Here is a 56244-nt window from a genome sequence, read left to right as displayed (position 1 = left end):
TGTTGCGAAGCAATCCAGATCCCGGTTTCGTTGCCATCGTCGCTCTCCTGCGCTTCTTTTGCGCGCGCACAGCGCTCGGCCCCATCACCGGCCGCTGTCGCACATGCTCTCGTCACCTGATAGCGGCCATCCTTAAGAGGGCCGCCGTCAGGCTTAAAAACGATGGTGATGGCTGGCGTCACATGCCAGGAGAAGCGCTCTTTGAATTTCATCCACATTAGACACCACGTCTGAAATTGCAGAGCAGCGCATCAAGCGCAGTCCAATCTTCGATCGCAGCATTCTCGCGCTGCTCGTAGGCGTCGGAGATGAACAACAGGATCGCGTGTTTGACTGCTGCCGGGGCGGTGTCATAACCGACAACGGCAGTGATCGTGATGCGTGATCCGTGTCGCACGGCCGGCCAATGCTTTCCGTAAGCTCTCGCAATCGAAGTCTCGAGTCCGTCATTGCGGAGCTCATACACTTCCGCATCTAGGGTTGCCTCGGCGCCGTCAGTGTCAATGTAGGCAACGGACGCAATTGATTGCACCGGTGCCTCCGGCAGTCTATCCATGTCCGTAAATGCGTCGCACTTGATCTCGACAGTCTGCGTTGCGAACCGGGTGTTGCAATACTTCTCAGCGTGGTCGCGCGCCGCAGCGATCATCAATTCGATATCTTGATCGTCATCACCAAAATCGACGCGCAAGCGTCGCTTGACCTCATCGACTGACAGCGGCTCAGATGTCGCCGCCGCTGTTATTTTCGCCGGATACCACATCAGTTTTGCCCTTTTTGGATCGGCGTTCGGCAACGATCTGCGCAACTGCGCGTTCGACTTTGTCTTCGGCTACCGGCACTGCATAACCAGCCTCGATCAACCGAATTGCCTCGTTCTGCGGGAACTCACGCTCGTCGCCTGGAGAGAGCGAATATTCATTGCCGGATAGACCGACCAACATTCTAATGTTCAATGTTCCCTCCCAAGGAGGAGGCGGGCCGAAGCCCGCCGCCGAATGATTAGGAAGCAGCCGTGATCAGGTGCTTGACGGCAGCGGTATCGCCGAGCTCGCCGTCAAAACGGATCAGGCCGGCGATGCCGAGATCAGGCCAGAAACGTTCGCGCAGTACACCGATGACCGGCGAACCGACCTTGCGGACGAAATACTTGCTGAAGTCGCCGAACAGCATCACCTTCTTGGCAGCGGCAAGAGAATCCATGTCGTCATTGATGCTGTATTGGTAGCCGAGCAATGTGCCAGGCTGAGCGGTCGTGACATCGCCCATCTGCCACAAATAGTTGCCCTGCCCATCCTTCAATTTTCTGACGGCGGCAAGCGTAGTGTCGGCGAACATGAAACGCGCCTTCGGCGAGCGGCGATACGCCGAATTGACCGAATGCAAAAGATCGATGATCTCGTCTGAGGCAATTGCGGCGGCGGCAGCGGCCGTCTTGCCGAGCGAGGATGCTGTCACGATGCCGTTCGGATCGCCAGAGCCGTCGCCGGTGGTAAGCTGCAGATTGGCAATGCGCGCCAGACGCTCGCCGAGGAGTTCGCCGAGAAGTGATTCCATATTGAAGATGGAATCCTGCGCGAGCTCCATGGAAAAGCGGACGAATTCGGTGTCGTAGACGAATGCGTCAAGAGACTTCTGGCCGAACGTGGCATCTTTGCTGCCGTCATCGGTAAGCGCCACGCCTTCGGTGTGCTTCACCGCAGTAACGGCGGTGTCGTCCACCGTCGGAAGCTTGATCGGATTGCCCGCTGCGGTATTCAGGACGGTGCAGATCGCATCGTCATACATTGGACCCCACGCCTTCATCGTCTTGATGATGACGTTCTCAAGCTCTGTCGGCACGGTAAAGCCGCCGGCGGTGGTTGTTCCGGTGTTCTGAGCGCGGAATTCCTTCGCCGACTGAACACCGGCCTTGAGGATAGAGCGCTCCTCCGCAGAAAGTTCGCCAAGATCAGCGCCGGCCGCCAAATACTTGTGGAAGACGTGCCGATAGGACAGTTGGTCGCCAATGTCCTGACCACGCTGGTTTTCCTCGCTGCCAACCGGGCGCCTCTTGGCGCGCTCTTCCGCGGCACGATCCTCGAACCGCTTCTCGAGTGCAGCGGTGCGCTCTTCGCGCTCAATCTGCTTCTCGACCCGATCGAAGTCGGCCATAATGTCATCGTGGCGCTTGTCGAGCTCCGCGGAGCGAGCGTCGTCGGTATTCTTGGTGATTTCGTCCAAGGCTTCGCGAGCCTGCGTAACAAGGCGGCCGCGCTTTTCCTGAAGTTCGTTCAGAGACATTCTTCTCTCCAATAAAAAAGCCCGCCGAAGCGAGCTGTGATCATGTTGTGGTGAATGGCAGGATGCCCTGCCCTCCGGCTGATGCCGGGTGACTACGTGACGTCCTGCCGGATGCCCCGAAACTTTTGCTCGCTGGAAGCACGCTTCTCTGCTACGCGCCGTGCCGCTGCGGCCGCATTGCGGCTTGCGGATCCACCCTCTGCCCTTACTGCCTCTAGCGAGCGCAGGCCGATAGTCGTGTCTTCGTATGCCGGCCAGGCGACCGCAGAGACCTCGTGAAGCTCAAGCTTCTCGATCGTCCGGATCGGCGTGTCGCCGGTTTCGTCCCAAGTTTCCTTAGTGACGCGGAAGCCGAAGCTCATGCCGCTGATGTCCCCGCGCTCGACGAGCACCCAAAGATCGTTGCCATCGGTCGTGTCCGGCACGTCGATTTCAACGCGAAGACCGACACCATCCTCGGCAAGCCGAAGCGTGCCGCTCTTGGTGCGTCCGATAACGCGGCCTGGATCATGGTCGACCAATGCGCGAATATCGCCCTTAATGGCGTCAGTGAAGGCACCTGATGCGATCTTTTCATCGAAGTAACCGCCTATGCTGGCCAAGCGGTCGAATTTCGCCGCATAGCCAACAAGCGTTCGCTTCTCACTGTCAGCTCGCACCTCGACGCCAAGGCCGGATGTGCGCTTTTCAATGTTCGTGGTCATGCGGCGTCAGCCTCGCTATCGGAATTGTTGTCGTTTGCGGGCTGGATCGCGGGTGATGTGCCGAGCGGTACGGTAGCGCCCTGAATGTAGAGTTTGTCGGCCGCGCCGCCTTCTGCCTGAAGATTCTCCATTGCGCGGATTTCATCCGGCTTGCGAATTCCATTTTGAATGGCAATTCCATAGCCTTCCATTCGTGTCTTGAAGTCGCCCCTTAGAAGCCCATCAAGATTGTGCTCTATGTATCGGCTGCCAGAACGACCAAAGAATTTGAGATTGATCTCATCCTCGAGCGACTTGGCCCACTGGCCAATCAGGTGCTTGACCAGGTGCAAATCCTGCTGTTCGGCATTGCTAAACGTAGCGCGCGATAGATCCTGCAGAAACACTGGCGGCAGTTGGTAGGCTCGGGCGATCTCTTCGATCTGGAAACGCCGCGCCTCGACCATCTGGCCTTTAGCCGGATCGATACCAACTGGCGACAGTTTATAGCCAGCCGGAATTGGGAAGATTGGCTCGTCTGCGTTCTTAGCTGCATCCACAGACCGCTTGATATCCGCCTGCGCGCGCTTCATTGCTTCGGCGCCCGCAGGCAACGGACCTTCCAAGGCCAGCGGAGGAACACCGCCGCCGGCAAAGAAATTCGAACCGTAGTCGTTCATCGCGAGTGCAAGTTGGATCGCCTTCGACGCCTTATTGATCGGTCCATAGTGCCGAAGGCCACAAGGCTTCAGCATGAACGGAACGTCGATCACATCCGCAGCGTCGTAGGTCTTGCCATCGTACTCGTAGGTGACCTTGAACCCAACGCGCTTGATGTTCGTTTTTGTTGGATCCATCGGCCACAGCGAGTCGATCCCCTGCGGAGTGCGCTCGATGTAAGCAAGCCCTCGGCCGCCGGTAAACACTTGTTGCCAAAACCACTGCCAGAACTTGAACGCACCAACGGTGTCGTTCGGTGCCGAGTTTACGACTGTCTCAAGCCTGCCCCCGATACGCTCGCCGCTGCTTTTGCGGGTACGGTAGGCGTGCCGCGGCAGTGCAGCCAGGGTGCGTGACATGAACGCCACCGCGGCCATGACTGCCGGAACATTCAAGGCATTGTCGATCGTGACGTGAGGCAAGTTTGCACTCTGCACTCCGAAGAACGCCATGAAGTTCTCTGCGCTCACCGGCACCGTCGGACTTTCGACACTCGCGCGCGTTTCAGGCGCTTTCACCGCATTTTGGCGGTTAAACCAGTCTTTTAGAGCCATTACGCCGCCATTAGTTGGAAGTTCGGGTCATCCCACGGGGACGCGGTGGGCGCGATTTCAACGCCGCCGTCTGCTGCGGCGCCAGTCGCCATTGCAAGAGCAACCACCGCATCGATCCGCACCGAAGCGCGCGTTTTCACAAACCACCTATTTCCGTGCGGATCCGGTGGATGATTAAAGGTCGCCCCCATGAGCGCTGACATCAGCACAGGGCTGCTGCAAAGCCGAATGCGACCATCGATGATGAGGTTTTCCAGTTCGGTGACGGAGCCAGGCATCCACAGGCCGAGTGGCGCTTTTTCGCCGGCGGCCCTAGCTGCCTCAAGGCGCGCCTCAGACGGTCGAGCCCTCACCTTCCCGCCTTGCGGATGCGGCAAGGTCTCAGCTTCTACGCCAAACGCATCTAGCTCGTCTTTGAACTTGGCGAACGCGTAGTTGTCATAGGCAATCGCTTTGATGTTATAGGTGCTGTTGATCTCGGCCACTCGAGCGGCAATGATATCAAAGCGGATGCGCGGGCCTGGTGGAGCGTTTAGAAACTCGTCACGAACCCAAAGATCATAGGGCTGCTTGTCGGCAGCGGTGCGGGCCGCCAGAGTATCTCCCGGCGTCCATGCCTCAATCCAGGCGTCGTAGGTCGGCAGAATTGCCAGGCTACTATCGGCCCGAACGATTTCGACCATACCGGTCGGCACGACGCACGCCACAACAGCCATGTCCTTGGTGCCAGCGAGGTCGATGCCTAAGTAGACATCCTTGCTTGCGTGCTCGTCCGGATCAAACGGCGTCATGACCGTCTCGACCGTTGCACGAGACATCCATGCCTTGTCCGCGTCCGTCCAGACACAGAAATGTAGGCGAAGAACGTTGTTCAGCTTGCCAGGGACTGCCTTAGCCTCGGCAACGACACCGGCGAGGTAGTCGGCTGTTAGAATCGTTCCGAGAAGCGGGTTCGCCTTGATCCAGCATGACGGGTCCGTCATCGGGTCGTCGTCTTTATCTAATCCGCAGATGTACGCAAAGACGCTATCGCTGCCCTCCCACGCCTCGCCAACGAAAGTAAAATCATCGTCTGGAGTTTGGGTGCCGGCAACAACCTTTACGGCTCGATCTCGCTCTTCCCAGCACACCGAATTGCGGTCGCTGCCGGAGTTCGTGATCATCAGAAGCAGTGGATTCTGACGGAACTTGAAACCGCGCTGAAGCATCTCCATGATGCCGCGGTCTGGGTGCTCGTGCACCTCATCGCAAAGTGCGAAGTGCGGGCGCGGCCCAGATCCGGTCTTACCAGCCTCTTTCGAGATCGGCCTGAAAAACGATTGCGACTTGTGGTGGGCGATGTTGAATTCTTTGCCGAGGCCGCCGCTGAATTTCAGCCGCTGCCCCAACGCTGGCGCCTGCCGAACCATCTTGCAAGCGTCCTGAAACAGGATTTGTGCCTGATCTTTCTTGGCTGCCGCGGCATAGATCTGCGCGCCCGGTTCGTTGTCAGCCATCAATCCGTAGAGACCAACGCCGCCGGCAAATGGCGACTTTCCGTTGCCTTTGCCTTCCTCGATATAGACAGTCCGAAAGCGGCGCGTGCCGTCGGCTTTCTTCCATCCGAAGATCGAGCCAAGTTTAAACGCCTGCGATGGATGCAAAAGAAACGGCGTACCGTCGAACTGGCCATCGCTAAGGCGTAGCCGCTCCTCAAAGAAGCGGAAAACCCGTGTGGCCGCAGCGTCGTCCCAGCACAGGCCGCGCTCATGGCCATTAGCCAGATCAGCAAGGTGCCTGCGGCATGCATTTCGAACGTGAGGGCCAGCAATGATTTCACCGTCAAGCACGGCTCTCGCATAGTCAGAGACACGCTTAAGCGCCGGCCCCTCAATCGAGGAGGTCGTCTTTCTCGTCGTCACCATCTGGCACCGCGATCTTTGAGGCGTCGGCCGGTGTCGCACCCATCTGGCCGAGCATTTGTCTCAGCAGGTTTAACGCCTGAACCCCGACATCTTGCCCCGCCATGATGCGACCTTGAATGCTGGCGGCCATGCCGACCAACATCCGATGCGATTCCGTCAGCCAGGGAACCTCCTTCTGGAAAAGTATCCAAGCCGACTTTGCCTTGTTGGTATCGGTGTCGGCCAACCACTTAGGTGGTGGCCCGAGCGGGCCGTTTACCTTTGGTTCTTTGCGGACCTTGAACCGACCGGCATTGATCTTGTCACGTCCCTCGGTCTTAGCCTTGCCGAGGGGATTTCTCGGCCTTGCCATGGGATGAAATCCTATTCAGGGTCATATTTTCATTTGCAGATGCGTGCGTTTTGGAGACCCACCGGTTCCTCGTCCGCGATGCTCCACAACAATGGAACACCCCCACCCGTCAGAGTGGCCAGCCATCGGCGCCATAGCGCACTACGACTTTGCCGTTGTCCTCAAGCTGGCCTCTTGATGAGTGGCAAGGCTTGCAGGTGCTGACGAATGGGCCGGACCAGAAGAGCTCCTCGGATCCTCGATGAGGTGTGGCATGGTGGACTTCGGTGGCCTCTGCGATCGTCTCGCTCTCCAGGCACCATTCGCAAAGTGGACTTAGCGACAACTGATGATGACGTATACGACGCCATCTCGCCGTCTTGTACAAGACGCGGTAGCGCGCTGCTTCTTCGCTACGATGGTCTGTCATTTTGCTCTAATGCACCAAATCAGCTGCCCATCTCGAAGGCCTCACGCCCTGTATTCCAAGGCTCGACAACGGACACCACAAGATATTGTGGCGCAATCAAGCGTACGAATTATTGAAGGTTCACCTATTGATTCGAAGCGACTATTACCGCACCATTATCCATGGCATCAAACAAATGGGAATGAGGCCGCGCATGGGGCTCGACAGGAACCTGAACGTCGCTTGAATTCGCTGGATAGCAGTATAATTGTCAACTTCACACAACCAAGGGTATATTCTATATTAATAGTCGGTACTTCCTTGGTGTACCTTCTGGACAAATCGCGAATCACATGGCTTATAGAAATTACGGTAGGTTGGCAGAGCGGTTTATTGCACCAGCCTTAGAAACTGGCGGGGTTTCGCATCCCCCAAGGGTTCGAATCCCTTACCTACCGCCACCCCATAATATCTGAATACGTGCATGGCGCTATTTGCGTTGGCTCACTCTTTTGCGAAGGTGCCATGCTCATAAAGAAATAGCCGCGCTTTCGCACGGCTATTTCCTGATAGTTTACCTACCGCCACCCAGCCTTTTGGCTGAGACTGAATTTCTTCAGTATCTTTCCGCAGCCCGCTTTCGCGGTTCGCATGCCACGTACTCAACGTCTGCAATCTAATTCCCATCGGCATAATGTCAACATTTAGTTGACTATCAGCGTTTCGTTTACGCATTGATTTTCAATAATTTCTTGCAAACACGCAAGGAAATCAAAGCCATAAATAGGCAGCTCGATTTCCAGAAATAATTCAAGACACTGTCCATAATTCAAGGATTCAGGTCGTATATTTCTTTGGCGAATTGAAGGATTCGAGCGCAAGCGCAATTGTTGACATTTTGCTGGTGCCTTCAAAACCAAAGCCGGCGGATCCGCCGGCACAGCGGCTCAATGCTCAGCTGCGCGTCACGCATGACACGCCATCGCTTGCCATTGTAGAGCCCGCGATAGAGGCGCGCGTCGGCACTACGGTAGTCAACCATTTGCAACCTATGGAGCTAGCAGCAGGAGTCGAACCCGCGACATCCTGCTTACAAGGCAGGCGCTCTTCCTACTGAGCTATGCTAGCGTGATGTGGTCTGCGTGGTTGGATTTGAACCAACGACTCCCGCAGTCCAAGTGCGGTACTCTGGCCAGACTGAGCTACACACAGATGTTTGGTTGCGCAGGTCCGATTCGAACGGACGATTTCCAGCTTATGAGGCTGGCGAGATACCGGGCTTCTCTACCGCGCAGAAAGCAAAAGCGGCGAGGAGCATGACTAACTGGCGTCCGTAGACACCAAGCATACTCAACTCGCCGCACGATCGCCCGTCGCTGGAGGAGGCAGCGCCAGGCAATGCAATATCGTGGGCGCATACGAAGCGCAGAGGCGTGACCACGATGTACTGAAGAGGCCCGACATGGTGCGCCGATATGGCGTGTCAGGCACGTAGTTACGCCCGGCTCACATCGTGGCCGAGCGTCCGTCGCAAACAATTCGTGCGCCCGGAAAGGTGTGGGGATCAACCCCTTCACCTTTGTAGGGTTTTGAACTGCGAGAAACTTCCCGTCATCCTTCCGCTGCGTATTTCGCCAGTTTCATTGCTTCTTGGAAGTTATCATTGGCAGCCCGCAACAGACGTCGACCGGCATCGACAGCATGTCGGCCACAGTAGCCGCGCGCCTCTCCGAGTTCGCTTAGGCTCTTCGCCGTCATGGCTTCATTGAGCACCCGCACATGGGCGTCCTGCATCGCATCGAGGCCGCGATTGAATGTCTCGCGATTTTCCTTCTGGGTGTAGATGTCCTGCCAAGCCTGTGAGCCGCTCTCTCCTTTCTTCCCCTTTCGCCCACCGATGAACAGTTGCCGCAGATTGCTAGGAGCATAGGGAAGGCCATCGGGACAAACCTTGGTCTGTGGCAAGACCGGCGTATTTGCGTAGGCGTCGGCAAGTATCTTCCGAGCCTCAGCTTTTGAGATGGCAAACCGCTCGCCCTTTTTCGGGGTTAGCTTCGGCGGCGTGGCAACACGACCTTTGACCATCCATCGATAATACGCGTTGCTGCCGGTGGTATCTATTTCGGCGCCCTTATCTCGCGCTGATTTTTCGCGGCAGCCAAGCATGGCGCCGACGGGCATCTTGATGTCAGCGTCTACCACCTTATCCAGGACCAGCTTCTGTCCCTTTTCCGTCTGACTGCCGTCGCTGAAGCGCAACTTACCGATCCGGGTGATTACTTTGTGACGCTTGCCGTTTTCGTCGATATGGAGCCCGTACTCGATATCGTCCTCCCACACCTCGCGCATAATCATATCAACGCTTGGGATGACTTCGACGACGCGCTCGACACCTGCATCTTCATGCGGTAGCTCATTGTCGTTCGCCGGAACAAGGCGCCAATTCGTTGCAATGGGTGATGTTGGCTCCACGGTCACGTCGACGCCCTCAGCAACACCTATCGGCCGGCTGCGCATCGCGAGTAACGCCGACAGTTCAGAAAGATCTCGATGACGAGGCTTTTCGGCCTTCACCTTGCGACCGAAAATTTCGTGATCGTTCTTGGGAGCCGAAGCTCTCCATACTTCGACCTCGGCGCGGTGTTCTTTGGTGGTGCGTTCGATCAAGCCGCTTTCTCCTTCTTCGCCGATTTATTGTCATTTGCAGCCACAAGCGAGCCCGCGTCTGTCACGGTCGGCCGCATGGACGCGGCATCGTTAAGTGCTTCGAATGCTGCCCGTCGGCCGGGAAGCAGGACCTTGTCATGCAGCATGCTTGGCGCTGCGCCCTTGCCCGGAAATGGGCCGCCTATGTTTTGAACTCGGGTTCGGATCATCTTTTCTCCTTTCAGAGTGTGGGAGCGCTGCGGTGGTTTCCACCACCGCGAGGTGCTTCCACCTCGCAGGGGGTATAAGGGGGAGAGGTGGTAGGGTCGGTGGAAGGCGGTGGAAGGGTGGTGGAAGCCCGGTGGAAGGGTCGGTGGAAATTCATCCATTCTCTCTAGCTCCGTAGTCGTCAGTGCTCACCATTAGCCTCTGGCGTTGCTTGGACGGCGGCCCATCCCACACCAGCTTGACCGTTCCGTCTTCCAGAAGTCGCTGCATTGCGGCTTCAAGTGCCTTCTTCGATAGGCCGTCCGCTCCAGAATTCTTTGCCATCTTCGCCGGCGCATAGTTTGTTCCTGGCGAGGCTCCTACGTGCTGCCCGGTTCTCGCGAATGTTCTGAGGAGCTCGACGAATACGCCATCAGCCTTTCGATTTATCAGCCCGAGCGTCGGGGACGACCCGGCAGTCTCGACGACGAAGCAGCCGTTTTCCCATCGCAGCTTGCTCTCTCCACCGACCTTGCCGTAGTTGCTCTTCTTGGTGCTGAGAAAACGCAGGTCCGGATCGACTTCCTTGTCGTTGTCAGGCCTGCTGAAATAGAGCATCGAACGTGAGCTGTTCTTCCAGCCGGTGCTGCCAGAGGCACCCGAACCGGAGCGAATACCTTCCTGTGACGGATGCGCCAACAGCACGATCGAGCAGTTTATTTCGATCGCAAGTCTCCGAAGCATGCCGATAAATTGGCGTGCTTGCCCACGCTTGATCTCATCGCCTCCGAAAAGATCAGCCACTGTGTCTAGAACGATGAAGCACGGCCGAAACTCGCGTGCTAGATCGCACAGCTGCGTCCAGACCGTCGTCGGCTGCATGACGCCCTTGTTGTCTGGAACGGCCAGCAAGGCATCGAGGTCCGCCATGGGGATCAGGCGGAAGTCCTCGAGATCTGATAGCTGCTTGCCATGGCCTCGAACAATGTCGGCGAGGCGTCGGTGAAACTCGTCTGCTTCATCCTCCGCGCCGAGATAGAGCACCCTGCCCCGTTGAGGCGAGCAACCCACCGTGTCAATGCCAAGCGCGGCTGCAGCGCCAAACTGGAGAGCCAGCAACGATTTCCCAACGCCACCATCACCAGCCAGAATTGTCACCTGTCGGTGAGGTATAAGTCCATCAATGAACCATTCTCGCGGCGGGACATGCTTACCCTGCCAGTCCGCCGGATTCACGACAGGCAGCTCCACCGATTGCGTCCTAGCTGGCTCGTTGTCGTTCGCAGCCACTGTGGTCACGTCCGCCTTCTTGCGCAGACTGTTTTCAACAAGTCGCTGAAGCATCGCCGGATCGATTGGCGGGGTATTATCTCTATGAAGGTCGGATTCAGGAATGTGCTTTGGATGCAAGATGCCAGCGTCGAGGCCGCGCCGGATCTTGGCGTAGATCTCGCGCTCGCCATCCTTTGCGACGACGCCATTCGCCTGCGCGGCAGCAAAGAGCCCCGCCTCTGCCTCCGATCTCAACAGCAAGCCGGCGCCGACAAACTTGCCAAGGTTGTAGGCGCTAGCGTTGACTTGGGCGCCACGTCCCCCGACGGCATGGTTTGCGAGAATACGCAGCTCGTCGTCGACTGAAGCCTCCACGTACCGATCAGCGGCATGCGGCCGGTAGTCGAACCGCTGCGTGGCCACTGGCGCCGCCTGGCGTGGTGTGACGATCTCAAGCAACCACGCCGGCGCGTCGGCGATCGGCAGATCGTTGTCCCAGCTATAGCACCGGCCGTCTGCCATGACGCTGCCTGGCGCGATAACATAGCCGCCTTCGCCTCTCAGATCAGCGCCAGGTCCGATAGAAGCACGGTTTTTGACTTCGGTGGTATATCGCCAGAAATAATGCTTGCCGCCGCTGGCCGTCGTGGCCGTGCGTGTTTCTGGCAACGGGCCGTGCACCTCCTCCATTGCGGCAAGCCAGATGCGGCCGTCCTCGTGGTCTGGCGGCACGTCGATGTCGAGCACCCATGCGCCAATAGGCGCCCCGGTGGGGACGCCTATCATGGCGTTAGGATAGCGCGCCCAAAGTCTGCCAATTAGGGGCGCATTCAGCGTTGCGTCTTTTAGCCCTCTCGACACGAGTGGCGTCTTGGCACCGCGCGTTTCGATCTCGCCGGTCTCTAGATCAACGATGTCCTCGGGCGCTGCCCGGCACGGAAAGACCGGCCATTCCAGCCGGTTATATTCGAGCGCTATGTCCAGCGCCGTCGTCGGGATTTCAGGCTGCGCGGCCGGTGCGGTCATGGGCGGTGTCGAGCTCCGTGAGTGTCTGTAAAGCGGCGGCGGTAATGGCCTCAGCTAAAGGGCGAGCAAATGTCACCGATCGGCGACCACCAAGTGCGGTGGGCGCATATGAAACATGCTGGCCGTTTGGCGCTTTCAGTAGGCGCATTCCGTAGACGGCGATGTCATCCGTCACCTGCGCGTCGAATGTTGCGACGTGCTCCATCCTTCCGCCGCCAGGATAGGCGGCGGGTTTCATGTCGAGTATCTTCATGGATCAGACCGCGAGCGTGTTGGTCAGTGGGCCGAAATCCAGCGAAGTACGACCTCGGTTCCGCGTCGAGAAATAGCGGCCTTCGATCTGACGCGTGTCGTCGACTCGTTCTTTGATGCCGCACGCTCGTACAAAGGCATCGAACCGATCAGACCGGCGTTTACCAAGTTGGTCGACGAGGAATTCGAAAACGGCGGCTTCGCGATAACCCGCGCCAACCGGCTGCGCATGGACATTAACTCGCGACAATTCGTCGGCGTCTTCCGTGACTTTAATCGCAGAAACCCGCCAGCCGTACCATCCGCGAACCGCCGCCATGCGATCAGCGACCGATCGCTCAACACGGGCAACATCGTCAATGTTTTCGATCATAGTAAAGGCCAGAACTTCGACCAACGATGGGCCTTCAACCTGTTTGGAAACGCGCAAAAAATCCTCCTTCGCCGGCAGTGCCGGTCGGCAAATATGATGTCGATGATGGGCGATGTCGGCCCGAGACTAGGAAAAGTCCACGGGCGAATTGAATTAGGCGGCTGCCATAGCCCGCACGTTGTCATTTGCGAAGTCGTACACTGCAGTGCGCCGCATTCCGGAAAGCCAATTGTCCAGATCAGACTTCACATAGAGAACAGAGCCGCCGATCTTCAAATACACAGGCCCCGTCCCGGTCAGCCGCGTCTTGTTAAGCCATGACGCCGACTTACGAATGTATCGAGCGGCCTCAGGCGTGTTCATTTTTTCGCTTGACAAGCTTTCCCTCCTCAGGTTACATATTTGACATGTAGATTATCATATCGCAGAGCGTTTATTTACAGTATTCTAATTTGATATTTACAGTATTCTAATTTGACAATTTTGTCAAGATTTGGCACGGTTTAGCTGCGCTCCGGAGCGTAGAATAATCCCACTCGCCGTTGATGTGTCGCGCGTGCGGCTCTTTCCATATCTATATCTATCTCCCTTGTGGCAGTTCATGAGAGAAGTAGAATGTAAACTTACAAATTTGTCAAAGGCGCACGAGTTTGTAGGTTGTGCTGCGGTCTGCGCGGCTGCACCGATATACCCCCCCAAAAAAGGTAAGATAACTCCCCGCCTATTCGCACTACTGAATAATAAGGTACGACGAGAAGTACGACACGCCCTTCGCAGGCCTTTATTTCAAGCCAAGTCAGTCCAGTCGATCATCGGGGCGACCGCGAAAATCTTGCGGCCGGTCTTCAGGGCGTCAGCGTACATGGGAAACCTTTCTGCCCGCGATCTACACCAAAACCTTGTCGAAGGCCAGTTTTCCCGGCGGCAACAATGATGCTAGGTTGACCAACGGAGTCGGAGGCCGCAAGTCTTCCGGATACAGATTGAACAATTGAAGAGTAGCCATGACCGAAACTCCCGCCACCGTCATTCCCCTGCCCGCGCCCGTGTTGCTGCCGATCGAGGGTGAAGCCGCTTTCTTCCCCGTGCGACGCGTCTATTGCGTCGGCCGCAACTATGCCGATCATGCGATCGAAATGGGCCATGATCCCAGCCGCGAGCCGCCCTTCTTCTTCCAGAAGAACCCGGACAATCTGCTGGTGTCGGGCGACTTTCCCTATCCGCCGCTGTCGTCCGATGTGCATCATGAGGTCGAACTGGTGATCGCGCTCAGAAGCGGCGGCGCCGACATTCCGGCCGAACGCGCGCTGGACTGCATCTACGGCTACGGCGTCGGCATCGATTTCACCCGTCGCGACCTCCAGGGCGAAGCCAAGAAGCTCGGCCGCCCCTGGGAAATCGGCAAGGCGTTCGAACATTCCGCGCCGGTCTCGGCGCTGGTTCCGGCAACCCAGGTCGGCCATCCCGACAAGGGCGGCATCTGGCTGATGCGCAACGGCGAAGCGGCACAGCGCGGCGACCTCCAGCAGATGATCTGGAAAGTGCCGGAGATCATCGCCGAACTGTCAAAGCTCTTCACGCTGGCGCCCGGTGACATCATCCTGACCGGCACGCCCGCCGGCGTCGGCCCCGTCGCACGCGGCGACCGGATCACCTGCGCCGTCGACGGCGTGGCAACGCTGGTGCTGAACGTGGTTTGATCGCAAGGAGGACAGCATGCCGCTCTACGCCCTTTCCGGCCTGGTGCCGAAGACGCCCGAACCCGGCCTCTACTGGATCGCGCCGGATGCCACCGTCATCGGCAAGGTGGAGCTCGGCGAGGATGTCGGCATCTGGTTCGGCGCCGTGCTGCGCGGCGACAACGAGCCGATCGTCGTCGGCAAGGGCACGAACATCCAGGAAGGTGTGATGGTGCACACCGATCCCCGCTTTCCCGTCACCATCGGCGAAGGCTGCACCATCGGCCACCACGCCATCATCCACGGCTGCACTATTGGCGACAATTCTTTGATCGGCATGGGCGCGACGGTTCTGAACGGCGCGAAGATCGGCAACAACTGCCTTGTCGGCGCCAATGCGCTGGTGACCGAAGGCAAGGAATTCCCGGATGGCTCCTTGATCGTCGGCGCGCCTGCGAAGGCGATCCGCGTGCTGGACGAAGCCGCTATCGATGGCCTGCGCCGCTCGGCGCGCAACTATATTGCCAACTGGCAGCGCTTTGCGCGGGATCTCAAGAGACTGGATTAGACGGCGTTCCCAAAAGTGTACTCGGTTTTGGGATAAAACGCCGTCCAGAGACTTAAGTCGCGCAGCTCGCGCAATGGCCTCGGATTTCGATGGTCGACTTCTCGGCCTTGAATTTCTGCGATTTCAGCCAGCCCATCAACCGGTGATCCACTTCATGGTCATGGAATTCGGTCACCTGTCCGCAGCTCTCGCAGATGGCAAAGGCGACCAGGCCGTGGCTGTGGCAATTCTCATTCGGATGGGCGCAGGCGACGAAGGAGTTGATGCTCTCGAGACGATGCACGACGCCATATTCCAGCAGCTTGTCCAGCGCCCGGTAGACCTGCAGCGGCGCGCGGAAACCATTGTCGCGCAGCTTGTCGAGGATGGTGTAAGCGCTGAGCGGACCTTCGGCCTTGGTCAGGACATCGAAGACAAGCGTCTGGTTCTTCGTGAGCATCGGAGTGGTCATGATTCCTGTCCTCCTTGTTGCGCCGCCGGCGCGCCGCCCCTGCGAACAAGAGGCAGCAGACTGAAGATAAATAGGATGAGCGCCGCGACCACAATCGACGGGCCGGACGGCGTGTCGTAGCGTAGCGAGCCGAACAAGCCACCAACGACGGCAACCGCACCGACGAGCGAGGCGAAAACAGCCATCATCTCCGGCGTCGCGGCAAACCGGCGCGCGGTGGCGGCGGGAATGATCAGCAGCGCAGTGATCAGCAATATGCCGACGATCTTCATGGCGATGGCAATGACAACGGCCATCAGCAGCATGAAGAACAGCTTCGCCCGCTCCGGCCGCAAGCCCTCGGCCTCGGCCAACTCCGGATTGACGGTGGAGGCGAGCAGCGGCCGCCAAAGCCAGGCGATCGCCGCCAAGACGAAGAGACCGCCGCCCCAGATCATCGCGATATCGGCGCGGCTGACAGCGAGGATGTCGCCGAACAGGAAGGCGATCAGATCGATCCTGACCCAGCTCATGAAAGCCACGATGACAAGGCCGATCGCCAGCGTCGCATGCGACAGGATCCCGAGCAGTGCATCCGCCGACAGCGCCTGCCGGCGTTGCAGGAAGAGCAGCAGGATCGACACCAGCGCTGCGACCGCAAAGACAGAGAGCGTCAGATTGAGTTGGAAGAGCAGCGACAGCGCCACGCCGAGCAGCGCCGAATGCGAGATCGTATCGCCGAAATAGGCCATGCGCCGCCAGATGATGAAGCAGCCGAGCGGTCCGGTGGTCAAAGCCAGCCCGACGCCGGCGACGACGGCGCGCAGGAAGAAGTCGTCAAACATGGCGCTCCCCCTCGGCGTGATGATGGTGCTCGTGATCATCATGACGATGATCATGGTCGTGATGGCCGTCATCGGCGTGGCAATGATCGGTGATCGTGCCGTCGGCATGCTGCACCCGGCCATCCGGCAGATGCGTATGGTCATGATGATGGCTGTAGATCGCCAGCGATTGCGCCGCCCGCGTGCCGAACAGCCTGACATATTCCGGGCTCTGGCTGACCGCCTGCGGCGTGCCACGGCAGCAGACATGCCCGTTGAGGCAGACAACCGTATCGGTTTCGGCCATGACCACATGCAGATCATGCGAGATCAGCAGAATGCCGCAACCTTCGGAATTGCGGATCGATTTGATCAGATCGTAAAGCGCGATTTCGCCGCTGAAATCGACGCCCTGCACCGGCTCGTCCAACACCAAAAGGTCTGGCTTGCGAGCGATGGCGCGAGCCAGCAGCGCCCGCTGGAACTCGCCGCCGGACAGATTCTGCACCTCGGCCCTGGCGAGATGGGCAATCCCCACAGCCTCGAGCGCCGCTCTCAATTCAGTTTCGGGCAAAGGTCCGGTCAAGGTCATCAGGCGGTGGACGCTCAGCGGCAAAGTCCAGTCGATCGCAAGCTTCTGCGGAACGTAACCGACCTTGAGGCCGGCGATACGCTCGACGCTGCCTTCATCCGGCTTCAGAACGCCGATCGCCGCCTTGGCGCTGGTGGATTTCCCCGAACCGTTTGGGCCGATCAGCGTAACGATCTCGCCGCGGTTCACTGAGAAATCAACGCCGCGCACCAGCCAGCGGCCGCCACGGCGGACGCCGACATCATGGAGCGACACCAGCGGCTGTCTCTGATTGTCCACGGAAGAAAGCATGAAATTTCCACTTGCGCTGTTGCGCCTTGCTATCGCACACGTTATAGCATAACGCAATTGATGTAATAACATAACAGACCCATTCAAGGGCGATCGCGCATGACCATAGTAAAGTCCTTCCTCCCCCTCACCGCCTCCCTGCTGTTCTCCGGATTTTTCGCAAGCGCCACGATGGCTGCCGATGCGCCGGATGTGGTGGTATCGATCAAGCCCATTCACTCGCTCGTTGCCGCAATCATGGACGGAGTTGGTACGCCAGAGCTGATCGTCGACGGTGCTGCCTCGCCGCATACCTATGCGCTGAAGCCCTCGAACGCGAAGGCGCTGGAAGCCGCCAAGGTGGTCTTCTGGGTCGGACCTGGCATGGAAACCTTCCTGGAAAAGCCGCTTTCGGCTCTCGGCGCGAACGCCCTGGTGGTCGAACTCGACAAGGCGCCCGGCATCACCAAGCTGAAATTCCGTGAGGGTGGCGCTTTCGAAGCCGATGACGATGGCGACGAGCCCACGGATCATGATCACGATCACGGAGAGTTCGACACGCATCTCTGGCTCGATCCGCACAATGCCAAGGCGATGACGGCCGAAATTACCACCACATTGGTCGCCGCCGACCCCGCCAATGCGTTGACCTATGAAGCCAATCAGAAGGCGCTGGACGACAGGCTGGACGCGCTCGACGCGGAAATCGCCTCCACTCTCGCTCCAGTGAAGAGCAAGCCCTTCATCGTCTTCCATGATGCCTACCAATATTTCGAGCGCCGCTATGGCGTGCGTGTCGCCGGTTCGATCACGGTCAGCCCGGAGAGCATTCCCGGCGCGCAGCGCATATCGGAAATTCATGGCAAGGTCGCCGAACTCGGTGCCACCTGCGTCTTCGCCGAGCCGCAATTCGAGCCAAAGCTGGTCAATGTCGTCCTTGAAGGTACATCCGCGAAATCCGGCGTGCTTGACCCGGAAGCGGCAACCCTTCCGCAAGGCCCGGATCTCTATTTCGACCTGATGCGCGGCATCGCCAATTCCCTGAAGACCTGCCTCTCCTGAGACAGGCACTCTATCGCCGAAAGGAGCGAGCTATCTGCTCGCTTTTTTCAGATTCATAAACGTAATGATATTACATTACAGATGAGGTCATCATGAACAGAAAACTTCCGGTCACGGTGCTTTCCGGCTTCCTCGGCGCCGGCAAGACGACGCTGCTCAATCATATCCTCAACAATCGCCAGGGCCTCAGGGTCGCTGTGATCGTCAACGACATGAGCGAGGTGAATATCGATGCCGCGCTGGTGCGCGACGGTGGCGCCAATCTTTCGAGAACCGAAGAACAGCTCGTCGAGATGACCAATGGCTGCATCTGCTGCACGCTGCGCGATGACTTGCTGAAGGAGGTGCGCCAGCTCGCCGCCCAGGATCGCTTCGACTATCTGCTGATCGAATCGACAGGGATCGCCGAACCGCTGCCCGTCGCCACGACCTTCGAGTTTCGTGACGAAGACGGCAATAGCCTTTCCGATGTCGCCAGGCTCGACACCTTGGTCACCGTCGTCGACGCCGCCAATCTGCTGGCCGATTACGGCTCGACCGATTTCCTCGCCGATCGCGGCGAAACCGCGGGCGATGGCGACAACAGGACCATCGTCGATCTCCTCGTCGAGCAGATCGAATTCGCCGATGTCGTCGTCCTCAACAAGATGGGCGCGGCAAGCCCTGAGCAGCAGGACGCCGCCCGCAAGATCATCGTTGGCCTCAACCCCGATGCACGCCTGATCGAGGCAGATTTCGGCAAGGTGGAGCCGGCGGAGGTGCTCGGCACCGGCCGCTTCGACATTGACCGCGCCGAGACGCACCCGCTCTGGTACAAGGAGTTGCACGGTTTCAAGGACCATGTTCCGGAGACGGAGGAATACGGCATACGCTCCTTCGTCTATCGCGCGAAGAAACCGTTCGATCCCATGAAATTCCAGGAGTTTCTCAATCGCTCGTGGCCGGGCGTCGTGCGCGCCAAGGGGTTCTTCTGGCTTGCAACCCGCCCGCATTATGTCGGCGAAATGAGCCAGGCGGGCGCGCTGGTGCGTACCGCCAAGATGGGCCTCTGGTGGGCGGCCGTCCCGCAGGAACAATGGCCGACCGATCCCGCCTTCAAGCGCGCAATCGCCCCCTATCTCGACCCGACCTGGGGCGACCGCCGCCAGGAACTGGTTTTCATCGGTGCCGATCCAATGGATCAGCAGAAGATCACCGCTGAACTGGATGCCTGTCTCATCGAAGGGAAGACTTTCACGCCAGAGCGCTGGAAGAAACTGCCGGACCCATTTGCGAGCTGGAACAGACCAGCCGCATGAGCGAACCGAAGGCCATTAGCTTCCGCTGCTTCTGCTTTGAATGCCAAGCGGAAGATGGCGAGAAAAAACCAGCAAAAACAATTCCGAAAGCCGCTTCACCGGCTTTCGATCAAGAAGAAGAAAATTTCGACAAACCGGCGGCCCGCAGACTTGCGGGCACGCTGGAACGTTTGTTGTTCGGAGCCTGAAACGGCGTGATCAGGCCACCAGCATGCTGGCTGGAACGACACTGACTTCATGCACGACCAGCAATGCGCCGATCACCTCGCCTCTGGGCTTGGTGGCCCGCAGCGGCGTCATGCGGCAATGCAGGGTCTTTCCGGCATCCGTCGGATGCTGGGCCGGATAGAGGCAATCGACCGTCTCACCGAGAAAGCAGGCATCGAGCTTGTTCTTGAAGCTGCTCTCGAAGCATTCGGAGCCGATGAACTCGGCAAGGTGCCGCCCGACCAGCTCGATCGGCTTCGACTTCAGGAATTCGGAATTGGCCGCATTGCTGTAGAGATAGCGGTAATCGCGCGTGATCACGGCGACCCGATCCGGCAGGCTGTCGAGAATGACGTCGTTCAGAACGTTGTCCTCGTCGAAACCGGAGACCTCGCTCTCATGCTCGTCTCTCTCCGTGGAGAATGCCATCAGCACTTCCGCCGCAGCATCGCTGGAGCCGCCAAAATAGCGATCAATCAGCAACGACAACGACGCGGAGTTGCGCAACACACGCGAACGGTCATCCGATTCCTCGCGAATGAGATTGCTCATGAATTGGAGCTGCATGTACATTTCAAGAAGACTGTTGGCCTTGTAGGCCATAATAGCCGCTATAAGCGGTTCCAATTCGCGATCCAGAGAACTAACCAGCTCGTCATCACCCAGCTTGACCGCACGTTGAATCTGGGCGCATTTCGTGGAGAAGGCATGAAAGAGTGCCAGCAAATTGCCCTCCTGCCCTTGCCCATAAACAACTATCGGGCCTCATTCCCAACGCTATCATGACCAAGGATTTTCAGCTTGGTGTCCGCAATCTCACCAAACTTTCTGAAAATTGAAATAACATGACTTACCCTCACGTTCAATCCTGTGATGAATGGAAGTTCTCGGAAAAGGCGAATTTTTCGAAAGCAAGGGCTTACCCAAGGTCAAGTATGCGACCTATTGGGGTTAAAACTGGTTCATTTCGACACAAACCACCCCGTTTTCGGTAATATTTTAGAAAACAGTCTTCTTGATATTCCAGCGGTCGTGATACCAAAGCCACTGTTCGGGATACTCCCTCACCCAGCTCTCGACCTTGTCGTTCAGCAGTTGCGCGGTAGCCGGCAAATCCAGGTTTCCCCGCTCGTCGCGGGGCATTTCCAGCTTCGGTTCGATCTCCAAACGATAGCGATTGCCCGGCAAACGTATACATCTGGCCGGATAGACCTCGCAATTGAACTGCCGCACCAGCTTCGGCAGCAGCGGATTGGTCTTCACGTCGCGACCGAAGAATAGCGTCTTCAGCCCCTTGCGGAACTTCTGGTCGACCAGCACACCGACCCCGCCGCCATTCTCAAGTTGCCGAGCTAGCGTGAAGGACGATCCCGCATGCGAAGGCACGAGACTGCCCATGCGCTTGGCGCGAAAATCGAAGACTTTCTGTGCCACATAGGGATTATTGGGCGGACGAAAGAGCACGGTGACCTTCAGTCCGAAGGCCGCGCCAGCGACCGGCAGCAACTCGAAGTTGCCCGTATGCCCGGTAAAGACGATGAATGGCCGCGGGTTCTCCCGCAAGTCGAGAAAGATCGGAATGCCGGAGACCTCGATACGGCCCGGTTCATCACGAGACGGATCAAAATCGAACAGCCGGTCGAGGAAAACATACTCCGCCGCCAGCCGCCCCATATTGCCCCAGCTCGCCAGTGCGATCTCAGCGATCTCCGTCTCGCTCTTCTCAGGAAAAGCGTTACGCAGATTGGTCTGCATCAGCTGGTGCCGACGCATGCGCGGCCCGATTTTCCGCGTCAGCCAGTCGGCGAAATTGATGCCGCCATCGGCCGGAAAGAGCTTCAGGAAGTTCAGGAACCCGAAGATGACCTGCGCCACCAGCCATTGCTGGAAGTTCCTGAGCGCAATGACGATCCGGGTGATGACGAGCTTCACGCCGGTCAATCCATCTTGAGGATGATCTTGCCGAAGATCTGGCGCGATTCCATCCGCTCCAGCGCCCGGTCGATATCGCTGAAGCTCACTTCAGTGTCGATCACCGGATGCACCAGTCCGCGCGCCATCTTCTGCATGGCATTCGCCATGTTCTCCATGCGGCAACCGAAGGAGCCGAGCAGTTTCAGCTGCTGCTGGAAGAGCATCATCAGGTTCATCTCGGTGGAGACACCCGAGGTCGAGCCGCAGGTGACAAGACGACCGCCGCGCTTCATGCACAGCATGGAGCCGGCCCAGGTATCCTTGCCGACATGTTCGAAGACGACGTCGACGCCCTTCTTCTTGGTCAGCTTGCGCACCACGCCCTCAAAACGGTCGGTGCGGTAGTTGATGACGTGATCGGCGCCCAGCGCCTTGGCCTTCTCGATCTTGTCGTCGGACCCAACGGTGGTGATGACGGTGCAGCCGATCTTCTTGGCAAGCTGGATCGCCGCCGTGCCGATGCCAGAGCCGCCGGCATGAACGAGGATCGTCTCGCCCGGCTCCAGCTCGGCATTGTCGAACAGCATGTGCTCGACCGTGCCGAAGGTGACGGGCGCCAGCGCCGCGCCGATCGCATCAACACCGGGAGGAGCCGGAACCAGCAGGCGCGCCGGCAGATTGACCTTTTCCTGGGCGAAGCCGTCAAGATGGAAGCCATGCACGCCGCCAACATGTTCGCAGAGATTGTCGCGACCCTCGCGGCAATGACGGCAGAGGCCGCAGGTGCGCGCGCCATAGATCGACACAAGCTGGCCCGGCAGCACATTGGCAACGCCCGGCCCGATCGCTTCGACGACACCGGACGCTTCCGCGCCGATCACCAGCGGCATCTTGCGCTTGGCAAAGGCCATGCCGCGCCAGCCCCAGACGTCGATATGATTGAGGGCGACCGCCTTGACACGCAGGGTCACCTCGCCCGCGCCTGGAGCCTCTGGCTCCGGCAGATCGGTGATCTCAAGTTTGCGGTCGTCGATCAGTTGCAAAGCACGCATGGCAAAATCCCTCGCCCCTTGGGCGCAGTTATGTCTTGTTCTTCAAAAGTCCGATTAAGCCGGTTCGAGCGCCATGACAAGGCTGGCGTTCTGTCCGCCGAACCCGAAGGAGTTCGAAAGGATGGCGCTGACCTGCTTTTCACGCTTCTGGTTCGGCACGACGTCAAGAATGATCGTCGGATCGGGGTTGTTATAGTTGATGGTCGGCGGCAGCGTGCCAGTCAGCATCGTCTGCAGCGAGAACACCGCTTCGACCGCACCGGCCGCCGTCAGCGTATGGCCGATCATCGACTTGTTCGATGAGACCGGGATGGTTGGCAGCCGTTCGCCGAAGACGGCGGACATGGCACCATATTCCATCTTGTCGTTTTCCGGCGTCGATGTGCCATGGGCATTGATATAGCCGATATCTGTCTCGGCCATGCCGGCATCGGCAAGAGCTGCACGGATCGTCGCGATAGCCGGGCCGCCATCGGGCGACGAGCGGGTGCGATGGAAAGAATCGGCCTTGTCGCCGGCGCCCTTCATGATGCCGAGGATCTTTGCGCCGCGAGCAACCGCCGATTCCAGCGATTCCAGCACCAGTGTCGCCGCACCCTCGGCGATAACGAAGCCGTCGCGATCCTTGCTGAAAGGCTTGGATGCCTTGGTCGGCGGGTCGTTCTGGGTGGAAAGAGCCGACAGCAGGGAGAAACGGATCAGCGCTTCAGCGCTGAGCGAGCCATCGGTCGCGACCGTCAATGCCCGCGTCGTGCGACCCTGGCGGATCGCCTCTATACCGAGCTGGATCGCGGTGACACCCGAAGCACAGGCCGTGGACAGGGTCACCGGCAGGCCGCGCGTACCGAAACGATCGGCAAGACGCTCCGAAATAGCGCCGAACAGTGCTGCCTCATGGAAGGCCGGATCGGGACGCTGACGCATCGCGGCAAGGAAGCGATCGTAGGCGTCGCCCGGATGATCAGCTGGCGGCGAACGGTCGGCAAGGGCGAAACGCGCGCTCCATTCCGGCTCAATCGGCGGCGCGGCCAGAAAGAGCGGCGCGTTGAAATCACCGGAAAGCCCGGCCTGCGCAAGCGCCTCGATCGTCGTCTCGCGCGCGAAGGCATAGGAGCGCTCGACAGCGTTCGGCGCCGGAATATCGATGAAATCCACCGTGCCGGCAATGCGCGTCGAAAGCCCGTCAGTCGGAAAGCGGGTGATGCCGTGAATGCCCGACGTGCCGGAGGAAAGCGCGTTCCAATTGTCCTGCAATCCCTGGCCGAGCGAGGTGATGATGCCCATGCCGGTAACAGCGACGATGGGGCGGCCGAGATGATCCTTATAGGCGGATGCGGTCATGATGCTAACTCCTCACGCTTCGGCGGACAGGACGGCGATGCCTTCGCCGCGCGCGTGGCCAACGGTCGTCACGACGGCCTTCGTCGCTCCGACCTTCATCGGCTTCTCGTGTGCGGCGTCGAAAGCCGGCACCTTGGCCTTGTTGGCGACCGCGAGCGCCGCAAAAGCGATCCCGAGCGGAAACTGGCTTTCGAGCCCGTGGCCGGAAACCCCGGCATACCCTCGAATGGCCGATGCGGGGAGCTGCGCTTCCAGCACGGTCTTTTCGCGCGTTGCAAGATCGGCAATCGCCGTCGTGCCGCAGAAGACGATCGTGTCGTCGCCCTGAGCGTCCTTGGCGGGCGCGAGCAGGCGTTCCAGCCGCGCCTCGAACTTGCCACCGTCGCGGCTGCCGCGATCGCCTTCGATCGCGTCAATCGTCGCGTAAATGCGCGCGCCGCGCGCTTCCGCGTGGGCGCGGGATTCCAGCACAAGGAAGGCACCAAGCGAACCCATGATCATGCCGCCGCCGTTTTCCGGCTTGCGGGACCAGAGCGGGTGCCATTCGCCGATCGCATGGGCGTTCACCGATTCGAACAGCAGCATCATGTCCTGCCGCTCGGCCGAAAACGCGCCGCCGACCAATGCATGGCTCGACTCGCCCGACTTGATGCGATGGAAAGCGGTCTCAACCGCTGAGATACCGGCTGCCTCTTCACCCATGAAGGTGCGCGACGAGCCCGTCACCTTATGGACGATCGAAATATTGCCGGCCAATAGATTGGAGAGCTGTGCCAGGAACAGCGTCGGACGCAGTTCGGTCGTCAGCTTCTCGTTCAGCAGCAATTCGCGGTCGTTGCGCTTCAGACCCTCGTCGACGATCAGCGTATCGACATTGAGGTCGCGCTCGCCACCACCGGCCGCAACAATCATGTCCATGCTGCCGCAGGCCTCGAGATCGTCCTTCAAGCCGGCATCGTCCAGCGCCAGGCCGGCGGTGAAGACACCGATGCGCTGCCAGTTTTCCATCTGCCGCTGATCGCCGCGCTTCTGAATCTGCTGCGACCAGTCGATCTCCGGCAGCGGATGCACGGGATAGGGTTTGAATTTCTCGGTTTCGACGATGGTCGTCGGCGTCTTGTCCGCAGTCAGCAGAGCGACATGCGCTTCCTTGCCAACACCCTGACAGGTGACAATGCCGACACCCGTGATCACCACATCATTCTGAGCCTTGCTCATTCATCAATCCTCTAAGAATGCGGCGCCATCTAAGCCGGAAGCGTCAGCCATTGGCGGCGATGGCGTCGAGAAGCCCGACCTCGCCTGCCCGCTTGCGCACGATGTCGGCGAGCGGCACTTCATTAAACGGCATGGTGCGCAGCTTCAACTGCGCATCGCAGATCTTCTTGCCGGCTATGGTGATCCGCGCCTTTGTCACCGCAAAGCCCGAGCCGTCATGCTCCAGTTCCGCCTCGATGTCGAGCTCCGCCTCGGGCTCGACGAAGGTCCGCATCTTGGCGCCATCGACCGACATCAAAAACGGCATGGAGGCGAAGTTGGTTGCCGCCAGCACCAGCATGCCGGACGCCTGCGCCATAGTTTCGATCAGGAGAACGCCGGGAACGAGCGGCATGCCGGGAAAATGACCTTCGAAAACAGGGCTCTTGGCCGGCACGACCGAATGCGCCTTCAACAGGCCCTTGGACAGATCGACGGACACAACCCGATCGATCATCTGGAAATATTCCAGCAGCATCAACGCCTCCGACCCTGCCCCGCTGACCTCTGATGGTCCGGGCAGGATACGATAGTTAAGAATGAAACCGCCCGGCCGCTATAGTCAGGAGCGGCTGGGCGGCAAAAATGCAAAGACGTTGCTCAGCCCTTGGCGGCGCGCAATTCGTCGATCTTGGCACAGAGATTCTTGAGGACGAAATATTCCTCGGTCGAAGCCTTGCCGTCGTTGACTTCCTGCGTCCACTGTTCCAGCGGAATCTTGATGCCGAATTCCTTGTCGATAGCGAAGACGATGTCGAGGAAATCCAGGCTATCGATGCCAAGGTCGTCGATCGTATGGCTCTCCGGGGTGATCGTTTCACGATCGATTTCGCTTGTCTCAGCGATGATGTCGGCAACTTTGTCGAATGTAGCAGTCACGCCCATACCTCATGAAATAATAATTCAATCCCCCTCATAGGGAAATCCATTCCAAAAGCCAATGGTCTCCGCTCGAAACCCCGGCAATTTGGCAAAGCACTGTTGCGCAAACAGCAAAGACGCTTCTGGCCTTGGATAGCGGCGGGCATGCGAGCAAGATACGGCAGCATTGCGGCTAACCGTAATGGTTTGCAAATGAAACCGATCAGTCGCTGATGACGATGCGGGTGTTCTTGAGCCCCGCTTCCGATGTCATCGAGAAGAAGGTCGCGGCGTTTCGCGGCTCCAGCCGCACGCAGCCATGTGACGCCGGCCGGCCAAGACGCTTCAGCTCGTAGGTGCCGTGCACCGCATAGCCGCCATTGAAGAATACCGCATAAGGCATCGGCGCATCATCATATTTCTTGGAGCGGTGATCGCGCGACAGCCATTTCGCCGTATAGGAACCGGTCGGCGTCACATAACCCTTGCGCGCCGTCGATACTTTCCAACGATACTTGAGGACGCCGTCCTCGGAAACGGTCATCGTCTGTGAGCGGAGATCAATCTTGGCAAGAACAGTTCCGGCCTGCGCCGAAGCGACATGAAACTGCAGGAATAGACATGCGGTAGCAGCTGCCAGTATCCGTTTCATCTTGTCCCCTTCCATCGTTTGCTTCTCTTTGAAACAATTCCGATGAAGGAAACCACTATCATACATCAGATTATACTAAATTAATACATATGGTATGCGATTCATTAACGCAAACCGATGGATCAAAGCAGCAGCAGGAAGGCTAGGAAAGCAAGGAACGTCAGCATCGAGCAGGCGGAATAGAAGATCGAGATGCCCGCCTCGACATCGCTGACGGTGGCCGTATCCCGACCGGAACCGTTGATCATCGGCTCGCTCACGACTTCGCCGCCATAGACGCGCGGCCCGGCGAGCTGGATATCCAGGGCGCCGGCCATCGCCGCTTCCGGCCTGCCGGAATTCGGCGAGCGATGCAGCCCGCCATCGCGGACCGCGACGCGGATCGTGTTGCCGAGAGCCGAAATCCCCTTCTTGGCGAGTGCACCGGCGGCAATCAGCAGGATCGACAGCCGCGCCGCCGGCCAATTGGCGACATCGTCCAGCCGAGCTGAAGCCCAGCCGAAATCGATATAAGTCTCGGATTTATGGCCAATCATCGAATCGGCGGTGTTCAGAATCTTGTAGATAAACAGACCCGGCAGGCCGAAAACGCCATACCAGAGCGCCGGCGCCACGACGCCATCGGAAAAATTCTCCGCAAGGCTCTCGATGGCGGCACGGCAAACGCCGGGTTCATCCAAGGTCTCGGGATCCCGCCCGACGATGCGCGACACCGCGCGACGTCCGCCTTCCAAGCCTTCGCTGCGCAGCGCGCTCGACACTTCGCCGACATGATCGGCCAGGCTCTTCTGCGCCAGGAATATCGCCACCAGCCCCGCCTCGACCAGAATGCCGAACCAGCCGAAGAAAGCGAGCAGTCCGTGAACGGCCCAGCCGGCGACAGCCGCGCCGAAGAGCAGCGCGGCAATCGACATCACACCATTGCGGCGACGCGTCAGATCCGGCAGGTGCTCGGCATTGAAATGGCGATCGAAAAAGGAAATTGCCTTGCCGAACACCACGACCGGATGCGGCAGGCGCTGCCAGAGCCAGGCGGGATCGCCGATGATGCGGTCCAGCAGCAGCGCCAGAATGAGAATGAGCAAATGTTCGTCGATGATCATATCGAATAATTCTCCAGCACCCCGGCCAGCCTGCGATCGCCTTCCTCGTCCGGAGCAAGGCCGAAGCGCAGCCAATTCGGCGCATAATCGAACTTACGGACAAGAATATGATGATGGCAGAGATACGAATAAATGTCGCTTGCCCGCTCGTCGGCAACCAGAGCAAACAACCCCGTGCCGCCGGCGATATTGAGTTTGGCTCTGTGAAGAACGGCGTCCAGCGCTGCGCGCCGGTCGAGAATGCGATTGCGGATAGCGGTGGTATCGCCGTCCATCAGGCAAGCAGCCAGTGAAAGCGCCGGCCCGGAAACCGCCCAGGGGCCAAGCCAATCCTCGAAACGCGCGAGGATAGAGGCTTCCGCGATGACAAAACCGAGGCGCAGGCCAGCGAGACCGAAGAATTTACCGAAGGAACGGAAGATAATGAGGTTCGGCATGGAGGAGGCATGAGGCGCAAGGCTTGCCTCCGGCTCCATATCCCCGAACGCCTCATCGACCACCAATATACCGCCGCGCTCTTGCAGCCGATCATGCAATTCCCGTAGCCGCTCGATGGGCAGCAGCCGGCCATCCGGATTGTTGGGATTGACGACGACGACAAGGTCATTGCCCTCGGTGACATCATTGATCTCGGTGACTTCGTTCAACGGCAACCCGGCCAGTTTAAAGGCTCGGGCATATTCCCCATAGGTCGGCGACAGGATCGCGACGCTGCCGACCGGTGCCAGTCGCGGCAAAAGCTGGATGACCGATTGCGTACCTGGAACCGGCAGCGGCAGAATGTCGCCGCTGCGATAATAGCCCCTTGCCGCCTCCCGCGCCCGCTCCACCAGATATTGATCCGGCAGCCTATGCCAGGCGGAAACGGGTATATCGGGCAATGGGACGGGATTGGGGTTGATGCCGGTCGACAAATCGAGCCAGTCTTCCGGTCGTCCGCCGTAAAGACATGCCGCGGCGGTGATGCCGCCGCCATGTACGATCCTGCCCGTCACGCGACGTCACCGGCAAGGTCGATCAGATGCATATAGGACCCGGCGACATTGCCGCGCTGCAAGCCCGCCGCACCTAGGTCAGCGCCAAGTGCATCCGAGACCGCGAAGAGCCGATCAGCCTCGCCTTCCGAGACGATGGTCGAATAGTGAAATTCATGCGCCGTCATCGACCGCTCGAAGAAGGACCCTGCCAGCGGTGTCACGCGCCGGTAGCCAAGATGGCGTTGACGCTTCTCATAGCTGGTGACGACCGGCAACAGGCCAAGCATTGCGTGGCGCATGCCGGCGGCATCCACCAATCCATCGCCAAGCACCATATAGCCGCCGCACTCGCCATAGATCCGCACGCCTCGCGCCGCCGCAGCCTTTATCCCCTCATGGAATTGCATTGCAGCCCCGAGCTTGCCCGCATGCAGCTCGGGATAACCGCCCGGCAGATAGATGGCGTCCGCATTCGCCGCCGGAGCCTCGTCAGCCAGTGGCGAGAAAAATGAAATCTCCGCCCCGCGCCGGCGCCAGCCGAGGAGCATATGCTCGTAGCAGAAGGCAAAGGCGATATCGCGGGCGACGGCGATCCGCTGACCGAAGGGCATGAGCCGGGCGACGTTGGCGGCCGATGGCCGGACGATATTCTGTTGCGCGGCGCGCAGCAGCAATCCGAAATCACACGCCTTGGTGAGCGTTTCCGCCGCATGTTCGATGAAGGCTTCCAGACCCGCATGTTCGCCAGCCTGCACCAGCCCCAAATGCCGCTCCGGCAACGTCAGCCCCTTGTCGGCGCAAATGACGGCGGCGACGGGAATACGAACCGCTTCTAGCGCCTTGCGCAGCATCGTCTCATGCCGGTCACTGCCGACCCGGTTGAGGATGACGCCGGCGATGCGGATATCGGTGCGGAAATTGGCAAAGCCGCTAACGAGAGCGGCGACAGACTGCGACATGCGCGAGGCATCGACCACCAGCACGACGGAAAGCCCCAGGAAAGCGGCAAGATCGGCGGGCGTACCCGAGCCATCCGCAGCGCCGTCGAACAGTCCCATCATGGCTTCGATGACCAGCATCCGGTCGCCGGCACGGTGCAGCGCCGAATTGGCGGAGATCAGTTCGTGGCGCATGGCCCAGGGATCGAAATTGAGGCAGGGCGAGCCGCCCGCCGCCGCAAGAAAAGCAGGATCGATATAATCGGGACCGGCTTTACCCGGTGCAACCGCAATCCCCTTTTTCCGCAACGCCCTAAGCAGGCCGAGCGTGATCGTGGTCTTGCCCGAGCCCGAGGCTGGAGCTGCGATCAACAGGCCGCTCATGCCGGCACCTTACGCCCACCACGCGCCCGCATCTCCGTTGCCGGAACGAGCTTGCGGCCGTTCAAAGCGCCCAGCCAATCGAGGGAGGGCCGCAACCGTACGACATCGCCGACCACGACGATCGCCGGTGGCTCCAGGCCCGACGCGATGACATCGGCCTCAGCACGCCCGAGCGTCGTCTCCAGCACCTGCTGTGCAGGCGTGGCGGCATTACAGACGAAGGCAACCGGCTCGTCGGCCGAGCGGCCGGCTGCGATGAGATTGGCGCTGATCTGGGCGATGTGCTTCATCGCCATATACATGACGATGACGGGCGAGCCCTTGCCGATCGCCTCCCAATTGATCGCATCCGGCACGAGGCCGGAAGAATCGTGACCGGTGAGAAAAGTAACGGCGTGATTGACGTCGCGATGCGTAACCGGAATGCCGGCATAGGCGAGACCGCCGATCCCGGCGGTAATGCCCGGCACAATGCGGAAGGGAATGCCATGTTCCACCAGCATCAGCGCTTCCTCACCGCCGCGCCCGAAGACGAAGGGATCGCCACCCTTAAGCCGTAGCACCCGCTTTCCGGCCCGCGCCAACTCGACCAGACGCAGCGAAATGTCCCTTTGCTTGGCGGACGGCTTGCCGCCGCGCTTGCCGGCATATTCGAGTGCGGCGCCAGGGCGCGCGAGCTTCAGGCAATCTTCGTTGACGAGCGCATCGTGCACAATAATGTCCGCCTCCGCCAATCCCTTGGCCGCCAGCAAGGTCAGCAGCCCGGGATCGCCCGGTCCGGCGCCAACGAGCCAAACGGAGCCCGGCTCCAGCGCCGGCAGATTGGAAAATGCGGTATCGTTCATCCCATCTGTCCTATGCCCGGATGGCAAAAATTGCAATCTTGAGAATGGGATAAGAGGGCAGCGGTCGAACTCCCGATTCCTCGATGAAGGATAGATCAGATCGGATCCGGACGGCAGCAATAGTGCGCTATTCGTTTTCCCGACGACGACAAGAGCAAGCCCGATTCAACGCTTTAAGCGCTTGAATCGAATTGCGACAGAGCGACTGCAATTATTTGATAATATTATAGAATAAGAAAATCATAGAGCAAAATTCCATGGAGGGGACAGCATCGCCGCCCCCTCCAAGACTGACTTTAGTGGCTCACTTGCCGAGAATCACATCACGGATCAGATCGATCGTCGCCTCAGAACGGATACCGGTGCAGACGATCTGGCTCGGCAAGTCGTCCCATTCGTTCGGCGGAAAGTGCCGGCCGTTCGGCTTGACGATCGTCTGGCCGTCGGCAATGCCGCCGCAGACGACGCGCACCGCACCCTCGATCGCATCAAACAGCTCCGGCGCCACGACATAGACGCAGGCGCAGCTATCATGCACCATCATACCGTCATCGACGATATGGCCGTAGAAATCGATATAGGATTGCGACAGGTCGGACAGAAGCTGCACGGACGGCCCGCCGACTTTCGCCATATCGGCGAGATAGGTCCGGCTCATCGTCGTGACCGCGGTCACGTCGAGCCCGATGACTACGACCTTCCACGATGCGGTCATAACGGCATCTGCCGCTTCGGGGTCGCCATGAATATTGGCTTCCGCCACCGGCGTAACATTGCCCGGAACGTAGAAATTGCCGCCCATGATGACGACATCCTTGACCAGCTTGGCGATCTCCGGATCGTGCTTCAGCGCCAGCGCCAGATTGGTCATGCGGCCGACGGCCACCAGCCGCACCTCGCCCGGATTGGCGCGGACGGTATCGATGATGAATTGATAGGCCGGACGCGGATCGGTGGGCAGATCGATCGTTGCCGGCACCTCGATATCGCCGAGACCGTTATGGCCGTGTACGAAGGTCGGCCACGGCCGCTCCTGCCGCGAGGGATCGAAGGTGACGCTGGCGCCGCGGGCAACGGGACAAGGAATGTTCCACTCGCGCTTCAGGAACAGCGCATTGCGCGTCGTCGTATCGACGGAAGCATTGCCGAATACGGTGGTGACGCCGAGAAGATCGATATCCGGATGACGATGCAGAAAGAGAAGCGCCATGGCGTCATCGACGCCAGGGTCCGTATCGTAAATTACCTTATGCATGATATTTCCTTCTTAACATTCTGATAAAATATAGGATTCTCCCAAAATGGCGCTGCAATTTCGGAGATCATATTTCGGGATTGCCGGGACACGCGAGAACCGCGATCGGCGAGATACCTCACCATACCCACAGCGGCCATTTCTGCAATATCGGAAGCGAGCTCACGCAAATTCGTCACAAATTGCGACGAAACGATGCCAAAAGACCGGTGTTCATCCGATTTTCGCAATGGCGGCCGTGGCAAAGGCGGATTTGATTTTCGGAACGACAAGCTCAGCATCCGGTCCAGCCGCAGCCAATGCCGCAGCCTCGGCGACACCATGGCAACCGACATGGGCAAAAACGAGATCGGACGGATTCTTCAAACGCGGCGTCTCCCGCTCCAGCGCGGCAACGTTGAAACACCGAAGTGGGAGGCGGAAATGCGTGGCCACCTCCAGCATCGCCGGCTCATTCATTCGCGTATCGATCGAGACCACCGCAAGGAGCTGATCGGCCCCTATCCCGGCCTCTTGCATGGCCCGTTCGGCAAGCAGACGCACATCATTCCAATCCGTGCCGCGCTCACAACCCAAGCCAAGAAGGAAGCGGCGCGTAGAATTGGAATAGGTCGTCATAGTCATTCCTCGGCGGCGGTGGTTATGGTCAAACACATCTACCCAGCCATCCCCTGCCCGTCAATTTCGTGCAATGTGTCCCATCGGCAATTGCCTTGGCACAACAGGAATGCAAGAAGGCGCCTCGATTTCATACCGCCGAGTTCCCGCCTTGCCAGACATTACCCTTCATCTGCTGCTTCTGCTCTTTGCCGCCGCCTTCTTCGCTGGATTTGTCGATTCGATTGCCGGTGGTGGCGGGTTGGTTACGGTGCCCGCCATGCTGCTTGCCGGCATTCCGCCGCTGCAGACACTTGGCACCAACAAGGTGCAATCGATCTGCGGCGCAGCCTCCGCGACCATCGCCTATGCCCGCCAGGGCCATGTGCAGCTCCGCGAGCAATTGCCGATGGCATTGATGGCCGTGATCGGAGGCATGCTGGGCGCGGCACTGGCGACGATCATGCCCGGCGATGTCCTCCGCATCATCCTGCCCTTCCTGCTAATCGCGATCGCCCTCTATTTCGCCTTCAAGCCCAATCTCAACGATGTCGAAAAACACCGCCGCATGAGCGCCGGCCTCTTCGGCATCACCTTGGTGCCACTGATCGGCTTCTACGACGGCGCCTTCGGTCCCGGCACAGGCTCGTTCCTGATGCTCGCCTTCGTCGCACTCGCCGGCTTCGGCCTGCTGAAGGCGACCGCGCATACCAAGCTGTTGAATTTCGGCTCGAACCTCGGCGGCCTGATCGTCTTCATCTTCTCGGGCGCCATCCTCTGGAAGGTCGGTTTGGTGATGGGCTTAGGCCAGTTCCTCGGGGCGCAAGTCGGCTCGCGGCTCGCCATGCGTATCGGCGCGCGGCTGATCAAGCCGCTGCTGGTCATTGTCTGCATCGCCTTCGCCATCAAGCTGCTGGCCGATCCGACCAATCCAGTTCGGCTCTGGCTGGGATTTTGATATCGGGCAGCTTTGATTACCTGAGGCGTAATTGATACTGTTTAAGGGCTCGCCGATGATCGCCCTGCCTGAACGGTTCAGGCGATCCAAAGGAGACAACCCGATGACCGATGCGAAAACCATTGCCGAACGCTATATCGCCGTCTGGAACGAAACCGATGCCGAGCGCCGACGCGCGCTCATCACCGAAGCATGGACGGAATCCTGCAGCTATATCGACCCGTTGATGCGCGGCGAGGGCCGCGAGCAGATCAATGCCCTGGTCGCCGCCGTGCAGGACCGCTTCCCCGATTTCCGCTTCAAACTCTCCGGTTCCGCCGATCGCCACGGCGACAATATCCGCTTCTCCTGGGATCTCGGCCCGGAAGGTAGCGAACCGCTGGTCAAAGGCACCGATTTCGCCATTCTCGACGGCGAGCGGCTGAAAGCCGTTCATGGTTTCATCGACCAGATGCCGGCAGCCGCATGATGATGCCCGCCCGCTCTCTCGGCGATTACCTGCGCGAATGGCGGCAGCGCCGCCGTTTGAGCCAGCTCGAATTCGCCCTTGAAGCAGAGATATCGCAACGGCATCTCAGCTTCATCGAGAGCGGGCGCGCGCTTCCGAGCCGCGATATGCTGATGCATCTCGCAGAGCGGCTGGACGTGCCGCTTAGAGATCGCAATCCGATGTTGCTGGCCGCCGGCTTCGCGCCGGTCTTTCCGGAACGCTCGCTGGACGACCCGGCACTTGCCCCGGCACGCCGGGCTATCGACCTCGTTCTGAAGGGCCACGAACCCTTTCCGGCATTGGCGATCGACCGGCATTGGACGCTGATCGCCGCAAACGCCGCGGTCGCACCCCTGCTCTCCGACGTCGTCGACGTCACACTGCTTAAACCACCGGTGAACGTGTTGAGGCTGAGCCTGCATCCGGGCGGCCTCGCGCCTCGCATCCTAAACCTCCCGGAATGGCGCGCCCATCTGCTCGAACGCCTGCGCCAGCAGATCACTGCCACCGGCGATCTCATCCTCACGGCATTGCTGAAAGAACTTGCAGCCTATCCCGCTCCGCCGACACCAAGGCCGAACCCACACGGACAGGACTATGCCGGCATTGCCGTGCCGCTCGAACTCACCACCAAAGCCGGGCGCCTCTCCTTGATCTCGACCACCACCGTCTTCGGCACCCCTGTCGACGTCACCCTGTCGGAACTGGCAATCGAATCCTTCTTTCCTGCGGATCAGCAGACGGCTGATCTGTTGAGGGCGACGATGTCAGTCGGCTGAAGCGCGTCACTCCTCCAATCAGAACTCGACGCCCGGCTGTCCCTTGATGCCGGAGCGGAAGGGATGTTTGATCAGCTCCATTTCAGTGACGAGATCGGCGATCTCGATCAGCTCTTCCTTGGCGTTGCGGCCGGTGAGCACAACATGCGTCATGTGCGGCTTTTCGCCCTTCAGGAATTCCACCACCTCGTTGATATCGAGATAATCATAGCGCAGCGCGATGTTGATCTCGTCGAGCAGCACCATCGAGTTGCGCTCGTCGCGGATCAGCTCCTTGGCCTTTTCCCAGGCCGCCGTCGCCGCAGCCACGTCGCGAGCGCGGTCCTGCGTTTCCCAGGTGAAGCCCTCACCCATCGTGTGGAACTGGCAGATGTCGGAGAAATGCGTCTCGATCAGATCCCGCTCGCCCGTCCACATCGCGCCCTTGATGAACTGCACCACCGCGCATGGCTTCTTGTGGGCGATATGGCGAAAGATCATGCCGAAGGCGGAGGACGATTTGCCCTTGCCCTTGCCGGTGTGGACGATGATCAGACCCTTCTCGTCGGTCTTCGTTGCCATGATCTTGTCTCGCGCGGCTTTCTTCTTGGCCATCTTGTCGGAATGGCGGGCGTCGTCGTTTTTCGGTGCGTCAGTGCCGGTTTCGGCTATGTCTTCACTCATTTTTCTCTCCCTGAAATGATGGATTTCTGCGCCAGCGGTCCGCCTCGCCAGAGGTAAAGCGCCACCAGCGGCATCTTCTCGGTCCGCATCGCATGGCGGATGTCCGAGGGATGATGAATGATCTCGCCGGACCAGCGCGGCAGGAAATGTTGGCCGTCCTTGCTCCACAGCGCCCCGTCGGTCAGCGGAATATAGATTTCCTCCGCTGTATGATGATGATCCGGATAATGGACGTCCGGCCCAAGCAGCAGAAAGCCGCCGGCCATATCATCGCTGACGAAGTGACCTCGCGTACCGAACAGCTCGACCCAACCGTATCTCTGGAGGAAATCCGCACCGAAATCGGCAATGCTATAGGTCTGCCCCCAATGCAGAGCGCTTGCGGTGCTTGAGAGGGCGGAGAACAGATCACGCTCTGCGGCATCGGCCGGCGCGTGGAGCCCATTCAGATGGTCCAATACGGGCAGTCTATGGGCAGCAAGCAGCCGCTTATCCATCCGCCAATCAAAGCCTTCGATGAAACGCTGCAATAGGGGATCGCTCCGCGACATCACGTAGCCATGAAAAGCCTGAAGAAGATCGCCGGCCGCACTCACGCCACGGCCTCCTTGCCACGCACAGGAGCCTCCAGATCGAACCGGGCAGAATTGCTGCGCGGCGTCCAGAGCTGGCGGTCGATGGCTTCCAGCAGGCGCTCCTTCATTTCGCAAAGGGCGGCCGGATTCTTCTCGGCCATAAAGTCGCGCACTTTCTGATCGACCACGAAAGCCTGATAAACCGCCTCGAAATGATGATTGCGCACGGCGCCTGTCGTCGCCGCGAAGGCAAAGAGATAATCGACCGTCGCTGCGATCTCAAAGGCGCCCTTGTAACCATGGCGCATGACGCCATCGATCCATTTCGGATTGACGACACGGCCGCGCACGACACGGCCGATCTCCTCTTCCAAGGAGCGGATGACCGGCTTTTCCGGTCGGGAATGGTCGTTGTGGTAGATCGACGGGCGCGCGCCGGCGAGCTGCTCTGCCGCCGCCGCCATGCCGCCTTCGAACTGGTAGTAATCGTCGCTGTCGAGCAGGTCGTGTTCGCGATTGTCCTGGTTCTGCACGACAGCCTGGATCGAGCGCAACCGTTCCTCGAACACACCGCGCTCGGCCTTCCCGTCCTCGCCCGCCCCATAGGCATAGCTGCCCCAGACGAGATAGGCCTCCGCCAAATCGGCGCGCCGCTCCCAGCCCTTCTCGTCGATCAGCGCTTGCAGCCCGGCGCCATAAGCACCCGGCTTGGAGCCGAAGATGCGATAGCCGGCACGCCGGCTGGCCGAAGCCTGGTCCAATCCCGCCGCCTCAAGCCGCGTGATCTCGCCACGCATGCGCGCCGCAATCGGATTGTCCGCCGCATCCTCCTCCAGCGCGCCGACCGCGCGGATTGCCTTGTCGAACAGCGCAATCTGCTCCGGAAAAGCATCGCGGAAGAAGCCAGAAATGCGCAGCGTGACATCGACGCGCGGGCGACGCAGCAGAGCGGGCGGGATGATCTCATAGCCCGTCACGCGCCGCGAGGTCATGTCCCAGATTGGCTTGACGCCAATCAACGCCAGCGCCTGGGCAATATCGTCGCCACCGGTACGCATATTCGACGTGCCCCAGGCCGTCAGCCCGAAGGAGACCGGCCATTCGCCATGATCCTGCACATAGCGGCGGATTAACAGCTCTGCCGACTTCCTGCCAAGCTCATAGGCGGCCGGCGTCGGCACTGCGCGGCTATCGACCGAATAGAAGTTCCGTCCTGTCGGCAACACATCCGGCCTGCCGCGCGTTGGCGCACCGGAAGGACCAGGTGGCACGAACCGGCCATCCAGGCCCTTCATCAGGGCGGAGATTTCGGCATCTCCGCACGCAAGGATCGAGGGTTTCAGGCAGGTTTCGATTTCGGCGAGAACGGCGAGTGTGTGCGTCCAGTCCTCGGGGCATGCGATACCGCCAGCAACGAATTTCGCGGCCAGAAGTTCGATGCGCTCGACAGTATCGCCTTGCGTGCGCCACGGATCGTCGGAAACGCCGGAGAGAATATCGGGGCGCTGGCCAGTCCATTCGGCGGCCATATCGCAATCTAAGGGATCGAACGGCGTATCCTGGCGCAACGCATCCCGCGCAATCGCCCGCTGCAAACTCTGATCGCCCCCTTCGCCCAATCCCCGCGGCACCCGCGCCAGAGCCACCGTCAAATCCGTAAGCAGCCTACCCACCGGCGAAACGCCGAAAACATGCAGCCCATCGCGGATCTGCATTTCCTTGAGATCGCAAAGATAGGCGTCGAGCTTCTTCAGCGCCTCATCCTCGCCTTCGCCCTTTGCAATGCCCGCATCCTGATCGAGGCCGATATCGGCGACGAGATCAAGGATCTGTTTGCGCAACAGGCGAATACGGCGCGGATCGCCGCCGGAGGCCTCGTAGTATTCGTCCACCAGCGCTTCGAGATCCTTGAGCGGACCGTAGCTCTCGGCGCGGGTCAAAGGCGGCGTCAGGTGGTCGATGATGACAGCGCTCGTGCGGCGCTTGGCCTGCGTGCCTTCGCCGGGATCATTGACGATGAAGGGATAGAGATGCGGCAACGGCCCGAGGATCGCCTCCGGATAGCAGACTTCCGACAGCGCCAGGGCCTTGCCCGGCAGCCATTCGAGATTGCCATGCTTGCCCATATGGATGATCGCATGCGCGCCAAAGGATTGGCGCAGGAACGCATAGAAAGCGAGATAGCCATGCGGCGGCACAAGATCCGGGGAATGATAGCTTTCCTTCGGATCGATACTATAGCCGCGCGCCGGCTGGATGCCGACCAGCACTTCACCGAAGCGGGTGAATGGCAGTGCAAAAACGCCGTCGCGAACATAGGGATCGCTCTCGGGATTGCCCCAACGGGTAATGATCTCGTCCTGAATCTGCTTGGGAAGAGACGCGAGGAAACATTTGTATTCGCTTAAAGAAAGTGTCTCGCGAATAACCTTGCCATCGTTACCGGAGTTGGTCGGTCCGTCCATCAGATGCCGGATCAGCGCATCGCCATCACCGGGCAGATCGGCGACCGGGTAACCCGTCTTCCGCATCGCCTTCAGCACCTCGATCGTACCCGCCGGCGTATCGAGCCCGACGCCGTTCCCAAGCCTTCCGTCACGATTCGGATAGTTGGCCATGACCAATGCCACACGCCGCTCCGGCGGCGGCGTCCTACGCAGCCGTGCCCAATTGGCGGCAAGCCGCGCCGTATAGCGCATGCGGTCCTCGGCTGGCTCACTGGCAACGATATTGGCCTCGACGCGCTCATCATAGCGCGCCGCCGCCTTGAACGAGACGGCGCGGGCAAGCACACGCCCATCCACCTCGGGCAGCGCGACGTTCATGCCGAGATCGCGCGCCGAAAGCCCCTGTGACGAGGCATCCCAGGCCTCTCTCGATGAAGCGGAAAAGATCGCCTGCAGCACGACTGCATCACTCGTCTCCAGCACGGTCGGCTGTCGATCGGCACCCGGCGCCGAGACCGCAAACCCGGTCGTGTTGACGACGACATCCGGCTTCAATTCGGTGAAAACGCTCTCTAGGATACCGATTGATACCGGATCTTTGAGACTATAGGCAAACACCGGCAGCGGCCGCATGCCCTCGGCAATAGAGGCTTCGATCAAGGCTTCGACAGGCTTGGTTTCACCGCTCTGGACGAGGGCGCGATAGAAGGAGATGGCAATAGTTGGGGGTTCGAGTCCCTCCGGGACCGCCAATTCGGAGATACTCTTCCACTCCTCAACCCCAATCACGCCCCTGCCCGGCCACCAGATCCCGGCCTTTATCAGAGGTGATGCCGTTGCCGGCTTCTCTGCCCCCGACAGCATCGCCTCGGCATAGCCAAGAAACGCCCGCGAATTCGCATCCCCGCCTTCGATCAGGTAGGACCACAGCGCATTGAGATCATCGAGCGCGATATTGGAAAACGGCATCAGCCCCGGATCGGACTTCGAATCCCCCGGCAGCACCGCAATAAGAGCGCCACTGCGCGCGGCACAAGCATGCAGCGCCTCGAGCGCATAGTGGAAATAGCTGGCGCCGCCGAGCGCGCGGACGATGATCAGCTTCGCATGCCTCGCTGTCCGCTCGACATAGGTATCGACCGACATCGGATGCTTGAGGCTCATCAGGCTGGCGAGCCGCAGCGAATAGCCAGCCTCTCCCTGCTCATGGGCGGCGGCGATAGCCGCAAGCTCCGTATCGGCCGCCGACAGGAACAGGATATCGCCCGGCGACTGACCGAGATCGATCGCCTCCTCGCCGTCACTGATCGTACCCTTTTGCGCTAGGAGGAGATGCATGGCTCTGCCTTAGACCAAAGCCTCGATCGACTTGCGCACGATCCCTTCGTCCATCTCATGCAGCCCGATCACCACCAGCCGCGTCGCGCGCGCTTCGCCCGGCGTCCATGCGCGGTCGAAATAATGGTCGATGCGGCTGCCGACGGCCTGGATCTGCAGGCGCATGGGCTTGCCGGGCACATCGACGAAACCCTTGAGACGCAGGACATCATGTTCGGAAATCACGCCCTTCAGCTTTTCGATGAACGAAGTGGGATCGGCGATCGGGCCGAGCTCGACGACGAAGCTGTCGAATTCGTCGTGATCGTGCGGTGCACCGTCCTCGTGTTCCAGCTCATGATGCGATTTGCGGTTGGCGATGTCGGCTTCCGTGCCGATGCCGAGGCCGAGCAGGATGGCGGCCGGGACGTCGCCGTTCTTCGCCTCGATGATCGTCGGCTTGCGCACGGTGCGCGACGCGACTTCGGCGCGGACGCGGCCCAGGCCTGCGACGTCGATCAGGTCGGTCTTGTTGAGAACGATCAGGTCGGCGCAGGTGAGCTGATCCTCGAACAATTCCTCGATCGGGCTTTCGTGATCGAGCGAATCATCCTCGACGCGGCGGGCTTCCACAGCGTCATGATCATCGGCGAAACGGCCGGCGGCGACGGCGGCGCTATCGACCACGGTGATGACGCCGTCGACGGTGACCTGGGTGCGGATATCCGGCCAGTTGAAGGCCGCGACCAGCGGCTGCGGCAGCGCCAGGCCGGATGTCTCGATGACGATATGATCGGGGCGCACGTCGCGCTCCAGAAGCTTGGTCATGGTCGGAATGAAGTCATCGGCGACAGTGCAGCAGATGCAGCCGTTGGTCAGCTCGATGATATCGTCCTCGGTGCAGTTCTCCGCGCCGCAGCCCTTCAGCACGTCGCCATCGACGCCGAGATCGCCGAATTCATTAATGATCAGGGCGATCTTCTTGCCGCCGGCGTTCTGCAACAGATTGCGGATCATCGTCGTCTTGCCGGCGCCAAGGAAGCCGGTGATGACGGTGGCGGGAATCTTTTCCTGGTTCATGCGGATCAACCCTTCATTTTCAGCGGCAGTCCCGCCGCGATAAAATAGACTTCGGCGCTTGCCGCCGCGATCATCTGGTGCAGCCGGCCGGCATGATCGCGAAACTCGCGCGCCATGCGGTTTTCCGGCACGATGCCGAGCCCGACCTCGTTGGAAACGAGGATAAGCCGCGACTTGGCCTTCGGTAGAAATTCGGTGAGAGCGGAGAATTCCGCCGCAATGTTACGCTCGGCCATCATCAGGTTGGTGACCCAGAGCGTCAGGCAATCAACGAGAACGGCACGGCCATCGCCATCGATCGCCGCCAGCCGGGCGGTCAAATCAAGCGGCTCTTCATGCGTCGTCCAGAGGTCGCCGCGATCGCGGCGATGCTGTGCAATGCGATCGCGCATCTCTTCATCCCAGGCCTGCCCGGTCGCCACATAATGACGGTCAAGACCGGTATCGGAGATCAGGGATTCGGCGAATCGGGATTTGCCGGAGCGCGCGCCGCCGAGAACGAAGACAGCGCGGGATGGGGAGGATGACATGAGCTATTACCGCCCCCGCACGAGCGGGCAGATCGGCACAAAGCGGCTAGGCCCGAAAAGCCGGCGCTTACGCGCGAAAAATTCGTTTGGCGCCATGACAACCTCCGTGCTGGCAACGAGACATGCGTCCCAAAATAGGCTTTGCGCCCGGTACGCATGGCAGGTCTCCTGGCTCGCGGGTAAGGTGCGGCAAGCGGAGGCGAACCGAAACCGGTCGCCCCCGCTCATGCACCAGCGGATCTTCCTCGCCTTCCCGGCAGATCATCATGAAAAAGCGGACGATTCGTAGATATTAGAGGCGTCCAGCCCTGGTTGATCATGATGCCACGCCAGTGGCTTTTTCCGGCTCTGAAGCTGTTTCCACTCGCCCGCACCATTGCGAACTGTCAGCGAAATGCCCCAAAACCGAATGGAAAACCCTGACCGCTCTACAGTCGCGGGGTCGGCTGTGATGAGAACGCCCGGATTGGGTCCGTCCCTTCACATTCCCTTTTCATCCCATGCGACAGATCGCCGCTCGGGAACCATTCGTTATGCCGCAATGATTAGGCTTTCGGCCCTGGCAAGTCAATCAAGGCAGCGGATACGACATCGGCTGTTCCAACAGCGAAAATAGCTCGGGAACCACTGATCGCGCAGTCTTTTTGCCGTAATTGTTTGATGTTAGGAGTTTATGGAAGCCAGGTATATAAACCTGAGCACGAAACTATCGTCAGTTCCCCATGTTGCAGAAATTTCAACCACGCCGTCTTGGTGTTCTCTCCGCCTTTTTCAGCGCTAGCCGGCTGAGGGCGCTTTTTCGTCGTGGCGAACTCGGCCTCGTCATCGCCGGCGCTTTCGTCGGCGTCACCTCCGGTTGCGCCGTCACGGCGATGAGTCTCATTTCGCGCGAGCTGCACAGCCTCGTCTATGGCATCCCCGATGACGACCGGCTGAGCTCGGCCGCCATGCAGATTACCGACAAGTCGCTGCTGCTGATCGCCCCGATCGCTGGCGGCATCCTGCTCGGCCTGATGATCTTCATTATGTCACGCATCCGCAAAAAGCCGATGATCGACCCGATCGAGGCCAATGCGCTCCACGGCGGCCGCCTGTCGCTCACCGACAGCATCCTCGTCGCCGTGCAGAACCTGATCTCCAACGGTTTCGGCGCCTCTGTCGGGCTGGAGGCCGGCTATACCCAGCTCGCTGCCGGTATCGCCTCGAAATTCGGCTACAAGATGCAGTTCCGACGCGCCGATCTTCGGATGCTGGTCGGCTGCGGTGCGGCCGGCGCCATTGCCGCCGCCTTCAACGCACCGCTCACCGGCGCCTTCTATGCCTTCGAGTTGATCATCGGCACTTATTCCATTCTGACGCTGACCCCGGTCGTCGTCTCGGCGCTGATCTCGACCTTCATCGCCCGTATGCTTGCCGGCGATGATTTTGCGATCGATGTCGGACGATTCGGTGCCGTGGTCCCCGCCGACTATATCCCGGCCATCCTGCTCGGCGGCTTCTGCGCCGGCGTCGGCATCCTGATCATGCAGGGCGTTGCCTTCGTCGAGGAGCTTGCGCGCAAGAGTTCGATCGCGCCCCCCTTTCGCCCGGCGCTCGGCGGTTTGGTCGTCGGCCTTCTGGCGCTGATCTCACCGCAGGTTCTCTCCGCCGGCCATGGCGCACTGCATCTGAACCTCGGCAGCGAAGTCACCCTATGGGGACTGGCGAGCCTCCTTTTGCTGAAGTCGCTTGCCTCCGCGGTTTCGATCGGCTCCGGCTTCAGGGGCGGCCTGTTCTTCGCCTCGCTGTTCATGGGCGCGCTGCTCGGCAAGATCTTCGCCTATTGCGCTCCCTATTTCGATCACACCACGCTGACGCCGGTCATCTACGCCGTGGTCGGCATGAGTTCGCTTGCGGTCGCCATCATCGGCGGGCCGCTAACCATGACTTTCCTGGCGCTGGAAATCACCGGCGATTTCCCGATTACAGCACTGGTGCTGGCGGCCGTCATCACCTCGTCGCTGGTGGTACGCACCACCTTCGGCTATTCCTTCGCCACATGGCGCTTCCATCTGCGCGGCGAAAGCATCCGCAGTGCCCATGACGTCGGCTGGATCCGCAATTTGACGGTCGCACGGATGATGCGCCCGGATGTACACACGGCAAAAGTCGACATGAGTATCGAGGAGTTTCGGCACGATTTTCCGATCGGCTCGGCCCAGCGCGTCATTCTGCTCGACAGGGAAGAGAAATATGCCGGCATGGTGCTGGTGCCGGACATCTATGCGAGCCCGGTCGAAAAAGACGACGAACAACACGGCCTTGCCGACTTCATCCGCCACCGCAACGACTTCCTACAGCCGCAGATGAACGCCAAGCAGGCCGCTGCTTTGTTCGACCAGACGGCAAGTGAAGCCTTAGTGGTGGTCAATGACCTCATCGAGCGCCGGGTCATCGGTCTGCTCACCGAGAGCTATACTTTGCGCCGCTACAGCGAAGAACTCGACCGCCGCCGCCGCGAGGTCTCCGGCGAGCTCTAACCCGCGAGACTGTCGAGCCAGGCCGGATCAAGCACCGCTTCCAGTTCCGTGGCAATCTCATCCAGCGCCGTCTCGACGCTGGCGCGGTAATCCATTCGCTCGCCGCTCAGGCCGAAGCTTGCCAACAGCTTTGCCCGATAGGCATCGCTGCAGAAAAGCCCGTGCAGATAGGTGCCCATGATCAGGCCGTCGCCGGAGCGCGCGCCATCCGGCCGGCCGTCGATCACGGTCGAAGGCCGGTCGCAATCCTTGCCGCGCGTCACGCCGAGATGGATTTCATAGCCGGATAGCGGAGCATCATATTCCGTGGACAGAGCCGTGCTGTTGCGCACGGTCTTTTCCGGCGCCATCTCGGTCTCGACATCGAGCAGGCCGAGCCCCGGCGTCTCCGTGACCGATCCCTCGATGCCGAGCGGATCATGGACCATGCGGCCAAGCATCTGATAGCCGCCGCAAATGCCGATGACGCGACCGCCGCGCCTGACATGGGCGGTGATATCCCGATCCCATCCCTGCGCCCGCAGATCCATAAGATCGCCGATGGTCGATTTCGAGCCCGGCAGGATCACCAGCCCCGCATCCGCAGGCAGCCGCTCGCCGGCGCGAACGAAGACCAGATCGACATCCGGCTCGGCGCGCAACGGATCGAAATCGTCGAAATTGGCTATGCGCGGCAGAACGGGAACGGCAATCTTCAGCGCGCCGTCGGAACCCCGTGCCAGCCGCTCCAGCACCACCGAGTCCTCCGGCGGCAGCCGGCCTGCCGCCTTCAGCCACGGCACGATGCCGTGGCAGGGCCAGCCGGTGAAGCCACCGATAGCCTCGATCCCCGTGCCGAACAGCGAGACATCGCCGCGAAACTTGTTGATGATATAGCCGCGGATCATCCTCCGGTCTTCCTCCGGCAGGATATGGTAGGTGCCGACCAGGGAGGCAATGACACCACCGCGATCGATATCGCCGACCAGCACCACCGGCACGTTGGCGCGGGTGGCAAAGCCCATATTGGCAATATCGCCCTGCCTGAGATTGATTTCGGCGGGAGAACCCGCACCCTCGACGATCACCAGATCGGTTCCGGCACGCATGGTCGCAAAGCTTTCCAGCACGGCGCCGAGCAGTTGCGGCTTCAGCGCCTGGTAATCCCTGCCCTTGGCATGTCCCCAGACCTTGCCCTGCACAATGATCTGGCTACCGGTCTCCGACTGCGGTTTCAGAAGCACAGGGTTCATATGCACCGAGGACGGCACGCGCGCGGCCAGCGATTGCAGCCATTGCGCCCGGCCGATCTCGCCACCATCCTCGGCGACGGCCGCATTGTTGGACATGTTCTGCGGCTTGAACGGACGCACGCGAACGCCCCTATTGGCGAAGAGACGGCAGAGCCCGGCAACCAATACCGTTTTTCCGACATCGGAGCCGGTCCCCTGCAGCATGATCGCCTTCGTCATCCGTCATCGCTCCGATCGGTCTTTGTTACTGGAATACCAGGATTTTGCCTTGATTTTGCCGCCATCAGCAAGGGCTGGGAACCTGCTGTCCAGGGCAAGAATGCACCACGTTATCATTTACTCTATTTGCGACATCGGATGACGATTTCATCCATTGCTCGCCCTGTGGAACAGGATTATCTCCACCACCAAATCATACAACAAAAGCCGGCCGATCCGGCCCGGAGGATACCCTGATGCTCTTCATCTTCAACAACAAGAATTCCATCCAGATCGCCTGGAATTCCAAGCTGCCGGCACCCCGCCCCGACACCCGGTTGCAGCAGCTCGACACTCGCTCCGGCCCCGTCGGTTTCATCCGCACCTACAGCGTCGGCTGATCGACCGTCAAGCCACAGCCCGCCGTACAACAAGCCGCCATGCGACCGCATCGGCGGCTTTCCTTATGTTCCCACCATTCATTCAGCGAGCAAAGCTGGCGCCTGCTTATGCGCCGTGACGCATGCATGCTACATCGATTCTGACGGCAACAGTGAGACCAGGGCCTGAAACGCGAAAACCGCGCGATCCGGGGATCGACGCGGTTTGCCAAAAAACGCCGGCTCGCTTGCATATTACACTGCAAGGCTCGCTATCTCCGGGACGCACTACCTGATCCGGAGATGGGGCGGTGTCCCCCGCCACATCTCGATTGATAGCCGGACATCGTTACCGGAGGGTTATTAAGTGCTTAAATAAGGATGAATCCGAAAGATTTTCCGAAAATTTTCGGGTTTTTCTCAAGACGTCAAAAACGCCGCGAATGGAATATAAAAAGTCTCTGTCGGACGCGATATTTTAGAGACAATTCATCCCTGCCGGATCCGAGCACTCACCCCCGGCTCCCAATGCCCATTTTACAGCCATGAATAGCGGAAAAGAGGCTAATTCAAACGCTTATATAGGCTTCCCGATAAGTCGCCGTAAGTCGGATTGACCAACAGTAGGTTGATTTCCCCCCTCAAATCATTAGGCTGCCTCACGTCGATGTGAAGAGAGCATGGCTGCGACAGGGTTTCGCGACCACATAAAAAGCAAACGCACGACAGCAGCATAGGGGACCGGACAGACGTCGTCAGCGGCGCGTGAACGGTTGTGGTTCGACCACGCTGACGGGGGATCGGCAGGCGTCAAGTCCGCCTGGCACCGATTTCCGTAACTTAACGAGAAACTGGGAGACGTAATCCAATGAAGAAGCTTATCGCTTCCGCCATCTTCGCAGTCGGTGCCTATGCTTTGGCTGGCTCGGCACAGGCTGCAGAATGCGGCGACGTGTCGATCGCCGAAATGAACTGGGCATCCGCCGGCGTCGCCGCGCAGGTCGACAAGATCATCCTGCAGAATGGCTACGGCTGCAACGTAACGCTGGTCACCGGCGACACGCAGCCGACCTTCACCTCTATGAACGAAAAGGGCACGCCTGACATCGCGCCCGAACTCTGGATCAACTCGGTGCGCATCGCGCTCGACAAGGCCGTTTCCGAAGGCAGCCTGATCGAGGCGGCGCCGCTTCTCAGCGACGGTGGCGTCGAAGGCTGGTGGATTCCAAAGTTCCTCGCCGACGCCCATCCCGACATCAAGACCGTCCAAGATGCATTGAAGCATCCGGAACTCTTCCCTGCCCCGGAAGATTCTTCAAAGGGCGCCGTCTACAATTGCCCGTCGGGCTGGAACTGCCAGATTTCCACTGCCAATCTCTATAAGGCGACTGGCGCCGAGAAGCTCGGCTTCACGCTGGTCGATACCGGCTCGGCCGCCGGCCTCGACGGCTCGATCGCCAATGCCTTCGAAAAGAAGACTGGCTGGCTCGGCTACTATTGGGCGCCGACTGCCATCCTCGGCAAATACGACATGGTGCGCCTGAGCTTCGACGTGCCGCACGACAAGAAGGAGTGGGACGCCTGCACCTCGCAGCAGGATTGCGCCAATCCGAAGGTCAATTCCTATCCTGTTTCCGAGGTCTATACGGTCGTGACGAAGGCTTTCGCATCCAAGGCAAGCGTCGCCATGGACTACGTCAAGACCCGCAAATGGGACAATGGCACGGTCGGCAAGGTTCTCGCCTGGATGACGGATAACCAGGGCACGAACGAAGATGCAGCAAAGTACTTCCTGAAGACCTACCCCGACATGTGGACCAAGTGGGTTTCCGCCGACGTCGCGACCAAGGTCAAGGCGTCGCTCTGACTAGGAAACGCCGAAACTGGCGGCAGGCACTCTGTCGGCCGCCAGTTCCGCATTCACAACGCCTGCGGCGGCGCTCATATACCGACAGGCCGGCACGGCCCAAGGTCGCAACAAGTCCAGAATGGCGCCTGCGAATGATGTAAAAAAGAAGAGGCAGCCTGAAGAACCGGCTCAGTGTTGCTGTACCATCTTGCGTGAAGGCGACACGCATGGGCTGGACAACAACCGGGCAAGAAGGGGAAGTTCATGGCTATTCAATGTAGTGTCTTGCCGGATGTTCTGTGTAATTTTCCGGCGATAGACGAGACGCTGATCCGCCTCGCGCGCAAGAATATCGATGACGGCTTCAGGGCGACCGTGCGTTCCTACGGCAATCTCATCGACACCGTGGTGCAGCCGCTGCAATGGTTTCTGAACCATCTGGAATGGCTTTTCACCAATACGCCCTGGTTCATCGTGATCCTTGTCATGATGGGCGTTGTCTATGCCGCCAGCCGCAATCTCAAGATCGTCGCCGGCACCGCCATTTCCATGATCCTGATCGGCGTCTGTGGTCTCTGGGGCGACACGATGGTGACGCTCGCCATGGTGACCGTCTGTACCCTCATCGCCATCGTCATCGGCCTTCCGATCGGCATATTGATGGCCCGCTCCGACCGGCTGCAATCGATCATCAATCCGACCCTCGACGTGATGCAGACGATGCCGACCTTCGTCTATCTCCTCCCCGTCGTCATGATTTTCGGCATTGGCAAGGTGCCGGGCCTGATCGCCGTCGTCATCTACGCCGTCCCGCCGATAATCCGCCTGACCAATCTCGGCATCCGCCTCGTCGATAAGGAAGTGCTGGAAGCAGCCGACGCCTTCGGCTCGTCGCACCGGCAAAAGCTGTTCAACGTGCAGATCCCGCTGGCCTTGCCGACCATCATGGCCGGCATCAACCAGACCATCATGATGGCGCTCGCCATGGTCGTCGTCGCCTCGATGGTCGGCGTCGGCGGGCTCGGCAAGAACACGCTGCAGGCCATCAACAACCAGTTCATCACGGTTGGCTTCCTAAACGGCTTCGCCCTGGTCGCGATTGCCATCATTTTTGACCGTACGAGCCAGGCCTACGGCAAACGGCTCCAAAAGCACTCTGAGGTCCTCCATGGCTAGTCACGCGATCCAGATCAAGAACCTCTACAAGATCTTCGGCCCACGCGGGCGCGACTATGTGGATGCGGTCAAGAACGGCCTCGGCAAGGCTGAACTCAATGAGACGCACGGCCATGTTCTCGGCCTGCAGGATATCAACATCGACATGCCCGCCGGCGCCATTACCGTCGTCATGGGCCTCTCCGGCTCCGGCAAATCGACGCTGATCCGCCATATCAACCGGCTGATCGAGCCGACGGCCGGCGAAGTGCTCTATGACGGCGTCGATGTCTGCAAAATGGGCGAGAATGCCCTGCGCGAGTTCCGCCGTCACAAGACGGCGATGGTGTTTCAGAAATTCGCCCTGCTGCCGCACCGCACGGTGATCGAAAACACCATCTACGGCCTGGACATCCAGGGCGTTTCCCGCCCCGAGAGCGCGAAAAAGGGCCAATACTGGATCGAGCGCGTCGGTCTTAGAGGCTTCGAAAATCATTATCCGAACCAGCTTTCGGGTGGCATGCAGCAGCGCGTCGGCCTTGCTCGGGCATTGACCAATGACGCCGACATCCTGCTGATGGACGAAGCCTATTCCGCGCTCGACCCGCTGATCCGCGTCGACATGCAGAGCGTGCTTCTCGATCTGCAGAAGGAATTGAAGAAGACCGTGGTCTTCATCACCCACGATCTCGATGAGGCGCTGCGCCTCGGCGACAAGATCGCCATCCTGCGCGACGGCAAGGTCGTGCAGCAGGGCAGCGGCCAGGAGATCGTGCTCAGACCCGCCGACGACTACATCACCGCTTTCGTCAAGGAGGTGAACCGTGGCCGCGTCATCCAGACCCAAACCGTCATGAAGCCGATTGCCGGCGAGCCCCACGGCCCCCGTTTGCCGGGCGACATGACGCTGGAAATGGCAGCCAAGCAGATGACCGACAACGCGCAGAACGCTGCCATCGTCACCGATGCCGCCGGCCGGCCGATCGGCACGATCGACCTGCAAGGCATCATCACCGCCATGGTGACACCGACGACGCATGAAACGACGAGAATGGCAGCAGCCTGAAATCAACACCGTCGCAAGTGGAAAGCGCCCTGCCCGGGCGCTTTTCTTCGACATCGGATCATCGAGCAAGCTCCGCCTTCATCCCGACATTGCGATCACATAAAGAAATGTTTATATCTGCATTTCAATCCAGAACATCCGAGGAGGCCCTATGACCGTCACAGCCAATCCCTTGACCGATCTTCTCGCCGAAAAGGGCGTGCTGCTCGCCGATGGCGCTACAGGCACCAATCTCTTCGCCATGGGGCTGGAGGCCGGTGAAGCGCCGGAAATCTGGAACGAACAGCATCCTGAGCGCATCACCAAGCTGCACCAGGATTTCGTCGATGCCGGCGCCGATATCATCCTCACCAACACGTTCGGCGGCACGCGTCACCGCTTGAAGCTGCATCATGCGCAGGATCGCGTTCACAACCTGAACAAGACGGCGGCGGAAATCGCCCGCGCCGTTGCGGACAAGGCCGGCCGCAAGGTCATCGTCGCCGGCTCCGTCGGCCCGACCGGCGAGCTATTGGTGCCGCTCGGCGCGTTGACCTACGAGGATGCCGTTGCCGCCTTTGCCGAACAGATCGAAGGCTTGAAGGCAGGCGGCGTCGATGTCGCCTGGATCGAAACCATGTCGTCGGCGGAAGAAATCCGCGCCGCGGCTGAAGCCGCCGTCAAGGTCGGCCTGCCCTACACCTATACCGGCTCCTTCGACACCGCCGGCAAGACCATGATGGGCCTGCATCCAAAGGATCTTCATGACGTTGCCAAGGACGTCGGCGAGGGTCCGCTCGCCACGGGCGCCAATTGCGGCGTCGGTGCATCGGATATTCTCTCGAGCCTGCTCGACATGACCGAGGCTGATCCGACTGCCACCATCATCGTCAAGGGCAATTGTGGCATTCCCGAATATCGCGGCGCCGAAATCTATTATTCCGGCACGCCGCCGCTGATGGCCGACTACGCACGCCTTGCCCGCGACGCCGGCGCCAAGATCATTGGCGGCTGCTGCGGCACCTCCTGTAACCATCTCGCCGCTATGCGCGAGGCGCTCGACAATTACACACCCGGCCCACGCCCGACGCTGGAAACCATCATCGAGCGCATCGGCCCGCTGCGCAACAAGACCGCCAATGAAGGCGGAGCCGCACCGGCACGAGAGCGCCGCCGCCGCGGCTAAGGTTCGCCGATATGGAAGCCGGTAGAGACATTACGGCCGGTTCGCCGCAACCCGAGTTCCGTGCCTGACGGCTATCACGGGCGATTTATGCCTCCGACAAAGCCGCCGTGGGCACGAAACTTGCGGCAGATGTGTTCGGTACGAACCATTTCTCCCATTCGCCGGCACCCGCCAATTTCAGCTCGTTGCCGCCGCGAAGAGTCCAGGCTTTGACCCGCCCCGCATGCCTCGACAGCAATTCGAAATAGGCGGACGCATTACCGCCGCTGCGAGCGATGAGATGCACCTCGCAGAGAAACTCCGGATGAAGCGTCACATTGCGCATGGCCTCGGTTTCATGATCGCAGGTGACGAAAACCACCGGATCGCGCTCGCGCCCGGCGACTGCCAGGATGAACTCCACCAGCCCGTCGGGACGGTCAGCATCCACGAGATAGATGATCGACGAGGCATTCTCCGCATCTGAACTCAGGAGCGAGATCGGATATATCGCCGACAGAACTTCGTCCTGCTTGCTCGAACTGTCATAGGCCGACCCCGTGCCGGCTGCCGATTGCGCATAGATCGTCGCGCGCGGCACCTCTATCGACTTCAGCCAGCCGTCGTTGCGCGGCACGACATAAGAGGGAATACCCCGGCGATGCAAATACTCCGTGAGCCAGATGTCCGCCATATTGCGATGACGAAAATCGGCGAGCGTCACTTGCACCACGCTGGAGTGGAAAGCGCTGGTGCCGGTCGCGGCAACATGGACCCGGCGACGCCGCATCAGGGCGCGCTCATAGTGGAAGACGGCACGACTGCGATCCTTGTAGTAGCCGTGGCTCGGCTGCAAGATGATCGAACCGTGTACGCTGACAACGGCTTGCCCTCGTAATTGCGCCAACTCGCCAACCATGCGGGCGACGAAATCATCAGGATAGATAATGTCGTCGTCGCAGCTGATATAAATCGCGTCCTTGACCTGCTCCAGCCCCCAGAACTTGCCGGCATCGCCATAGCGGCTGCCATCGGTGTCGATGAAATGCCGGATCTTCGGATGTTCGGCAATGAAGCGTGGCGCTTCGGTGAAGCCGTTGAGATAGACATAGAGCCGATCGACCTGCGGCAACAGGGACATGACGGTCGCTCGCAGCGCGACCTCGTTGCCGGCGACCGTCGCCATGCCGGCAACGATCTCCTCCGTCGGCGGCAGGGCAGCGACGTGCATGGGATCGATCGCCTGGATGCGCTTTTCCGGATAGGCATCCGCAAACTTCGCTTCGAATAGATAGGTCGGCGTTTCGTTGTAAACCTTGATCTTGCGATAGCCGAGTGGCCGCAAAACAGCCTCGACATCCTGCAAGGCCTGCGCCGTCGCCGCTTCGACGAGCAGCTTCGGGCTGCATCGCTCTATCGTGCCGATGGCGCCGCGCAACACGTCCACCTCCATGCCCTCGACATCGATCTTGATCAGGTGCACATGCTGCCCCCGAGCGATGTCGTCAAGGCGAGCTACCGGAACCTGCCCGTCGGCCGTAACCATGACGCGGGCCATCCCCAGTCGTGAGGAATCCTCTTCAATGACATTTCCCATGCCCGCCTCGGCACCCAAGGCTATCGGCTTGATATCGACACGATCCTGCAAGCCGTTCAGACTTACGTTGGCCCGAAGAATATGCAGCGCTTCCCCATTCGGCTCGATTGCCAGTATCCTGGCACCGGCAACAGCGCTGAAGAACAGCGTGTGATTGCCGATATTGGCGCCGACATCGATCACGAAGGCATCCTCCGGCAAGGAGGATCCGATATCTTCCAGCATCGCCCGCTCGTAGAACGCGCGGCTCTGCAGGATGATCCTCTGGATGTGATCGTTCGGATTGGGAAGGTGGAATCGGACCGGGGTCCGGTAGCTATTCACTTCGCAGGCGACCGTGGCTTGCAGAGTCATCGCGGTTCTTTCCAACGTGCAGAGGTTTATCGAAAATATGTCGGCGCGTCCGAGTGCATCATCAGCGGCCGCCGATGACCATCAATCCGCTACCGCCGATGGCATTAAGGCAGAATTTCAGGCCGGAACTGACGCTGGCCCAACGCTTGGCAGCCATCGCCTCGGTGGCGCTGTCCTGGGCGAAAAGGCAGAAGCTGAAGCCGCGCGGCGAAAGGTTGTTTGCCAGCGCCGGCAGGGCGACGAGTGCGCTCTCGGCCGGATAGGACGTGTTCCACAGATCCACGACCACCAGATCGAACTTGATGTCCTCGCTGATCTGCCTTGTATCTGGAAAGACAGCGGAGACCTCTTCGAAATTTATGTTGGCCGCTTCGGATTCGATGATGGAAATGCCCTCGGTCAGACCGCTGGCAACGAAGCGGGCTTCCATATCGCCGACTTGCTCCGGCGAAAGACACAGGCAGTTCAGCCCGGCATCGAGGCCGGAGAGAATGGACGCCAGCGCCAATGCCGAACGCGGCGCGCCGATGTGCAGAATATTCGGAGCGTCGCCCCTGCTCAGGGCCGCACGGCGAAGCGCCCAGATCTGCATCGGCGTCAATGGATTGCGGCCGGCGACCGATTGGGCGTCGAGCAAAGTCGGGTAACCGGCGACGAGGATACCGCCCGCAGTCTCCTGCCAGGCGTCCGCAGCTGCCACGACGGGCACGCGGCTTTCGACGAAATCTGCAACGGCGACAGGCGCAGCGACGGTAGCGTTTGCCGGCCGGGTGAGCGGCAGCGGCGGCTTATTGAATACTTCCTGTGCAGACCGCTGCTGCGTGGTGGAATTCAGCCCGCGCGACTGCGGATCGAGATTATGGTGCGAATAGGGATTGGTCGCCGTGTAACGATGGGCATTGACCGGGATGAACTCATAACGTCGGGTCTGATCAAGAATGGGCAGGGCAAGGGCGATGTCGCAGGCCGCCATGAACCATTGTCCGGCATCGTCACGCAAATAGCCCTCGGGCACATTATCCAGCAGCGAGGCGCGGAAACTGAAGAGATGGCTGGTCTTCCAACCCTGCCGGCGCGGCGAAAGGTTGGGATCGAGAGCGCCATTGCCGCCTACCCCGCCGCCATCGGTGACGAAATTCGTCCAGACGACATCCTGCCCACCGGCATAGCTCTCAGACATCCGCTCCAGAATGTTGGGAATGATCAGCTGGTCGTCGCCATCAAGCATGGCGATGAACTCGGCCATCTTGGTGCGCGGTCTCAGATGCTCCCAGACGTTGCGCGACTTTCCGAGCCGCGTCTCGTTGCGGATGAAGGTGTGGCGATTGGGGAAAAGATCTTTGAGCAGTGCCGCTGCGATAACACCGGTGTCGTCGTCGGAGCGATCGTCGATAAAGAGAACGTGCAGATCATCGAGCGTCTGCCTGGAGAGGCTCGCCAGGGATTGCCTGACATACATTTCGCAATCGCGCGCCGTCATAAAGATCAGCGCTTTTGCCTCGCCTGCAATTTCCGTCATCGATGTTCGAAGCCCCAATCCGACAATCCGCATCCGAAGGATAAAATCCCCCTGCGATGTGGATTAGCGATTGTGGCTGGTTCCAACCTTACGCCCCGTTGCACTCAGCCCGGCAGCGATCGCGTCACCGCGATGATCGGACCGAGCGGGAAGAAGCCATCCCGCCTTTGCCATGCCGGAATATCGAGGCTGGAAATGCTGCCATCAAGGAAAAGCGCGTTGGCGCAGCCGAGTTCGTCGCGGAACAGGGTTGCGAAATCATGGAAGCGGACGAAGCCATCGGAGACGGCGAAGACGACCTTGCCATCCGCTGAGACGCCAACGCCATTACGCGTCTTGAAACTGGTGCTATCGGCAAGGAACGACGGATGCAGCTTGCCGTCAATCACCAGCATCGGCCCGGACTGTGTCGCGTAGAAGGGCTTGATGCCGGAAGCGACAAAGGCCTTGCTTTCCATAACGCCGGCGCGGCCCGGCTGGATATAGAAGACGCCGTTCGGCAGGAGATGAAAGTTACCCCAGCCCTTGTTGGTGTTAATCGCCTTCAACTGCTTGCCTGCCTCGACGTAGAGGCCGACTGGCGAGAGATCGTCCTGATACATGCCGCCGTTCATCGCGAAGCGGACAAAGAGACGGTCCTGGGCGAGATGGCTTTCCAGAGCCCGAAACGAACCATAGGGCTTGCCGCTGTGGTCATATTCATAAAGCTGGATGCCGTCGATGGTGGGATCGAAGGCGCAGACGGTGTAGCTGTCGCCAAGATGCAGAACCTTGCGGCAGGCCTCGTCGGCAAAGGCCGTCGTGGCGCAGGCAAGAATGGCAAGCACGGTCAGCAATCGAATCAAGCGACAACTCCGGAGAAAATTTTAGTTGCGCCAAAGCGCATCGCAAATGCGGCGAAAGAAGGAATCGCCTCGCCTTTCTAAGGGTGGAGTGCAGCCATGTGAAAGGCAAGCTGTGCCGGCGAATAGCGATAGCTGGCTCCCACGGGACAGGCGTTGCGCGCCAGACAGCCGCCGATCATACAGCCAACTTGCCCCATATCCGTCCGCAGATGCAACCGACAGCCCGCAACGTCGAATCCAACGGATGTGACTGCATCGGCGGGACAGGCCGTCAAACAAGGCTTCTCCGCACAATGATCGCAGGGATGCTTAGACACCGTCCTTGCTCCATGCTCTTCAATAGACTCTGCAAACCCCAGAGCACCACGATAGCCATGCCACAGGCCGTATTCCGGGTGGATCAGAATGCCGAGCGGCGATGCGCTCAAACCTTCCGCCTGCATTGCCCACCGCTGAAATGGCTGCCACGGCGGATCGGAGGGGAAATAAGCGGTCGCGCCCAAGGCTGCGGCAATCGGCTGGATGATCGCTTTCGACCAGTCGTCGAGTGGGTCGCGACATCCGGTATTTTCGGACAACTGCCGCCAGCGCGAAAACGGCTGCCAGATCGAGCCACCGATATTACCGAGCAAAATGACGCTTCGTGCCGGCGTGCCATCACGCAGCAACGGCCCCTCGCCTTCCTCAAAACATACCACGCCACGAACAAAAACTCCGTGGACGCCAAGCGCCGCGCGAAGTTTTTCAATCATGGGCGAGCCGCTCATCAGCGCGGCCCCTT

54 protein-coding genes and 4 tRNA genes (1 of these 58 only partly in view) are annotated in these 56244 nt (G+C 59.8%); 15 read left to right on the top strand and 43 right to left on the bottom strand.

Going from position 1 to position 56244, the window contains the following annotated elements; translation table 11 throughout:
* The 8 genes from RRH01S_RS02485 to RRH01S_RS02450 form a co-directional block, all read right to left on the bottom strand.
* Positions 1 to 37: the 5' portion of a head-tail adaptor protein gene (locus RRH01S_RS02485; RefSeq protein ID WP_042469839.1), read on the bottom strand. The gene continues 320 nt to the left of window position 1, outside the view; 37 of the gene's 357 nt are visible here — the first part of the coding sequence; it begins with the start codon at positions 35 to 37; its stop codon lies off the left edge, out of view.
* 180 nt (positions 38 to 217) lie between these two features.
* Positions 218 to 763 carry a head-tail connector protein gene (locus tag RRH01S_RS02480; RefSeq protein ID WP_042469838.1) on the bottom strand — a complete coding sequence of 182 codons (546 nt, stop codon included), beginning with the start codon at positions 761 to 763 and terminating at the stop codon, positions 218 to 220.
* Positions 723 to 944: a hypothetical protein gene (locus RRH01S_RS02475; protein WP_234711632.1), complete on the bottom strand. Its 222-nt coding sequence runs from the start codon at positions 942 to 944 to the stop codon at positions 723 to 725. Before RRH01S_RS02475 ends, RRH01S_RS02480 begins: the two co-directional genes overlap by 41 nt.
* A gap of 58 nt (positions 945 to 1002) precedes the next feature.
* A complete protein-coding gene (locus RRH01S_RS02470; RefSeq protein ID WP_042469836.1) occupies positions 1003 to 2283 on the bottom strand; it encodes a phage major capsid protein in 1281 nt (426 codons plus the stop codon).
* Positions 2284 to 2375: 92 nt separating this feature from the next.
* Positions 2376 to 2987 (bottom strand): HK97 family phage prohead protease, encoded by a 612-nt coding sequence (locus RRH01S_RS02465; protein ID WP_042469834.1) that lies wholly within the window; start codon positions 2985 to 2987, stop codon positions 2376 to 2378.
* Positions 2984 to 4240, bottom strand: coding sequence for a phage portal protein (locus RRH01S_RS02460; protein ID WP_042469832.1), 1257 nt, complete (start codon positions 4238 to 4240; stop codon positions 2984 to 2986). The genes RRH01S_RS02465 and RRH01S_RS02460 overlap by 4 nt, the downstream gene beginning before the upstream one ends.
* The gene (locus tag RRH01S_RS02455; RefSeq protein ID WP_178128617.1) at positions 4240 to 6144 is read right to left on the bottom strand and encodes a terminase large subunit; all 1905 of its coding nucleotides are present in this window, start codon (positions 6142 to 6144) and stop codon (positions 4240 to 4242) included. The genes RRH01S_RS02460 and RRH01S_RS02455 overlap by 1 nt, the downstream gene beginning before the upstream one ends.
* Positions 6110 to 6496 carry a hypothetical protein gene (locus RRH01S_RS02450; RefSeq protein ID WP_012651395.1) on the bottom strand — a complete coding sequence of 129 codons (387 nt, stop codon included), beginning with the start codon at positions 6494 to 6496 and terminating at the stop codon, positions 6110 to 6112. Before RRH01S_RS02450 ends, RRH01S_RS02455 begins: the two co-directional genes overlap by 35 nt.
* A gap of 759 nt (positions 6497 to 7255) precedes the next feature.
* Here RRH01S_RS02450 and RRH01S_RS02440 point away from each other — a divergent pair.
* Positions 7256 to 7345 (top strand) — tRNA-Leu (locus RRH01S_RS02440).
* A gap of 591 nt (positions 7346 to 7936) precedes the next feature.
* On the opposite strand, the gene RRH01S_RS02435 is transcribed toward RRH01S_RS02440, so the two are convergent.
* The 8 genes from RRH01S_RS02435 to RRH01S_RS02390 form a co-directional block, all read right to left on the bottom strand.
* Positions 7937 to 8012, bottom strand: a tRNA-Thr gene (locus tag RRH01S_RS02435).
* Positions 8013 to 8018: 6 nt separating this feature from the next.
* A tRNA-Pro gene (locus RRH01S_RS02430) sits at positions 8019 to 8096 on the bottom strand.
* A gap of 5 nt (positions 8097 to 8101) precedes the next feature.
* A tRNA-Met gene (locus tag RRH01S_RS02425) sits at positions 8102 to 8178 on the bottom strand.
* 317 nt (positions 8179 to 8495) lie between these two features.
* Positions 8496 to 9551, bottom strand: a complete 1056-nt coding sequence (locus RRH01S_RS02420; RefSeq protein WP_178128619.1) for a hypothetical protein — start codon at positions 9549 to 9551, stop codon at positions 8496 to 8498.
* A 360-nt stretch (positions 9552 to 9911) separates the two neighbouring features.
* Positions 9912 to 12035: a bifunctional DNA primase/polymerase gene (locus RRH01S_RS33100; RefSeq protein WP_052365166.1), complete on the bottom strand. Its 2124-nt coding sequence runs from the start codon at positions 12033 to 12035 to the stop codon at positions 9912 to 9914.
* Positions 12010 to 12288: a hypothetical protein gene (locus RRH01S_RS02400; protein WP_042469824.1), complete on the bottom strand. Its 279-nt coding sequence runs from the start codon at positions 12286 to 12288 to the stop codon at positions 12010 to 12012. Before RRH01S_RS02400 ends, RRH01S_RS33100 begins: the two co-directional genes overlap by 26 nt.
* Positions 12289 to 12291: 3 nt before the next feature.
* Positions 12292 to 12717: a hypothetical protein gene (locus RRH01S_RS02395; RefSeq protein ID WP_042469823.1), complete on the bottom strand. Its 426-nt coding sequence runs from the start codon at positions 12715 to 12717 to the stop codon at positions 12292 to 12294.
* A gap of 96 nt (positions 12718 to 12813) precedes the next feature.
* Positions 12814 to 13038 carry a helix-turn-helix domain-containing protein gene (locus tag RRH01S_RS02390; protein ID WP_131597796.1) on the bottom strand — a complete coding sequence of 75 codons (225 nt, stop codon included), beginning with the start codon at positions 13036 to 13038 and terminating at the stop codon, positions 12814 to 12816.
* 626 nt (positions 13039 to 13664) lie between these two features.
* Here RRH01S_RS02390 and RRH01S_RS02385 point away from each other — a divergent pair.
* A complete protein-coding gene (locus RRH01S_RS02385; RefSeq protein WP_007696662.1) occupies positions 13665 to 14360 on the top strand; it encodes a fumarylacetoacetate hydrolase family protein in 696 nt (231 codons plus the stop codon).
* A 16-nt stretch (positions 14361 to 14376) separates the two neighbouring features.
* Entirely contained in the window at positions 14377 to 14907 is a 531-nt protein-coding gene (locus RRH01S_RS02380) for a gamma carbonic anhydrase family protein (protein WP_012651680.1), read from the top strand.
* A 52-nt stretch (positions 14908 to 14959) separates the two neighbouring features.
* Here the strand turns inward: RRH01S_RS02380 and RRH01S_RS02375 are convergent, their stop codons facing one another.
* From RRH01S_RS02375 to RRH01S_RS02365, 3 genes are read right to left on the bottom strand one after another with little or no spacing between them, the layout of a single operon-like run.
* On the bottom strand, positions 14960 to 15358 hold the full coding sequence (locus RRH01S_RS02375; RefSeq protein WP_012651681.1) for a Fur family transcriptional regulator: 399 nt from the start codon (positions 15356 to 15358) through the stop codon (positions 14960 to 14962).
* Positions 15355 to 16182: a zinc ABC transporter permease subunit ZnuB gene (znuB, locus tag RRH01S_RS02370; RefSeq protein WP_007696670.1), complete on the bottom strand. Its 828-nt coding sequence runs from the start codon at positions 16180 to 16182 to the stop codon at positions 15355 to 15357. Before znuB ends, RRH01S_RS02375 begins: the two co-directional genes overlap by 4 nt.
* Complete coding sequence (locus RRH01S_RS02365) at positions 16175 to 17044, bottom strand: ATP-binding cassette domain-containing protein (RefSeq protein ID WP_042469817.1); 870 nt, start codon at positions 17042 to 17044, stop codon at positions 16175 to 16177. Before RRH01S_RS02365 ends, znuB begins: the two co-directional genes overlap by 8 nt.
* A 99-nt stretch (positions 17045 to 17143) precedes the next feature.
* Here RRH01S_RS02365 and RRH01S_RS02360 point away from each other — a divergent pair, with 99 nt between their 5' ends.
* The 3 genes from RRH01S_RS02360 to RRH01S_RS02350 all read left to right on the top strand — a co-directional run bounded on the left by RRH01S_RS02360 (position 17144) and on the right by RRH01S_RS02350 (position 19571).
* Entirely contained in the window at positions 17144 to 18085 is a 942-nt protein-coding gene (locus tag RRH01S_RS02360; protein WP_012651683.1) for a zinc ABC transporter substrate-binding protein, read from the top strand.
* Between the two features lie 92 nt (positions 18086 to 18177).
* Positions 18178 to 19383 (top strand): zinc metallochaperone GTPase ZigA, encoded by a 1206-nt coding sequence (zigA, locus tag RRH01S_RS02355; protein ID WP_012651684.1) that lies wholly within the window; start codon positions 18178 to 18180, stop codon positions 19381 to 19383.
* Positions 19380 to 19571: a hypothetical protein gene (locus RRH01S_RS02350; RefSeq protein ID WP_042469814.1), complete on the top strand. Its 192-nt coding sequence runs from the start codon at positions 19380 to 19382 to the stop codon at positions 19569 to 19571. Before zigA ends, RRH01S_RS02350 begins: the two co-directional genes overlap by 4 nt.
* A 10-nt stretch (positions 19572 to 19581) precedes the next feature.
* Here the strand turns inward: RRH01S_RS02350 and RRH01S_RS02345 are convergent, their stop codons facing one another.
* From RRH01S_RS02345 to RRH01S_RS02280, 14 genes are all read right to left on the bottom strand, one after another.
* The gene (locus RRH01S_RS02345) at positions 19582 to 20316 is read right to left on the bottom strand and encodes a PAS domain-containing protein (protein ID WP_042469813.1); all 735 of its coding nucleotides are present in this window, start codon (positions 20314 to 20316) and stop codon (positions 19582 to 19584) included.
* A gap of 273 nt (positions 20317 to 20589) precedes the next feature.
* On the bottom strand, positions 20590 to 21522 hold the full coding sequence (locus RRH01S_RS02340) for a lipid A biosynthesis lauroyl acyltransferase (protein WP_042470016.1): 933 nt from the start codon (positions 21520 to 21522) through the stop codon (positions 20590 to 20592).
* A gap of 5 nt (positions 21523 to 21527) precedes the next feature.
* Entirely contained in the window at positions 21528 to 22556 is a 1029-nt protein-coding gene (locus tag RRH01S_RS02335; RefSeq protein ID WP_042469812.1) for a zinc-binding dehydrogenase, read from the bottom strand.
* A gap of 54 nt (positions 22557 to 22610) precedes the next feature.
* Positions 22611 to 23897: a beta-ketoacyl-ACP synthase gene (locus RRH01S_RS02330; RefSeq protein ID WP_012651687.1), complete on the bottom strand. Its 1287-nt coding sequence runs from the start codon at positions 23895 to 23897 to the stop codon at positions 22611 to 22613.
* A 12-nt stretch (positions 23898 to 23909) separates the two neighbouring features.
* Positions 23910 to 25115 (bottom strand): beta-ketoacyl-ACP synthase, encoded by a 1206-nt coding sequence (locus RRH01S_RS02325; RefSeq protein WP_012651688.1) that lies wholly within the window; start codon positions 25113 to 25115, stop codon positions 23910 to 23912.
* Between the two features lie 43 nt (positions 25116 to 25158).
* Positions 25159 to 25632 (bottom strand): 3-hydroxyacyl-ACP dehydratase FabZ family protein, encoded by a 474-nt coding sequence (locus tag RRH01S_RS02320; protein ID WP_007696697.1) that lies wholly within the window; start codon positions 25630 to 25632, stop codon positions 25159 to 25161.
* 122 nt (positions 25633 to 25754) lie between these two features.
* A complete protein-coding gene (locus RRH01S_RS02315; RefSeq protein ID WP_012651689.1) occupies positions 25755 to 26039 on the bottom strand; it encodes an acyl carrier protein in 285 nt (94 codons plus the stop codon).
* 199 nt (positions 26040 to 26238) lie between these two features.
* Positions 26239 to 26667 (bottom strand): L,D-transpeptidase, encoded by a 429-nt coding sequence (locus RRH01S_RS02310; protein WP_012651691.1) that lies wholly within the window; start codon positions 26665 to 26667, stop codon positions 26239 to 26241.
* 122 nt (positions 26668 to 26789) lie between these two features.
* A complete protein-coding gene (gene cbiB / locus RRH01S_RS02305; protein ID WP_012651692.1) occupies positions 26790 to 27770 on the bottom strand; it encodes an adenosylcobinamide-phosphate synthase CbiB in 981 nt (326 codons plus the stop codon).
* On the bottom strand, positions 27767 to 28765 hold the full coding sequence (cobD, locus tag RRH01S_RS02300) for a threonine-phosphate decarboxylase CobD (protein WP_012651693.1): 999 nt from the start codon (positions 28763 to 28765) through the stop codon (positions 27767 to 27769). Before cobD ends, cbiB begins: the two co-directional genes overlap by 4 nt.
* Entirely contained in the window at positions 28762 to 30069 is a 1308-nt protein-coding gene (locus RRH01S_RS02295) for a cobyrinic acid a,c-diamide synthase CobB (RefSeq protein ID WP_012651694.1), read from the bottom strand. The genes cobD and RRH01S_RS02295 overlap by 4 nt, the downstream gene beginning before the upstream one ends.
* Positions 30066 to 30914, bottom strand: a complete 849-nt coding sequence (cobA, locus tag RRH01S_RS02290; RefSeq protein ID WP_012651695.1) for a uroporphyrinogen-III C-methyltransferase — start codon at positions 30912 to 30914, stop codon at positions 30066 to 30068. The genes RRH01S_RS02295 and cobA overlap by 4 nt, the downstream gene beginning before the upstream one ends.
* A 304-nt stretch (positions 30915 to 31218) precedes the next feature.
* The gene (locus RRH01S_RS02285) at positions 31219 to 32169 is read right to left on the bottom strand and encodes a nucleoside hydrolase (protein ID WP_007696721.1); all 951 of its coding nucleotides are present in this window, start codon (positions 32167 to 32169) and stop codon (positions 31219 to 31221) included.
* A gap of 213 nt (positions 32170 to 32382) precedes the next feature.
* Positions 32383 to 32787: a cobalamin biosynthesis protein gene (locus RRH01S_RS02280; RefSeq protein WP_034518028.1), complete on the bottom strand. Its 405-nt coding sequence runs from the start codon at positions 32785 to 32787 to the stop codon at positions 32383 to 32385.
* A 151-nt stretch (positions 32788 to 32938) separates the two neighbouring features.
* Here RRH01S_RS02280 and RRH01S_RS02275 point away from each other — a divergent pair, with 151 nt between their 5' ends.
* The 3 genes from RRH01S_RS02275 to RRH01S_RS02265 all read left to right on the top strand — a co-directional run bounded on the left by RRH01S_RS02275 (position 32939) and on the right by RRH01S_RS02265 (position 34993).
* Positions 32939 to 33724 (top strand): TSUP family transporter, encoded by a 786-nt coding sequence (locus RRH01S_RS02275; RefSeq protein ID WP_034519337.1) that lies wholly within the window; start codon positions 32939 to 32941, stop codon positions 33722 to 33724.
* A gap of 103 nt (positions 33725 to 33827) precedes the next feature.
* Complete coding sequence (locus RRH01S_RS02270; RefSeq protein WP_012651699.1) at positions 33828 to 34193, top strand: nuclear transport factor 2 family protein; 366 nt, start codon at positions 33828 to 33830, stop codon at positions 34191 to 34193.
* Complete coding sequence (locus RRH01S_RS02265; protein WP_012651700.1) at positions 34190 to 34993, top strand: helix-turn-helix domain-containing protein; 804 nt, start codon at positions 34190 to 34192, stop codon at positions 34991 to 34993. Before RRH01S_RS02270 ends, RRH01S_RS02265 begins: the two co-directional genes overlap by 4 nt.
* A gap of 18 nt (positions 34994 to 35011) precedes the next feature.
* Here the strand turns inward: RRH01S_RS02265 and cobO are convergent, their stop codons facing one another.
* Genes cobO through cobU form a run of 5 tightly spaced genes read right to left on the bottom strand, consistent with a single transcriptional unit; the run spans position 35012 to position 41605 of the window.
* Positions 35012 to 35656: a cob(I)yrinic acid a,c-diamide adenosyltransferase gene (gene cobO / locus RRH01S_RS02260; protein ID WP_007696734.1), complete on the bottom strand. Its 645-nt coding sequence runs from the start codon at positions 35654 to 35656 to the stop codon at positions 35012 to 35014.
* Positions 35653 to 36252, bottom strand: coding sequence for a dimethylsulfoniopropionate lyase (locus RRH01S_RS02255; protein WP_042469807.1), 600 nt, complete (start codon positions 36250 to 36252; stop codon positions 35653 to 35655). The genes cobO and RRH01S_RS02255 overlap by 4 nt, the downstream gene beginning before the upstream one ends.
* The gene (gene cobN, locus RRH01S_RS02250) at positions 36249 to 40016 is read right to left on the bottom strand and encodes a cobaltochelatase subunit CobN (RefSeq protein ID WP_012651702.1); all 3768 of its coding nucleotides are present in this window, start codon (positions 40014 to 40016) and stop codon (positions 36249 to 36251) included. Before cobN ends, RRH01S_RS02255 begins: the two co-directional genes overlap by 4 nt.
* Before the next feature lie 9 nt (positions 40017 to 40025).
* The gene (gene cobW / locus RRH01S_RS02245) at positions 40026 to 41075 is read right to left on the bottom strand and encodes a cobalamin biosynthesis protein CobW (RefSeq protein ID WP_012651703.1); all 1050 of its coding nucleotides are present in this window, start codon (positions 41073 to 41075) and stop codon (positions 40026 to 40028) included.
* Between the two features lie 5 nt (positions 41076 to 41080).
* On the bottom strand, positions 41081 to 41605 hold the full coding sequence (cobU, locus tag RRH01S_RS02240; RefSeq protein ID WP_042469805.1) for a bifunctional adenosylcobinamide kinase/adenosylcobinamide-phosphate guanylyltransferase: 525 nt from the start codon (positions 41603 to 41605) through the stop codon (positions 41081 to 41083).
* 722 nt (positions 41606 to 42327) lie between these two features.
* On the opposite strand from cobU, the gene RRH01S_RS02230 reads away from it, so the two are divergent.
* Positions 42328 to 44124, top strand: a complete 1797-nt coding sequence (locus RRH01S_RS02230; protein ID WP_012651705.1) for a chloride channel protein — start codon at positions 42328 to 42330, stop codon at positions 44122 to 44124.
* Here RRH01S_RS02230 and RRH01S_RS02225 read toward each other — a convergent pair.
* Entirely contained in the window at positions 44121 to 45575 is a 1455-nt protein-coding gene (locus RRH01S_RS02225) for a cobyric acid synthase (protein WP_012651706.1), read from the bottom strand. The two genes, RRH01S_RS02230 and RRH01S_RS02225, sit on opposite strands and share 4 nt — an antisense overlap.
* 236 nt (positions 45576 to 45811) lie before the next feature.
* Here RRH01S_RS02225 and RRH01S_RS34295 point away from each other — a divergent pair, with 236 nt between their 5' ends.
* From RRH01S_RS34295 to bmt, 5 genes are all read left to right on the top strand, one after another.
* Positions 45812 to 45955: a hypothetical protein gene (locus RRH01S_RS34295; RefSeq protein WP_007696763.1), complete on the top strand. Its 144-nt coding sequence runs from the start codon at positions 45812 to 45814 to the stop codon at positions 45953 to 45955.
* A gap of 847 nt (positions 45956 to 46802) precedes the next feature.
* Complete coding sequence (locus tag RRH01S_RS02220) at positions 46803 to 47801, top strand: ABC transporter substrate-binding protein (RefSeq protein ID WP_034518022.1); 999 nt, start codon at positions 46803 to 46805, stop codon at positions 47799 to 47801.
* Between the two features lie 246 nt (positions 47802 to 48047).
* Positions 48048 to 48959 carry an ABC transporter permease gene (locus RRH01S_RS02215; RefSeq protein ID WP_012651709.1) on the top strand — a complete coding sequence of 304 codons (912 nt, stop codon included), beginning with the start codon at positions 48048 to 48050 and terminating at the stop codon, positions 48957 to 48959.
* A complete protein-coding gene (locus RRH01S_RS02210) occupies positions 48952 to 50004 on the top strand; it encodes a quaternary amine ABC transporter ATP-binding protein (RefSeq protein ID WP_034518020.1) in 1053 nt (350 codons plus the stop codon). The genes RRH01S_RS02215 and RRH01S_RS02210 overlap by 8 nt, the downstream gene beginning before the upstream one ends.
* A 151-nt stretch (positions 50005 to 50155) precedes the next feature.
* On the top strand, positions 50156 to 51169 hold the full coding sequence (gene bmt / locus RRH01S_RS02205; RefSeq protein ID WP_012651711.1) for a betaine--homocysteine S-methyltransferase: 1014 nt from the start codon (positions 50156 to 50158) through the stop codon (positions 51167 to 51169).
* Between the two features lie 85 nt (positions 51170 to 51254).
* On the opposite strand, the gene RRH01S_RS02200 is transcribed toward bmt, so the two are convergent.
* The 4 genes from RRH01S_RS02200 to RRH01S_RS02185 form a co-directional block, all read right to left on the bottom strand.
* The gene (locus tag RRH01S_RS02200) at positions 51255 to 53099 is read right to left on the bottom strand and encodes an FkbM family methyltransferase (RefSeq protein WP_012651712.1); all 1845 of its coding nucleotides are present in this window, start codon (positions 53097 to 53099) and stop codon (positions 51255 to 51257) included.
* Positions 53100 to 53160: 61 nt separating this feature from the next.
* Positions 53161 to 54618 (bottom strand): glycosyltransferase family 2 protein, encoded by a 1458-nt coding sequence (locus RRH01S_RS02195; RefSeq protein ID WP_037218572.1) that lies wholly within the window; start codon positions 54616 to 54618, stop codon positions 53161 to 53163.
* A 104-nt stretch (positions 54619 to 54722) separates the two neighbouring features.
* Positions 54723 to 55463 (bottom strand): phosphodiester glycosidase family protein, encoded by a 741-nt coding sequence (locus tag RRH01S_RS02190; RefSeq protein ID WP_042469800.1) that lies wholly within the window; start codon positions 55461 to 55463, stop codon positions 54723 to 54725.
* Positions 55464 to 55540: 77 nt separating this feature from the next.
* Positions 55541 to 56230, bottom strand: coding sequence for a 4Fe-4S dicluster domain-containing protein (locus RRH01S_RS02185; RefSeq protein WP_042469799.1), 690 nt, complete (start codon positions 56228 to 56230; stop codon positions 55541 to 55543).
* Between the last annotated feature and the right edge of the window lie 14 nt (positions 56231 to 56244).

The organism is Rhizobium rhizogenes NBRC 13257 (assembly GCF_000696095.1).
Classification (GTDB): Bacteria; Pseudomonadota; Alphaproteobacteria; order Rhizobiales; family Rhizobiaceae; genus Rhizobium; species Rhizobium rhizogenes.
The sequence above is the reverse complement of the archived record's forward strand: the minus strand, read 5'-3'. Positions and strand labels throughout refer to the sequence as shown.

What these genes read in the sequence shown, in the direction of transcription:
- RRH01S_RS02480 (WP_042469838.1), bottom strand. Translation starts at nt 763, where the DNA reads ATGTGGTATCCGGCGAAAATAACAGCGGCGGCGACATCTGAGCCGCTG.
- RRH01S_RS02475 (WP_234711632.1), bottom strand. Translation starts at nt 944, where the DNA reads ATGTTGGTCGGTCTATCCGGCAATGAATATTCGCTCTCTCCAGGCGAC.
- RRH01S_RS02470 (WP_042469836.1), bottom strand. Translation starts at nt 2,283, where the DNA reads ATGTCTCTGAACGAACTTCAGGAAAAGCGCGGCCGCCTTGTTACGCAG.
- RRH01S_RS02465 (WP_042469834.1), bottom strand. Translation starts at nt 2,987, where the DNA reads ATGACCACGAACATTGAAAAGCGCACATCCGGCCTTGGCGTCGAGGTG.
- RRH01S_RS02460 (WP_042469832.1), bottom strand. Translation starts at nt 4,240, where the DNA reads ATGGCTCTAAAAGACTGGTTTAACCGCCAAAATGCGGTGAAAGCGCCT.
- RRH01S_RS02455 (WP_178128617.1), bottom strand. Translation starts at nt 6,144, where the DNA reads ATGGTGACGACGAGAAAGACGACCTCCTCGATTGAGGGGCCGGCGCTT.
- RRH01S_RS02450 (WP_012651395.1), bottom strand. Translation starts at nt 6,496, where the DNA reads ATGGCAAGGCCGAGAAATCCCCTCGGCAAGGCTAAGACCGAGGGACGT.
- RRH01S_RS33100 (WP_052365166.1), bottom strand. Translation starts at nt 12,035, where the DNA reads ATGACCGCACCGGCCGCGCAGCCTGAAATCCCGACGACGGCGCTGGAC.
- RRH01S_RS02400 (WP_042469824.1), bottom strand. Translation starts at nt 12,288, where the DNA reads ATGAAGATACTCGACATGAAACCCGCCGCCTATCCTGGCGGCGGAAGG.
- RRH01S_RS02385 (WP_007696662.1), top strand. Translation starts at nt 13,665, where the DNA reads ATGACCGAAACTCCCGCCACCGTCATTCCCCTGCCCGCGCCCGTGTTG.
- RRH01S_RS02380 (WP_012651680.1), top strand. Translation starts at nt 14,377, where the DNA reads ATGCCGCTCTACGCCCTTTCCGGCCTGGTGCCGAAGACGCCCGAACCC.
- RRH01S_RS02375 (WP_012651681.1), bottom strand. Translation starts at nt 15,358, where the DNA reads ATGACCACTCCGATGCTCACGAAGAACCAGACGCTTGTCTTCGATGTC.
- znuB (WP_007696670.1), bottom strand. Translation starts at nt 16,182, where the DNA reads ATGTTTGACGACTTCTTCCTGCGCGCCGTCGTCGCCGGCGTCGGGCTG.
- RRH01S_RS02365 (WP_042469817.1), bottom strand. Translation starts at nt 17,044, where the DNA reads ATGCTTTCTTCCGTGGACAATCAGAGACAGCCGCTGGTGTCGCTCCAT.
- RRH01S_RS02360 (WP_012651683.1), top strand. Translation starts at nt 17,144, where the DNA reads ATGACCATAGTAAAGTCCTTCCTCCCCCTCACCGCCTCCCTGCTGTTC.
- zigA (WP_012651684.1), top strand. Translation starts at nt 18,178, where the DNA reads ATGAACAGAAAACTTCCGGTCACGGTGCTTTCCGGCTTCCTCGGCGCC.
- RRH01S_RS02350 (WP_042469814.1), top strand. Translation starts at nt 19,380, where the DNA reads ATGAGCGAACCGAAGGCCATTAGCTTCCGCTGCTTCTGCTTTGAATGC.
- RRH01S_RS02335 (WP_042469812.1), bottom strand. Translation starts at nt 22,556, where the DNA reads ATGCGTGCTTTGCAACTGATCGACGACCGCAAACTTGAGATCACCGAT.
- RRH01S_RS02330 (WP_012651687.1), bottom strand. Translation starts at nt 23,897, where the DNA reads ATGACCGCATCCGCCTATAAGGATCATCTCGGCCGCCCCATCGTCGCT.
- RRH01S_RS02325 (WP_012651688.1), bottom strand. Translation starts at nt 25,115, where the DNA reads ATGAGCAAGGCTCAGAATGATGTGGTGATCACGGGTGTCGGCATTGTC.
- RRH01S_RS02320 (WP_007696697.1), bottom strand. Translation starts at nt 25,632, where the DNA reads ATGCTGCTGGAATATTTCCAGATGATCGATCGGGTTGTGTCCGTCGAT.
- RRH01S_RS02315 (WP_012651689.1), bottom strand. Translation starts at nt 26,039, where the DNA reads ATGGGCGTGACTGCTACATTCGACAAAGTTGCCGACATCATCGCTGAG.
- RRH01S_RS02310 (WP_012651691.1), bottom strand. Translation starts at nt 26,667, where the DNA reads ATGAAACGGATACTGGCAGCTGCTACCGCATGTCTATTCCTGCAGTTT.
- cbiB (WP_012651692.1), bottom strand. Translation starts at nt 27,770, where the DNA reads ATGATCATCGACGAACATTTGCTCATTCTCATTCTGGCGCTGCTGCTG.
- RRH01S_RS02295 (WP_012651694.1), bottom strand. Translation starts at nt 30,069, where the DNA reads ATGAGCGGCCTGTTGATCGCAGCTCCAGCCTCGGGCTCGGGCAAGACC.
- cobA (WP_012651695.1), bottom strand. Translation starts at nt 30,914, where the DNA reads ATGAACGATACCGCATTTTCCAATCTGCCGGCGCTGGAGCCGGGCTCC.
- RRH01S_RS02285 (WP_007696721.1), bottom strand. Translation starts at nt 32,169, where the DNA reads ATGCATAAGGTAATTTACGATACGGACCCTGGCGTCGATGACGCCATG.
- RRH01S_RS02280 (WP_034518028.1), bottom strand. Translation starts at nt 32,787, where the DNA reads ATGACGACCTATTCCAATTCTACGCGCCGCTTCCTTCTTGGCTTGGGT.
- RRH01S_RS02270 (WP_012651699.1), top strand. Translation starts at nt 33,828, where the DNA reads ATGACCGATGCGAAAACCATTGCCGAACGCTATATCGCCGTCTGGAAC.
- RRH01S_RS02265 (WP_012651700.1), top strand. Translation starts at nt 34,190, where the DNA reads ATGATGATGCCCGCCCGCTCTCTCGGCGATTACCTGCGCGAATGGCGG.
- cobO (WP_007696734.1), bottom strand. Translation starts at nt 35,656, where the DNA reads ATGAGTGAAGACATAGCCGAAACCGGCACTGACGCACCGAAAAACGAC.
- cobN (WP_012651702.1), bottom strand. Translation starts at nt 40,016, where the DNA reads ATGCATCTCCTCCTAGCGCAAAAGGGTACGATCAGTGACGGCGAGGAG.
- cobW (WP_012651703.1), bottom strand. Translation starts at nt 41,075, where the DNA reads ATGAACCAGGAAAAGATTCCCGCCACCGTCATCACCGGCTTCCTTGGC.
- cobU (WP_042469805.1), bottom strand. Translation starts at nt 41,605, where the DNA reads ATGTCATCCTCCCCATCCCGCGCTGTCTTCGTTCTCGGCGGCGCGCGC.
- RRH01S_RS02230 (WP_012651705.1), top strand. Translation starts at nt 42,328, where the DNA reads ATGTTGCAGAAATTTCAACCACGCCGTCTTGGTGTTCTCTCCGCCTTT.
- RRH01S_RS02225 (WP_012651706.1), bottom strand. Translation starts at nt 45,575, where the DNA reads ATGACGAAGGCGATCATGCTGCAGGGGACCGGCTCCGATGTCGGAAAA.
- RRH01S_RS34295 (WP_007696763.1), top strand. Translation starts at nt 45,812, where the DNA reads ATGCTCTTCATCTTCAACAACAAGAATTCCATCCAGATCGCCTGGAAT.
- RRH01S_RS02220 (WP_034518022.1), top strand. Translation starts at nt 46,803, where the DNA reads ATGAAGAAGCTTATCGCTTCCGCCATCTTCGCAGTCGGTGCCTATGCT.
- RRH01S_RS02215 (WP_012651709.1), top strand. Translation starts at nt 48,048, where the DNA reads ATGGCTATTCAATGTAGTGTCTTGCCGGATGTTCTGTGTAATTTTCCG.
- RRH01S_RS02210 (WP_034518020.1), top strand. Translation starts at nt 48,952, where the DNA reads ATGGCTAGTCACGCGATCCAGATCAAGAACCTCTACAAGATCTTCGGC.
- bmt (WP_012651711.1), top strand. Translation starts at nt 50,156, where the DNA reads ATGACCGTCACAGCCAATCCCTTGACCGATCTTCTCGCCGAAAAGGGC.
- RRH01S_RS02200 (WP_012651712.1), bottom strand. Translation starts at nt 53,099, where the DNA reads ATGACTCTGCAAGCCACGGTCGCCTGCGAAGTGAATAGCTACCGGACC.
- RRH01S_RS02195 (WP_037218572.1), bottom strand. Translation starts at nt 54,618, where the DNA reads ATGACGGAAATTGCAGGCGAGGCAAAAGCGCTGATCTTTATGACGGCG.
- RRH01S_RS02185 (WP_042469799.1), bottom strand. Translation starts at nt 56,230, where the DNA reads ATGAGCGGCTCGCCCATGATTGAAAAACTTCGCGCGGCGCTTGGCGTC.